Genomic DNA, 55,653 nt, shown 5'->3' with positions numbered 1-55,653 from the left:
CCGAGCTGTCCACGCTGCTCGCGCAGCACAGCGGCGTCGGTCTGGACGAGCTCACTCCGTATCTCTACGTGCACTACGAGGACCGGGCCGTCCACCATCTCTTCTCGGTGGCCTGCGGACTGGACTCCATGGTCGTGGGCGAGGGCCAGATCCTCGGCCAGATCAAGGACGCGCTGGCGCTGGGGCAGGAGCTGCACACCGCCGGACGGCTGCTGAACGACCTCTTCCAGCAGGCCCTGCGGGTCGGCAAGCGCGCCCACAGCGAGACCGGGATCGACCGGGCCGGCCAGTCGCTCGTCACCTTCGGACTGGAGCAGCTGGCCGGGGGCCGCGACCCCGCCGCCTGGGCGGAGGGCAAGCGAGCCCTGGTGATCGGCGCGGGCTCGATGTCCTCGCTGGCCGCCGCGACCCTGGCCCGTACCGGTGTCGCGGAGATCGTCGTCGCCAACCGCACCCGGGCCCGCGCCGACCGGCTGGTGGAGATCCTCAGCCAGGCCGCGGGCACCTCGGTCGCCGCCCACGCCGTGGAGATGGCCGCGGTCTCCGACGAACTGACACGTGCCGATGTCGTCGTCTCCTGCACCGGCGCGACCGGTCTGGTGCTGAGCGCGGAGGCCGTCGCCGGTGCGCTCGGGCTGGACTTCGCCCCGCAGGAGGCGCCCGCCGCGCCCGTCGCCGCGTCGCCCGTGGAGCTGGACCAGCACGCCGCGTGGGTGGAGAACGGTTCCGCCACCGCGACCGCGCAGGCGCAGGCCGTCCGCCGGGTCACCGTGCCCGTCCAGTCGACCGGACCGGTCCGGCTCGCCCTGCTGGACCTCGCGATGCCCCGCGACATCGACGGGGACGCCGCCCGCCTCGACGGTGTGCGCCTCGTCGACATCGAGTCGCTCGCCGAGGCGTCCGCGGACGCCCCGATGGCCGCCGATGTGGACCAGGTGCGCACCATCGTCGCCGACGAGGTCGCCGCCTTCGGTGCCGCCCAGCGCGCCGCCCACATCACTCCCACCGTCGTCGCCCTGCGCACGATGGCCGCCGGAGTGGTCGCGGGCGAGATCGCACGGCTGGACGGACGCCTCCCCGACCTGGACGAGAAGCAGCGCGCCGAGATCTCGCAGACCGTGCGCCGCGTCGTCGACAAGCTCCTGCACGCGCCCACCGTGCGGGTCAAGCAGCTCGCCAGCGAGCCCGGCGGCGCCGGGTACGCCGACGCGCTGCGGGAACTCTTCGACCTCGACCCGCAGACGGTCGCCGCCGTCTCCCGGGCAGACCTGAACGACCCGAATCGAGGGCGGTCATGACCGACAACTCACCCCTGGGCGCGGGGGCCACCGAGCCGCTGCGGCTGGGGACCCGGCGCAGCAAGCTGGCCATGGCGCAGTCCGGCCTGGTGGCCGATGCCGTCAGCGAGGTGACCGGGCGGGCCGTGGAGCTCGTCGAGATCACCACGTACGGGGACACCTCCAAGGAGCAGCTCGCGCAGATCGGCGGGACCGGCGTGTTCGTCGCCGCGCTGCGCGAGGCGCTGCTCCGCGGTGACGTGGACTTCGCCGTCCACTCGCTGAAGGACCTGCCGACCGCGCAGCCCGAGGGCCTCGTGCTGGCCGCGGTGCCGGCGCGCGAGGACCCGCGTGACGTGCTGGTGGCGCGGGACGGGCTGGCTTTCGCGCAGCTGCCGTCCGGCTCCCGGATCGGCACCGGCTCGCCGCGTCGCATGGCGCAGCTCAACGCGTACGCCCGCAGTCACGGCCTCGGCATCGAGACCGTGCCGATCCGCGGCAACGTCGATACGCGTATCGGTTTTGTACGAAGCGGTGAACTGGACGCGGTGGTACTCGCCGCGGCCGGACTCAGCCGTCTCGGCCGGACCGGTGAGGTGACCGATTTCCTGTCGGTCGACACCGTCCTGCCCGCTCCCGGCCAGGGAGCACTGGCGATCGAATGTGCTGCCAGCAGCACTGACCTCGCCGCCGCGCTCGCGGAGCTCGACGACCCGTACACCCGGGCCGCCGTGACCGCGGAGCGTGCCCTGCTCGCCGCCCTGGAGGCCGGCTGCTCCGCACCTGTGGGTGCGCTGGCCGACCTCCTGGCCGACGGTCAGGCTGTCAACGAACTGCGCCTGCGCGGAGTCGTCGGGTCCACCGACGGTTCCTCGCTGGTACAGCTGTCCACCACCGGTCCCGTCCCCACGTCGCACGACGACGCGGCGGCCCTCGGTCGCGAACTCGCGGCCGAGATGCTCGCCAAGGGTGCGGCCGGTCTTATGGGGGAGCGAGCACTTTGAGCCCCACCGGCCCCGCCGCATCCGAATTTCCTGTCCTGTCCGCAGGGCACGTCACCTTCCTCGGCGCCGGTCCCGGCGACCCGGGACTGCTGACTCTGCGCGCCGTCGAGGCGCTTGCGAGCGCGGACGTTCTTGTCGCCGAGCCGGACGTTCTCGGCGTCGTCCGCTGCCATGCGCGCGCAGGTGTAAGCACGCCTGAGCTGACGGTTGTTGACGCGCAGTCAACAGCCGTCGGGGTACCCGTTCTCAGGGATGCGGCCAATCTTGTCATGGAGGCCGCGAAGGGCGGCAGGCGGGTCGTCCGTGCCGTCGCCGGTGACCCCGGCCTGGACGGGAACGCGGGCGGCGAGATGCTGGCCTGCGCCGCCGCCGGGATTCCCTTCGAGGTCGTGCCGGGTGTCGCCAACGTCGTGGGGGTGCCCGCGTACGCCGGGGTGCCGCTGCGTGACGCGCAGGGCGCGGACGTCCGGTTCGTGGACGCCCGTACCGCCTCCGACCGCTGCTGGAGCGAGGTCGGCGCGAGCGATGCCACGTGCGTCATCTCGACGACGCTCGACGCGGTGGCCGCGGCCGCCGGCGAGCTGGTCTCCGCGGGCCGCAAGCCCGACACCCCGCTGACCGTGACGGTCGGCGGCACCACGACCCGGCAGCGCACCTGGACGGCGACGCTGGGCACCATCGCCCAGCTGTTCAAGCAGGCCAAGGTCCTTCCGTCGCCGGAGGGGCACCGGCCCGTCATAGCCGTGGTCGGGGAACGCAGCTCCGCCGCCCAGCGCGACCAGCTCGCGTGGTTCGAGTCCAAGCCGATGTTCGGCTGGAAGGTGCTCGTGCCGCGTACGAAGGAGCAGGCGGCGTCGCTCTCCGACCAGTTGCGTTCGTACGGCGCGGTGCCGCACGAGGTCCCGACGATCGCCGTCGAGCCGCCGCGTACGCCCCAGCAGATGGAGCGCGCGGTCAAGGGCCTGGTCACAGGGCGCTACGAGTGGATCGCGTTCACCAGTGTCAACGCCGTGAAGGCGGTCCGGGAGAAGTTCGAGGAGTACGGGCTCGACGCCCGTGCCTTCGCCGGGATCAAGGTCGCGGCCGTCGGTGAGCAGACCGCCGCCGCGCTCGTCGACTTCGGGGTGAAGCCGGACCTGGTGCCCTCGGGCGAGCAGTCCGCCGCCGGGCTGCTGGAGGACTGGCCGCCCTACGACCCGGTCTTCGACCCGATCGACCGGGTGTTCCTGCCGCGCGCCGACATCGCCACCGAGACGCTGGTGGCCGGTCTCATCGAGCTGGGCTGGGAGGTCGACGACGTCACCGCGTACCGCACGGTCCGCGCCTCGCCGCCGCCCGCCGACACCCGTGAGGCCATCAAGGGCGGCGGCTTCGACGCGGTGCTCTTCACCTCGTCCTCGACGGTGCGCAACCTGGTCGGCATCGCGGGCAAGCCGCACAACGTGACCGTCATCGCGTGCATCGGCCCGGCCACGGCGAAGACCGCGGAGGAGCACGGCCTGCGTGTGGACGTGCTGTCCCCCGAGCCCTCGGTGCACAAGCTGGCCGAGGCCCTCGCGGCCTTCGGCGCGCAGCGCCGGGACGCGGCGAAGGAGGCCGGTGACCCGGTGACGCGGCCGAGCGAGCGGCGTCCGGGTGCGCGGCGTCGTCGTACGACGACCTGACCGTCCGGAGTGCTGTGTACGGGGCCCGGCCGCTTCTCCTGGAGGCGGCCGGGCCCCTTGCTTTCCCAACACCGGTGTCGGTAAGAGCGTGATGTGTACGGGTCTAGTCTCGAAGGATGACTGTGTACGGAAACTTCCCCGGCTCCCGCCCCCGGCGGCTGCGGACGACCCCCGTGATGCGGCGGATGGTCGCCGAGACACGGCTCGACCCGGCGAACCTGATCCTGCCCGCTTTCGTGCGCGAGGGCATCGACGAGCCGGTCGACATCTCGGCCATGCCCGGCGTGCGGCAGCACACCCTGGACACCCTGCGGAAGGCCGCGGTCGACGCGGTCTCGGCGGGCGTCTCCGGGATCATGCTGTTCGGTGTGCCGCTGGACGAGAAGAAGGACGCCCGCGGCACGGCGGGCACCGATCCGGACGGCATCCTCCAGCTCGGTCTGCGCGCGGTCCGCGAGGAGGTCGGTGACGATCTCGTCGTCATGTCCGACCTCTGCCTGGACGAGACCACCGACCACGGCCACTGCGGGGTGCTGACGGAGGACGGCCGGATCGACAACGACGCGACGCTGGAGCGGTACGCCGAGATGGCCCAGGTCCAGGCCGACGCGGGCGCCCATGTGGTGGGCCCCAGCGGCATGATGGACGGCCAGGTCGGCGTGGTCCGCGACGCGCTGGACCAGACCGGCCACGAGGACGTGTCGATCCTCGCGTACACGGTGAAGTACTCCTCCGCCTTCTACGGTCCGTTCCGCGAGGCCGTCGGCTCCTCGCTCCGGGGCGACCGCAAGACGTACCAGCAGGACCCGGCCAACGCCCGCGAGTCGATGCGCGAGCTGGCGCTCGACCTGGCCGAGGGCGCGGACATGGTCATGGTCAAGCCGGCCGGACCGTACCTGGACGTCCTGGCCAAGGTCGCCGAGTCGGTGGACGTGCCCGTCGCCGCGTACCAGATCAGCGGCGAGTACTCGATGATCGAGGCCGCCGCGGCGAAGGGCTGGATCGACCGGGACGCGGCGATCATGGAGAGCCTGACCGGTATCCGGCGCGCGGGCGCGCAGATGATCCTGACGTACTGGGCGACGGAGGTCGCGCGGAAGTTGAGGCGCGCCGGAGCCTGAAGGCGCGGTTACGCGGGCGTCCCGCCCGGCCCCGGGGGACATCACGGGCCGGGCGGGAGGGGGCGGTCGCGGGACAGTCCGGGGCGGGCCGGCTACTCCGCGGCCCCGGCTTCCTGAAGCCCCCGACCGCCGGCTTCCTCACCTTCTTCAGCCCGATGTGCATGCCGAGTTGGACGAAGGTGAGGTCGGCGGACCTGGTCGTCGCTTCGCGCAGGGACGCGCTCAGCACCTGCCGCCACGAGGGGACCCAGCCGCGCCTGCCCCGACGGGGGAAAACGACCTGGCGCCCGCCGCGGCGACTCCGGCGGGGGCGCGGACTTGTGAGAGGAGATGTTCCGGATCGCGATCGGGGTGTCTCGGTGTCCCGTTGGGCAGGACCGGTGCGGCCGGCTGCTCCGTTCGGCAAGGCCGGTGCTCAGAGCGCCGGTTCGCCGCCCCAGGCCGTGAGGATACGGGTGGCCTCCCGGCCCAGCGTGCGGTCGCCGGCCAGCCGGTGCAGCACCTCGGCCCGGTCCTCGCTCGGGCCCGCGTGGCTGAGCGCGGCCAGGGCGTTGTCCCGGACGAGCTGGTCCTCGTCGGTGAGGACGGCGGCCGCCATCGCGTCGTGGACCTCCGGTTCGTCCGCGTAGGGGCCGAGCGCCATGGCCGCGTACTGCCGCACCAGGTCCTCGTCGGGCCCGCGCATCACGGCGAGCAGCGCGCGGGCGGCCCGCTGCCGGTGGGTGCCGTCCGTGGGCGGCCACCGCCGCAGGGCGGTCGCGGCCTCGATCCTGGCGAGCTCGTACTCCTCGGTGTCCTCGGTCACCGAGGCGAGGAACGTCAGGGCCGCCGGGTGGTCGGGCCGGTCCGCGAGGACGCCGCCTATGCCCGCGACGATTTCGCGTCTCCGGTCGCTCTCGGGGGGCTCCGCGCGGAACTGGTCGATGAGGTTCTCTGTCCGGTCCATTGTGTGTGGCTTCCCGTTTGACGGCGGCGCACTCCCGGCCCGGCCGTCGACGGGGACGGGCCGGGCCGGGAGCGGGGACGGACGGACGGCGCGGTGACGGTGCTCAGTAGGTGAGGGCGTCGGACATCTCGGTCTGCCAGTAGGTGACGAAGCCGTTGTCGTCCCAGACGGTGTCGGCCGGGAGGTTCAGTTCGGCCGGGGTGCCGGTGGAGCCCTCGGGGCTGCGGCCGGCGAAGTTGACCTGGAGGTGGGTGGCCTCGCGCGGGGCGGGGCCGGCGCCGGGCTCGCCGGTCAGGCCGATGGAGGCGTAGGCGGACTCGCCCGGGTTGAGCGTCACGACGGCCTGCGGCTTGCTGTCCTCAAGGATCGGGAAGACGGCCTGTGCGTCGTCGAAGCGGAGCTTGGGTGCGTAGTAGGCGTTGCAGCTGGTGCTGCCCGTGTTGGTCACGGTGAGCAGCAGGTGGTTGATGGGCCGGGTCACCTTGCTGACGCCGGTCTTGGTGTTGCCGCCGGTGCAGGCGTCCGACTTGCCCTTGGAGCTGCTGCCCGCCCGGTCCGTGGAGCCGGTGGAGCCGTTCCCGCTGTCCCCGGTCTTCCCCGCCTCTGAGCCGTTCGACGTGCCGTCCGATGTGCCGCCCGTCTTGCTGTCTGCGTCGGCGTCGGTGCCGTCCTTCTCCGGTGCGGCGGTCGGGGACGGGGACTGCTCGGCGGCGCCGTTCGCCGACTGAGCGGACGCTCCCGACTTGCCGTTGTCGCTCGTGCCGCCGTTGTCGGCGCCGCAAGCGGTGAGCGAGAGGGCGGCCAGGAGGGCGGTGGCGGCGAGGGCGGTGGTGCGGATGCGGTTGCTGCGCATGGTGGTACTCCCCGTGAAGTAAAGGTGCTGGATCAGCGCTGGTGGGTCAGGTGCGGTGGATGAGGATCATGACGACCGTGCCCGCCACGATCACCACACCGATGGCCAGAACATCGATGAGCTCGATGCGGAAGAGGGTTCGCATTGCTCGTTCCCCGTGGTCTCTGCGGTGTGGTCACAGCCTGCGGGGCGGCGGATTCCGGCCGCAACACCTGCCGATCCATTGGGGATGCTGGAACGCCTGCGCGTACTGTGACCTGGGCAGATTCCACGTCCCTGGAATGGTGTTCCGGGACGGACCAGGAGGGGGAACGCTGCAGTGGCGACGCCGGAGGCCGAGGATTTCGCGGCCCTGCTCAAGGAACTGAAGGACCGTTCGGGACGCAGTTACGGGGTGCTCGCCGCGAAACTGCACGTCAGCACGTCGACGCTCCATCGGTACTGCAACGGGGACGCCGTCCCCGTCGAGTACGGCTCTGTGGAACGGCTGGCCCGGCTGTGCGGGGCCACGTCGGACGAACTCGTGGAGCTGCACCGGCGGTGGATCGTCGCGGAGGCGGCGCGGCGGCGCGGAAAGCAGGAGAGCGGGACGGCGGCTCCTCCGTCTGCGCCTGCGCCCGTACCGGCTCCGGCTCCCGTTCCGGCTCAGGCTCCGGCTGCGGAGCCCGAGCCCGTGGACGAGTCCGAGCCGGGACCCGCACCCGAGCCCGCACCCGAGCCCGCACCCCATCCCGCACCCGATCCCGTGCCCGTTCCGCCGGGCTCCCGGCTGGAACGTGGGCAGTTGGCCGAGCCCGCCGCCTCCGGCAACCGCTGGCGGCGCGCGTCCGCCCGTACCCGGGTGCTGCTCGCGGCGGCCGCCGTCGTCGCGCTCACCGTGCCCACCGCCGTCGTCGCCAACCAGCTCGCCGGATCGAGCGAGGACGCCGCCGTGGGCGCGTCCCCGGACGTGACGGGCCACGGGGGCGACAAGAAGGCGGACGCCGTGTCCGGCGCTTCGGAGAGCGCCTCCGCGTCGCCCGGCCCGTCGCGGAAGCCGAGCCCGTCCGCGACCACCGGGTCCGCCACACCGTCCGCCGGCGCGTCGAAGACCGCCGCCCCGCCCGAGGCGGGCAGTGAGCCGAAGACCCCCACCGGCCGGCCGCCGACCGTCACCATCAGCTCGTACAACTGGGAAGAGCCCTGCGGGCAGTACTACCTGCTGGACGAGCCCGCCGCCAACGTGCCGCCGCCGCCCGTACCGCAGGACACCCGTGGCTGGGCCCGCGCGCTGGGCGGGGTGGACGGCGGCCGGATGAAGCTCGAACTCACGGTGCAGGGAACCTCGGAGCAGGCGGTCGTCCTGAAAGACCTGAACGTGCGGGTGCTGAACCGCAGCGCGCCCCTGAAGCGGTCCGCGTTCTCGATGGGCGAGGGCTGCGGGAGCGGGATCGAGCCCCAGTCCTTCGACGTCGGCCTGGACAACAGCCGCCCCACGCTCACCCCCGTGGCGGGGCAGCAGGGCGACAAGAAGGTCCCGGCGAAGGACTTCCCGTTCCGCGTCTCCTCCAACGACGTGGAGGTCTTCGACCTGGACGCGCACGTGGAGGGCCACGACGTCAACTGGTACCTGGAGCTGGAGTGGAGCAGCGGCGGCCAGACGGGCACCCTGCGCATCGACGACGGCGGCCGGCCGTTCCGTACGAGCAGCATCGCGGGACGGCCGGAGTACCGCTACAACAGGCAGAGCTCCAAGTGGGAGGCCGCCTCCTGACGCGGTGCGGGTGATCCGGCGGGCTGAGCCGCCGGGCGCCGACGCGCCGGTTGAGGCCTTGCCCCGGTGATGCCCGGGAAGGCGGTGATCAGGGGTTCCTCGGAGCCGTCCGCACGTGACCTAGATCCCATATGCCAGGCGATTGAACGGGAATCGACTGGCATATAGTCCGATTAGATCGTGAAATGGGAAGCTTGCGCGACCACCGTGTGAGCGGCACGGCGCGCGGCGGGTGCGGCAGTGCGATTGCCGCTGACAGTGAGGGTGGGGCCGGTGTACGCAGCCGAGGCGGAGAAGCAGGTCGGGCGCAGGTTCACGTGGCCGTGGTTCCTGGTGGCGGTAGTCGTCTACCTGGGGATCATCCAGGGGCTCGGAAAGCTGATCGGCGTGGACACAGGGTCCTCCGACAGCCAGTTCCCGACCACCGAGTCGCTCGTCCGCAACGCGCTGATCCCGATCGGCTCCTCGATCGTGTTCGTCGCCGCACTGGTGACCTGGCTCGGCTGGTGGGGCGTGGTCCTGCGCTACCGGGTGCCCGCGCGGCGCTGGGTGCGCTGGGTGCCGATCTCCATGCTGCTCGCCGCCGTTGTCGGGATGAACTACGGCCACCTGGGCGACCAGAGCGCCTCCCTGGTCAGCTGCCTGCTGCTGCTCGGGCTGTTCGTCGGCGTGGGCGAGGAGCTGATGTTCCGGGGCATCGGCGTCCACGTGTTCAAGCGCGCCGGATTCAGCGAAGGCAAGGTCGCCCTCTGGTCATCCGTGGTCTTCGGCCTGGCGCACGTCAGCAACGCCATCGGCCAGGGCCCCCAGGCGATACTCCAGGCCCTGATCGTCTGCACCTCGGGCTACTTCTTCTACCTGTGCCTGCGTGCGGGCGGCGTGATCCTCCTGCCCATGCTCGTCCACGGGCTGTGGGACACCAGCCTGTTCTCCACGCTGATCGGCACCGACCCCGTCGCGTACCTCGGCACCATCGTCATCCTCGTGCTCCAGGTCGCCCTGATCATCGTCCTCGTCGTCCGGCGTCGCGCCGTCAATCCCACCAGAACGCCCACGTCTCCTGCTTGAGCAGCGCCTTCTCCGCGTATGTCTGGAGGGTGTTGAACGTCGACTGCTGGACGTTGTCCGGGCAGAACGCGAAGTGCTCGGCCGCCAGCGCCTCGGCCTCGGCGGTGGTGGTCGGTGGGCGGCTCACGGAGACGATCATCGTGTCGAAGCCGAGCACCACGACCCGGGCCCCGAAGCGGTCCTCCCAGGAGCGCAGCACCGAGCAGAGCCGCGCCACGTCGTTCTCGTGGTTCAGCGGTCCCGACCAGCCGATCGCCGCCGGTATGTCCGCGCTGCGCCGCGCGGGCACCAGCGCCGCCCGCATTCCGGCCGGGGAGAAATCCATCCCGGTCAGCTGGTCCGCGACCTCGGCCGCCAGGCCGTCCGGGGTGTCCGGGCCCGCCTCGGCCGGCACCGGAGCCAGGCCCGGCCAGTCGGACGGCGCGTCGTTCAGCTCGTCCTCTGCGTAGGCCTCCCACGCCTCGCTCAGTACGTCCTCGGCGTCGTGATCCCCGGCGTACGTCGTCCGCGCCGGGGCGAGGTCCCAGCGCTCGGGCCACTGGGTGCGCATCCCGCCGTCGATCAGTACCGGCAGCAGCCCGACGGGCCGCCCCGACGCACGCATCGCCGCCCACGATCCGGGGGACGCGGACTCGTCCCCGTACCAGAGCAGGGGTTCGGTCCACGTGCCGTCGACCGTGTCGTCCACGAGTCTGCCGGGCGGGAGTTCAAGCCCGGCAGCGGCCGGGGAGCGCAGAGGATTCGGGAGCGTCGCCATGCCGAAACCCTAGGCGCCCCCACTGACAGTCGGCCCGTCAGTTACCTACGTGGCCGGTGAACGCCGCCCAGGCGGTCGGCGCGAGGGTGAGCGCGGGGCCCTCGGGGTTCTTGGAGTCGCGGACGTGCACGGCGAGGGGGTGAGCGGCTACCTCGACGCAGGCTCCGCCCTCCTCGCTGCTGTAGCTGGACTTCCGCCAGTCGTAGGCGACTTCGAGGCACGCGCCGCCCTCGCTGCCGCTGTAGCTGGACTTGAACCACGTACGTGCCGTGCTCATAACTCTCCTAGCAGCCGGTCCAGCAGGTCCTTGGTTTCCTCGACGTTGAGGGCCTGCGTCCGCAGCATCGCATATTTCTGCGCCAGGATGCTGACCTCGTCTGGGTCTGCGACGATCTGGCTTCCGCGCTGCGTTTCCGTGTAGGCGAGGTGCTGGTAGTCCGGTGTTTCGAGCAGGATGAACGGGCCGTCGAGAGCTGCGTGCGTCTTCTGGCCGAGTGGCATGACCTGAATGGTGATGCCGGGCAGTTGGGCGACCTCTGCGAGGTGCCGCAGGGTCTCCGCGTACACCTCGTCACCGCCCAGGCGGTCGCGGAGGACGGCTTCGGAGATGATGAAGCTTGTAGTGGGAGGGTTCTTCCGGTGCAGGATCTCCTGCCGCTCGATGCGGGCCGCCACCTGTGCCTCGATCTCGTCCTCAGGCATGACGGGGACCTTGCTGCGGAACACCGCCCGCGCATAGTTCTCCGTCTGGAGCAGCCCAGGCAGTACCTGGTTCTCGAACCAGGACAGCGCCAGCGCCCTCCGTTCCAGGTCCATGTACTCCTCGGCCCACGCCGGGATCAGGTCGACCTCCGGCATGTACTCCAGGGCCGTGCCCAGCGCTCCCTTCGTCTCCAGGATGTCGTCGAGGGCGCAGGCCAGTGGTGGGAGCAGGGCGCGGCGGCCCTGTTCGATGGAGGCGATGGTCTCCGGCTGGGTGTTGGAGCGGTCGGCCAGTTGGCGTTGCGTCATCCCCGCCGCTTTGCGGAAATGAGCTACCAGCGCTCCTACGAGCTTCATTGCCGACGCGTTCTTGCGCTGCCGATTCCTGGGGTGCATGCGGCCCCACTCCCCACTCTCGTCCGTACTTCACGCATGATCGGCCCGTACAAGAAATGTGTACGGCCTCGCGTAGGGCGACAGCCTAGTCACGGACTGTGACCCTCGTCTCATGAACGAGACGATGCAACTCGTGCTCCTGCGCGAGCGGTTCTACCGGCGGGAGCGCCGATCGGTGCGGGCGGCCAGGGAGTTCGTGCGGGCCGCCGCCAATGACTGGGGGTACGGGGCGCGGGCCGAGGACGCACTGCTGTGCGTGAGCGAGCTGGCGACCAACGCCCTGGTGCACGGGGTGCCGCCGGGGCGCGGGTACCGGGTGCGGCTGCTGCTCCAGGAGGCGGGGCGGCTGCTGCGGATGGAGGTGCACGACAGCGGGGACGGTACGCCCGTGGCGCGGGAGCCCGCCGGGGAGTCGGGGCGTGGGCTGCTCATCGTGGCGGCGTACTCCGACGGGTGGGGCGTGGGGGAGCGCAGCCCCGGCAAGGTGGTCTGGTGTCAGTTCCGCAGGGGGCTGTGAGCTGGCCGTGTGCGTGGTGTGGGTGATGAGATTTCGCCAACTGCGCTGCCCTGGAGCATATTTGAAAGAATTTGGCTTGCGTTGACCGAGCGTGCGGCGCTTAATTGGTCCTTCGCGCCGAGCGGATCATCCGAGGGGGAGTCATGGAGCCACCGGCCGTACCGCCGCGCCCCATGGGCGCGCCCCCGCCGCCCCTCGTGCACGCGGTGGATCTCAGGGTCAGCAAACGGCTGCTGTGGGTCGGGCCCGCCGCCTACCCGCTGGAGAACATCGCCCGGGTGTTCACCTTCGTGCTGCGGCCGCGCCGCAAGGAGGCCATCACGCTCTTCTGCAAGCGCGTGGCGCTGACGCTCGCCCTGGCGGTCGGTATGACCGTGCTCATCCTGCTGGTGGACACGGTGGCGTCCATCGGGCAGGGCGAGAGCAGCGGTGGCCCCTTCGTCACCCTCGTGTGGCTCGGCACGGTCGGCGCGCTGATCTACTTCCTGCTTGAGCTGACGAAGGTGCTCTCCGCGCCCTCGCACTTCGTGCTGGCCATCGAGACGGCGGGGCCGTCCACGGCGATGGTGACCAGCCAGGACCCGGCGCAGCTGATCCAGCTCGTGGGCCGGATCGCGTACGCCATCGACCACCCGGAGGCCGAGTTCACCGTGCGGGTGGAGGGCATCAGTGTGAGTCCCCAGATCTACCACTTCGGGGACAACGTCAACATGTACGGCGGAACCGGAAACGTGGGGATCGCGAACTCATGAGCGGCGACAACGTCAACATGTACGGCGGCTCGGGCAACACGGGCATCCAGAACAACCACTTCGCCCCGCCCGCCGCCGATTCCGGCTCTCCCGAGTTGCAGGAGGCGGTACGGGAGCTGCTGCGGCTGGTCGGTGAGCTGCGGGGGCAGCTCCCGCCCGTCAGCGCCCGCGCGCTCGACGACAACCTGCCCGCCCTCACCGGTGGGGCCGACGCGCCGCAGGCACCGGAGGAGCGGCACCGGGCGCTGCTGGCGGTCGCCGGGATCGCGGCCACCGTGTCGACGGTCGGGGAGCCGGTGGTCGAGGCGGTCCGGAAGGTGCTCGGGCTCCTGGGCGCTGTCTGAAGCGTCACAGTCCGGTGAACGCGTGGACGGGGGAGTCGTGGGAAGGTGCGCGGGGTCGCTTCCGCGTGGGGCGGCCCCGGAACCGCCCAGTGACGACCGTCGAGGAGACGTATGACCAGCACCGTGGAGGGCAGACCCGAGCGCGTCGGCCCTGAGCCGTCCCGTTCCTCTGCCGTCGATGCCCCGGAGGAGCGGGAGGCCGAGCTCCTCGCCGAACGCGCGCACAGGCTGCGGCGGCGGCTGGAACGGCTCATCGGGATCGCCGCGACCGAGGGCAACGAGCTGATCCCGCTCCGCAACGGCGACGCGATCTTCGCCGCGATGCTGGAGAGCATCCGGGGCGCCGAACACACCGTGGACATGATGACCTTCGTCTACTGGCGCGGCGACATAGCCAGGGAGTTCGCCCGGACGCTGGCGGACCGGGCCAGGTCCGGGGTCAGGGTCCGGCTGCTGCTGGACGGGTTCGGCAGCCGGCTGATCGAGAAGGACCAGCTCACGGCGATGGAGGCGGCGGGCGTCCAGGTGGCGTGGTTCCGCAAGCCGCTCTACCTCTCACCGCTGAAGCAGAACCACCGGTGCCACCGCAAGGTCCTCGTGGTCGACGAGGAGACCGGGTTCACCGGGGGCGTCGGCATAGCGGAGGAGTGGTGCGGGGACGCCCGCGACGAGAACGAGTGGCGCGACACCCACGTACAGGTGCGCGGACCGGCCGTGGACGGACTGGCGGCGGCGTTCGCGCAGAACTGGGCCGAGTGCCACGACGAGCTGTTCGACGACCGCGACCGGTTCCTGGGGACGCCGCCGCGCGGGGATTCGGTCGTCCAGGTCGTGCGCGGTTCGGCCAGCTTCGGCTGGCAGGACATGCAGACGCTGCTCCGCGTCGTACTGGAGTCCGCCGAGGAGCGGATACGGCTGACCACGGCCTACTTCGCGCCCGACGCGTACTTCGTGGAGCTGCTCTGTGCCGCCGCGCGGCGCGGGGTGGACGTGCAGATCCTGCTGCCGGGGCCGCACACCGACAAGCGGGTCTGCCAGCTGGCCGGACAGCTGCACTACGAGGACCTCACCGACTGCGGCGTGAAGATCTTCCAGTACCAGCCGACGATGATCCACACCAAGGCGGTCACCATCGACCGCGTCGCGTCGCTGATCGGCTCGACCAACTTCAACCGGCGCTCGCTGGACCACGACGAGGAAGTGATGCTCGCCGTGATGGACCGCGCGTTCACCGCGACGCTCGACGGCCACTTCGATGAGGACCTGGAGTCGAGTGTCCTGATCAAGGGCGGGCGCTGGAAGCGTCGGTCGGTCGTGCAGCGGCTGCGGGAAGCGTCGGTCGTGCCGTTCCGCCGCTTCCTGTGACCGCCGGCCCGGGTGCCGGTCAGCGGGCCAGCGTGGCGAGGATGGTCTTACCCCGTTCGCCGTGCCGGTGGACGGTGACGCTGCTGGACAGCCGGAGGATCATCGGCCAGCCGAAACCGCCCGACTGGCCGGTCAGGTCCGGGACGCGGCACTGCGGGTGGGCGGGGCTGGGGTCCACGACCCGTACGTGCAGCGCGCCGTGATCGGCACCGAACGACAGGGCGGTGACGCCTCCGGCGTACCGGATGGCGTTCGTCACCAGCTCCGAGACGAGCAGCACCAGGTTCTGGACGGCACGGGCGGACGGCGCCGGGTTGAGCCGCGCGACGAAGGCGGCGGCGGCCTCGCGGGCCTCCGAGGCCCGCAGGGGCGGGGGCGCGGGCTCCGAGCGGGCGTCCTCCGAGGCCCGCAGAGGCGGGGGCGCGGGCTCCGAGCGGGCGACTTCGGCGGAGAGTTCGGGGAGTTCGGGCGCGATGCCTTGTGCGGTCATGTGGTTCACCCCTGAGGAAATGGCGCGGTGGCCGGTCCTCGCTGCATGTACCCGAGCTGTCGCGGGATATCCGAAATTGGCTCGTACGGGTGGTGGTCCGTTCCGAGGCGTGCGGCGGGTTCCTCGGGGCAGGTGAGCTGGACCAGACAGTGCGGCGAAGGGAACAAGCCCATGAACGAGTCCGTCGGTCTCGCACCGGACTCGACCGCGGTGATCACCGAGGCGGTGCCCGATCTCCAGCTCCAGCTGCTGATCCAGCTCCTCGACCGGGAGACACGCTCCGGTCTGCCGCTCACGCTGACCATCCCGGCCGGTGTGCTGCACGGTGACGTGATCGGGCACGAGGCCTGGAAGGCCGAGTGGTCCAGGAGTCTGCGGCAGGTCGAGGGCGAGGGCGCCAACCTCATCGCGGCGTTCCCCGAGACGGTGGACCAGGGCATCCAGGAGCTCCGCGGCGGCGAGGACAGTCAGCAGCTGCCCCGGTGGATTCATCTGCGCGACGCCACTCTGGTGTTCGGCGGTACGGCTCCGCTGCGGCTGCCGCTGTGGCGCGGGCGGCTGTCCGATGTGTCCGGGTGGGCGCTGGGGCGGCCGGAGTAGCACGCGTGCCGGCCCGGTGGTACGGCAGTGGTGACTCTGCGCGGTGAGTGCGCCCCCGTCGAATAACTGTCCGTAATCGATTTTCGGCTGACCGCCCGTCGCCCCTTCTGTGTGTCCGGGGCTTCGGCGACCGCCCGTGGCGTCGCCCCGGCCGGGGCCTCCGGCCGTCTCCGCCGGCACCGGTCCCCGCCGGGGCTCGTTCCGTCCCGACTGGGTCGGTATGACGCTTTTCGGCCACTTGGTTCGGACGGTCTGGTGGACCGGTCCGGAAGTCGATCACGCTGCATCGGACCGATCGCTTCTTCCCGATCCTCAGAGGAGACGAACGTGCGTAGTCACCACCGCGTCGCAGCTGTCGCCGCATCCCTCGCGCTGGCCGCCGGGGGGCTGCTGGGCCTGGCCCCGTCCGCCGGAGCGGCCCCGGCCGGGCTTTCCTGCAGCACCCCCAGGCTCCTGACCGGGAGCGCGGGACATCACGGAGCCTCCGTCAGCTGTACGGGCGGCGCGTTCACCGGCTTCATCGACTGTTACAAGGCCGGGTACGGCACCTACCGGCACTTCGGCAACCGCGCGGTGTCCGGTGGGACGTCCACCACCTGGTGCGACATCGGCGCCGACGTCACGGCGGCGGGGGTCTCGCCCTCCTGAGGCATCACCGTGCCGGGACCGTGCCCGGCCGGACGCGCGAAGGGCCGCTGACAGCACTCCGGGTCAGGAGGTGTCAGCGGCCCCGTGCGGAACGGGTGGCGCTCAGAGCCGCTCGGGGGTCCTGATGCCGAGCAGCGCCATGCCCCGGTGCAGCGTGCGGGCGGTGATGTCGCAGAGGAACAGCCGGTTCTCCACGACCTCGGCCGGGTTGTCCTTGCTCAGTACGTGGCACTGGTCGTAGAACGTCGTGTAGAGCGAGGCCAGCTGGTAGAGGTACGCGGCCAGCTTGTGCGGCTCGTAGCCCGCCGCGACCTCGGACAGCACCTCGCCGAACTGGTCCAGGTGCAGACCGAGGGCCCGCTCGGCCGGGGCCAGCTCCAGCTCCGGGTGCGCGACCGGCTTCGCCTCGCCGGCATTGCGCAGGATCGACCGGATACGGGCGTACGCGTACTGGAGGTAGACCGACGTGTCGCCGTGCAGCGCCACCATCTGGTCCAGGTCGAACTTGTAGTCCCGCACGGCGGAGGTCGACAGGTCCGCGTACTTCACGGCGCCGATGCCGACGTACCGGCCGTTCTCGGTGATCTCCTCCTCCGACAGGCCGACCTTCTCGGCCTTCTCCCGGACCACGGCCGTCGCCCGCTCGACCGCCTCGTCGAGGAGGTCCTCCAGCTTGACCGTGACGCCCTCACGGGTCTTGAACGGCTTGCCGTCCTTGCCGAGGATGGTGCCGAACGCCAGCTGGTGCGCCTTGACGCCGTCGCTCAGCCAGCCCGCCCTGCGGGCCGTCTCGAAGACCATCTTGAAGTGCAGGGACTGCCGCACGTCCACCACGTACAGCAGGCTGTCCGCCTTGAGGTTCTGCACCCGGTCGCGGATCGCGGAGAGGTCGGTCGCCGCGTAGCCGTAGCCGCCGTTCGTCTTCTTGACGATCAGCGGGACCTGGTTGCCGTCCGGGCCCAGCACGTCGTCGAAGAAGACGCAGAGCGCACCCTCGGAGCGGACGGCGACGCCCGTCTCCTCCAGGATCCGGCAGGTCTCCTCCAGCATGTCGTTGTAGCCGGACTCACCGACGATGTCCGGGTCGCTGATCTCCATGTCGAGCTTGTCGAAGACCGAGTAGAAGTAGATCTTCGACTCGTCGACGAACCGCTGCCACATGGCGAGCGTCTCCGGCTCACCGGCCTGGAGCGCGACCACCCGGTCCCGCGAGCGCGCCTTGAACTCCTCGTCGGAGTCGAAGAGCGCCCGGGACGCCTTGTAGAGCCGGTTCAGGGACGACATGGCGGCTTCGCCGTCGGCCTTGCCGGCCTCGTCGTCCTTGTGGTCCAGCTCGTGCGGGTGCTCGATCAGGTACTGGATGAGCATGCCGAACTGGGTGCCCCAGTCACCGATGTGGTGGCGCCGGACGACGGACTCGCCGGTGAACTCCAGGATCTGCACCATCGCGTCACCGATCACGGCGGACCGCAGGTGACCGACGTGCATCTCCTTGGCCACGTTCGGCTGGGCGTAGTCGATGACGGTGGTGCCCGCGGCGCTGTTGTACGGCACGCCGAGCCGGTCCTCGCCGTCCGCGGCACGGGCGGCGAGGGTCTCGATGATCGCCCTGTCGGAGAGCGTGATGTTCAGGAAGCCGGGTCCGGAGACCTCGATGTCCTTGATCAGCTCGCTCGCCGGGAGGGCGGCCGTGACCTGGGCGGCCAGCTCGCGCGGGTTGCCCTTGAGCTTCTTGGCGAGCGCCAGGATGCCGTTGGCCTGGAAGTCGGCCCGGTCGCTTCGGCGCAGCAGCGGGTCCGCGGTACCGGCATCCGGCAGGGCTGCCGTCAGGGCGTCCGCCAGCTGCTGCTGGAGCGTGGAAGCGAGGGAATGGACCGAGGCCATGGGATGGCTGCCGTTTCCGTAGGAGTACAAGGGATGACGTCAAGTATCCCACGGTGTGCAAAGCCGTTTTCGCGCTGTGGGCGGTACCTGGGAGAATGGCCGCTGCCCCTACGAGTCCTACAAGAGAGAAGGACGTGCCGACCGTGGCTCAGAGTCAGAGCAGCACCGAGACCGACTGGGTCTCCCGCTTCGCGGACGAGGTCATCGCCGAATCGGAGCGTCGTGCGCCTGGCAAACCGGTCGTCGTCGCCTCCGGCCTCTCCCCGTCGGGCCCGATCCACCTGGGCAACCTCCGCGAGGTGATGACCCCGCACCTGGTCGCCGACGAGATCCGCCGCCGCGGGTACACCGTCCGGCACCTGATCTCCTGGGACGACTACGACCGGTACCGCAAGGTGCCGAACGGTGTCCCGGGGATCGACGAGTCGTGGGCCGAGCACATCGGCAAGCCGCTGACCTCGGTGCCCGCCCCGGCCGGTTCCGCGTATCCGAACTGGGCCGAGCACTTCAAGGCCGCCATGCTGGCGTCGATGGACGAGCTGGGCGTGGAGTACGACGGAATCAGCCAGACGGAGCAGTACCTGGCGGGGACGTACCGCGAGCAGATCCTGCACGCGATGCGGCACCGCGCGGACATCGACGCCGTCCTGGACCGCTACCGCACCAAGAAGGACGGGGCGGCGGGAGCCAAGGGCAGGAAGCCGCAGCAGAAGAAGGCCGACGAGGCGGAGCTGGAGGCGGAGGCGGGCTCCGGCGCCGCGAGCGAGGACGACGGCAGCGGCGGCTCGGCCGGCTACTTCCCGTACAAGCCCTACTGCGGCAACTGCGAGAAGGACCTGACCACGGTCACGTCGTACGACGACGAGAGCACCGAGCTGAACTACACCTGCTCGGCCTGCGGCTTCGCCGAGACGGTCCGGCTGAAGGAGTTCAACCGGGGCAAGCTGGTCTGGAAGGTCGACTGGCCGATGCGCTGGGCGTTCGAGGGCGTGATCTTCGAGCCGAGCGGCGTCGACCACTCCTCGCCCGGCTCCTCGTTCGTCGTCGGCGGGCAGATCGTCCGCGAGATCTTCGACGGGGTGCAGCCGATCGGACCGATGTACGCGTTCGTCGGGATCTCCGGCATGGCGAAGATGTCCTCCTCCAAGGGCGGCGTGCCGACCCCGGCCGACGCGCTGAAGATCATGGAGGCGCCGCTGCTGCGCTGGCTGTACGCGCGCCGCAGGCCCAACCAGTCCTTCAAGATCGCCTTCGACCAGGAGATCCAGCGGCTCTACGACGAGTGGGACTCGCTGGAGCGCAAGGTCGCCGACGGCTCCGTGCTGCCGGCCGACGCCGCGGCGCACGCCCGCGCGATCGGGACGGCCGCCGGTGAGCTGGAGCGCACCCCGCACCCGCTGCCGTACCGCACCCTCGCCTCGGTCGCGGACATCACCGCCGGGGCGGAGGACCAGACGCTGCGCATCCTCAGCGAGCTGGACCCCTCGTCCCCGCTGACCTCGCTGGACGAGGTCAGGCCCCGGCTGGACCGCGCCGAGAACTGGATCACCACCCAGGTCCCGGCCGAGGCCCGCACCATCGTCCGGGACCAGCCGGACAAGGAGCTGCTCGGCTCGCTCGACGACGAGGGCCGCGCGTCGCTGCGGCTGCTGCTGGACGGGCTCGACTCGCACTGGTCGCTCGACGGGCTGACCACGCTCGTCTACGGCGTGCCGAAGACGCTGGCCGGCCTGGAGCCCGACGCCAAGCCGACGCCCGAGCTGAAGATCGCGCAGCGCTCGTTCTTCGCGCTGCTGTACCGGCTGCTCGTCAGCCGGGACACCGGCCCGCGGCTGCCCACGCTGCTGCTCGCGGTCGGGGCGGACCGGGTGCGCGCGCTGCTCGGCGGCTGACCGGACGCCGCGAAGGGCCGCCGGGAACCGCAGCAGCGGTTCCCGGCGGCCCTTCGCCGTCACCCGGCTGTTCCCAGGGCTGTCCTCAGCCGGCGGGGGTGGGGACCAGGGAGGTCCTCGGGTCCGAGAACGTGTCGCGGGGCACCCGGGGGACGGTGGCCTTGGCCAGGCCCGTCAGGGTCCGGCCCGGACCGATCTCCATGAGGCGGTCGCAGGCCAGCTCGGCGGTGAGCGTGTGGAGCGTGTCCGACCAGCGGACCGGTGCCGTGAGCTGACGGCGCAGCAGCTCCGCCCAGTGCGGGCCGCCCCGGTAGGCGCGGGCGTCCACGTTGGCGACGACCGCGGAATGGCCGGGCATGAAGCGGGCCGTGGCCAGGGCGGCCGTGAACGGCTCGACCGCCCCGGCCATCAGCGGGGTGTGGAAGGCGCCGTCGACCGTCAGCGCCACCACCTTCACCGCCCCGGCCCGCCGCGCCGCCAGTGAGCAGCGCTCCACGTCGGCCGTCCGGCCCGCGATGACCGTCTGCTGCGGGGAGTTGAGGTTGGCCAGCCACACCTGCCCGCCCGTCGCGTGGATCTCGTCGACCACCTGCTGGACCCGGTCGGTGTCCAGGCCGAGGACCGCGGCCATCGTGCCCCGTTCGCGTTCGCAGGCCGTCCGCATCGCGTCTCCGCGCGCCATGATCAGGCGCACCGCGTCCTGCGGGTCCAGGATTCCGGCGGCGACGAGCGCGGCGTACTCGCCCAGGCTGTGTCCGGCACAGGCGCCGGGGAAGGTGGCCAGGGGGTGCTGGCGGCGCAGTTCCGTCATGGCGACCAGCGCCAGGGTGAAGGTGGTCAGCTGGGCGTTGTCGGTCCGCCGCAGCGTCGCCGCGTCGGCGTCCAGCAGCAGGGTCTCGATGTCCCGGCCCGCGGCCTCGGAGACCTCCGCCACCACTGACCAGCCGGGGGTGTGGGTCCAGGGCAGGCCCATACCGGGACGCTGGGCTCCCTGGCCGGGGAATGTGAGTGCCAGTCGGGTGCTCGTCATCGTCTTCCGTCTCCTTCCTGCGGCCGGGGCGTGGTGCTGACACACGGTGAGGAGCGCGTTCCGCTCCACCGTTACGCGAGTATTTCTCCACCGGCGTCAGCGACACTTTCATTCCCGGAGTCCGCGGTCCGGGCCGCATTTTTGCGGTCCGTTGCTTTCTCCGGTGATGAAATCACCTCAACCACCCTGTACAGCCGGTACGTTGCACTTGAGTGGTGGGTGAATGTGCCTTTGGAACGGGGGCGGTGTTCCTTTGTGTTTCCGGGGCAGGAGCGGATGTTGGGCCGAATGGCCGGGGCGGCCGCGCCGGTCAGGCGAGGGCCTGGGCGAGCAGCGCCAGATGCGCGCAGTGCTGCGTGACCATGAAGTAGCGGTAAGGGCGCCGCCGTACGTGGCGGCTGTCGGTGGCGCGGCCCGCGAGCGTCACGGCGGACAGCGCGAGCCCGCCCACCAGGACCACGCACGCGGTCGGCAGCTGCTCCGGGGCCCAGCGCAGCGCTCCGGCGAGGAAGCCGCCGCCGACGGTGCAGGCGCCCAGCGCGACCAGGATCCGGGTGCGGCGTTCGCCCAGCGCGACCGCCCATGTCCGGCGGCCCGCCGCGGCGTCGCCCGCGATGTCGGAGAAGTCCTTGGCCACCGCCCCGACCAGCGCCATCCACAGGGACATGGCGAGGGCCGTCAGGAGCAGCGCCGGGGACTGCGGCGGGACGCCGAGGGTGAGCGGGCCGGCGGCGTAGGTGAGCAGCCCGGACACGAACACCACGCCCATCACGGCCGGTGTCCGGTTCTTCCAGGCGGTGCGCGGCGAGGAGTAGGCGTGCCCGAGGAGCAGCATGGCCGTGCACAGCACCAGCGGGCCGAGGCCGGCGCCCGCGGCGAACAGCAGTGCGGCGGCGGCCGAGCAGCGTGCCACGGCCAGCGCGGTCCGGCGGGACAGCCGGCCGCTCGCTATCGGCCGGGCCGAGCCGTTGACCCGGTCCTCCCGGTAGTCCATGCACCCGTTGTAGAGGTAGGTGTAGAAGATGGCGCCGAACCAGGCCACGGAACCGAATACCGCCTGGAGCACGGACCTGCTGCCGATCTCCGGACTCGATGCGATCGCCAGGGCTGTTCCGGCGAGATAGCGGAGCTGAAATGCCGCCAGGACGGCGGGGCGCGATTCTTCGATGCAGAGCCGAAGGGTGCGGGAAGTCCGGGCGATCCGGCTTGTCCGAGTAATTCGAGGAGCCTGAGGAGTTCGAGGAATTCCGTGCTTCGGGCCACTGGGTGCAGTCACAGGCAGTGGCCGTATCGTCGCCGTAGGCATGTCCAGGAGCCTAGGCATTAGCGGTCCGCCCTGACTGTTCCGCAAATGAGCCATGGCTACCACTAAAGAGGCACGCAAGACCGGCGGGTCGGATTCCGAATAACCCCAGGTCCCGCACCCCGCGCCCGGTGTCCCGTTCTCCCCGGAGCGGGCCGGGCCTGCGCCCTTCTGGTACGCCGGACCACCGCCGAAGTGGACCCCCCGCCCGCCCCGCCCCCGCGCTTCGCTGGTGAGCAGGCGGGCGCCGTCCTTTCCGGCACCCCGCTTCCCGTAACGGGCCGTTGGCAGCCCTGGTCCATTTCCGACCCCGGGAAGCCGTCATGCATACCCTTACGCCCCTGTCCTTGAGTCCGGCTCGCGCGGTTCTCGCGCCGGACGAGATCCATGTCTGGTCCGTCTCCCTGGACCGGGTCCCGCCCGATGGCGCGGACACGGTCCTCGACCTGGCCGAACGCGCCCGTGCGGAGCGGATTCGGCACCCCGTGGCGCGGTGGCGCTACCGCCGCGCGCATCTCGCCCTGCGCGCCGTGCTCGCCGGGTATCTCGGCGTCCCTCCGGACCTGCCGCGATTCACCCGGCGCTGCCCGGAGCCGGAGGTGTGCGGCGACTGCGGCCGCGGCCGGCCGGTGCTCGTGGACGGGCCCTGGCCGGACCTCGGGTTCAGCCTGTCGCACTCCGGGGCGGCCGCCCTGGTGGGTGTGACGGGGCCGCCGGGTCCGGTCGGGGTGGACGTCGAGCGGGTCCGCCCGGTATTCGACTGGCGTCGGGTGCCCGAGGTGGGCAAAAAAGAACGGATAACCGGATTCCGAATGTGGACGGCGATCGAAGCTGTGGGCAAAGCGGCCGGTACCGGACTCCGTACCCCCGTCTCCGTCGGCGAGCCGGGAACGGACGGGCTGCGTCGCGCGCACCGTTCCGGCGATCCGGTCGAGTGGTACGTACACCCGGTGAACTGCCCCGACGGATACGTAGGATCCGTCGCTACGGCGATCCCCGGGGCCGAAGTAAGCGCATTCTCATGGCCGCCGGAAGAGTGAGTCCGGGATGTGGGACGGGAGGAGCCATGTTGACATGCCGTAACCGTACGATGATGATCCGAGGGTCGGTTTCTGGTGAGGGTGGGGGCTCTTTAATGATGCATTCAGGTTTTATTGAATCCGACACAGCCGAACAACTTCTGTCTCGGACTCCGGAATTACTGTCCGACTACCGGGGCCGGCTCGAAGAGATCAAAAGCCCCTTGGTCGCGAATGAGGGCGCCTGGCATACGTGCGCGCTGCAGGCCGAGCGGATCATCCGGGACTGCGCGGACAGCCTGCAGCACGGCCGGTCCGACGTGCGGGACACGCTGATCCAGCAGGTCGCGGGCCTGGGGGTGCAGCGCGCCACCCAGGGCATCGACGCGGTGCACTCCATCCGGGCCGGGCTGCTTCTCTTCGACATCGTCTTCGACGCCCTCGGCAAGGCCATGGTGAACTCGCCCTCCGCGTTCGACGGGTTCCAGGCCGGGGTGCGCACCCTGCAACGGGGGATCGGCAGAAGGCTGGAGGCCGGCGCGCTGGGGCACGACACCTACCTGCTGAACACCGTGCGCGAGGTCAACGCCGCCACCCAGCGGCAGCTCGCCCGCGAGATCCACGACCACCTGGGCAACCACGTCAGCCTGGCCCTGCGCCGGATAGAGCTGCACGAACTGACCTGGGAGTCCAGACCGGAGGAGGTCGCCGCCCGGATCGGCTCCGTCAAGGACACCCTCACCGAATCGCTCGGGATCATCCGCGACCTGGTCACCCAGCTGCGCCGGGCCGACCGCGAGGGCACGCTGGAGTCGGCGTTCACCGCGTTCCTGGAGTCGATGGAGATCACCCCCTCCAAGGTGCGCATCCAGGTCAACGGCAGCGAGGAGTGGGCCCCGCAGGACGTGCTCGACGAGGTGTTCCTCGTGGTGCGGGAGTGCCTGCGCAACTCACTGGCCCACGCGGATGCCGAGCACGTGCTCGCGGCGATCGACATCGCCCCGTACAAACTGCAGGCCCTGATCGAGGACGACGGCCGGGGGTTCGACGTCTCGGCGGTCGCCGTCGCGGGCAAGGCCAACGGCATCGCCTCGGCCACCGAACGGGTCGAACTCCTGGGCGGGACCATCCTGTTCACCAGCGCTCCCGATGCCGTCGGCACCCGGGTCACGATCACGATCCCCCTGATGGACCTCCCAGGTGATTCCGTTGAACGCGCGACCTGAACTGATCCGCATCCTCGCGGCCGACGACCACACCCTGCTGCGCACCGCGCTGGCCGAACTGCTCAACGCGGAGGACGACCTCCAGGTCGTGGCCGAGGCGAGCAGCGGACGGGGCCTCGTCGAGCTGGTGGAGCGCCACCAGCCGCACGTGGTGCTGCTCGACGTGGAGATGCCGGACCACCACCCCAGGGCCGCCGTACGCGGGCTCCTGGAGCGCTTCCCGAGCCTGCGCATCATCATCCTCACCATGTACGACGACCAGCCGCTCGTGCACGAACTGCTGCAGCTGGGCGCCCGGGGCTATCTGCACAAGAGCGTGTCGCGTGCGGCGCTGCTCAGCGCGGTGCGCAACGCGGCGCGGGAGGACGACCAGATCACCATCCTGGTGCCGCGCTCGGGCTACACCTCGGGTGGCTACCAGACCCAGGAGCAGGACGCCGGACCGGTCTCGCCGCGCGAGCGCGAGGTGCTGACGTGCGTCGCGGAGGCCATGAGCAACCGGCAGATCGCGGCCCGGCTCGGCATCACAGAAGGCACCGTCAAGCGTCATCTGCGCAATATCTTCGACAAGTTGGAAGCGGTCTCGCGCATCGACGCGGTGAACAAGGCGCTGGCCCAGAAGCTGATCGCCGCCCCGCGCGGCCGCTCGATGCGGTAGCGGTAGCGGCGGCTCTCGGGCCGCTCAGCCGCTGGCGGCCTCGCGGTGGCCTCAGCCCCGGGCGGCCTCGCGGTAGGAGTCGCCGATCGCCTCGATGGCGTCCGAGATGCCCGTCAGGGGCAGCGAGCCGTACCCCAGGAGCAGGCCCGGCGCGCCGGGCATCCCGCTGAACCGGAACTGCCGGCCGCTGCGGACCAGGACCGAGCGGCGCTGGGCGCCGTGCACCACGGCCGCCTCGTCGGTGCCGGGGGGCAGTACGGCGTAGCTGTGCAGTCCGGCCGCGCAGCCGATCAGCCGGGCCTCGGGCAGCGACTCGTGAACGGCCGCCGCCAGCGCCTCGCGGCGGGAGCGGTAGCGGGAGCGGACCCGGCGCAGGTGCCGGTCCAGCAGCCCGCTGCGCATCAGCTCGGCGAAGGCCAGCTGGGTGAGGGTGTCGGAGCCCTGGTCCTGGCGGGAGCGGACCCGTTCCATCAGCGGGTACAGCTTCGGGGGTATCGCCAGCCAGCCCAGCCGCAGGCCCGGCACCAGGACCTTGCTGGTGGTGCCCGCGTAGACCACCCGCTCCGGGTCGCCCTCCTGGAGCGCGGTGGGCCTGGCCCCCCGGTCGAACCAGAACTCGCCGTCGTAGTCGTCCTCGATGATCCAGCCGTCCCGCGCCCGCGCCCAGGCCAGGAGCTGTTGGCGGCGCTCCGGCGACATCATGACCCCGGTCGGGAACTGGTGCGCGGGGGTGACCAGGACCGCGCGGGCGCCCGAGCGCTCCAGCGCCTCGACGATCAGGCCCTCCTCGTCCACCGGCACCCCCACCGGGGTTATCCCGGTGTCCAGGATGAACCGGCGCTGCCCGTTGTGCCCCGGCTCCTCGATGGCCAGTTCATGGATGCCGAGCCGCTGGAAGGAGTCGGCCAGCAGCGCGAGGCCCTGGGCGAAGCCCGCGGTGACCATCACCTGCCCCGGCTCCGTGTGCACCGAGCGCACCCGGCCCAGATAGGCGGAGAGTTCATTGCGCAACTCCGCGATCCCGGCGACCGGCGGGTAGTCCATGCCTTCCCGGCCGACATTCTGGAGCACCTTCGTATAGGAGTTGAGCCACTCCTGGCGCGGGAAATTCGACAGGTTCGCGATGCCTACCCGCAGGTCCCAGCGGGCACTTGTCGCCGGACGGGAATCCAGCAGCGAGGTGTCGCCGGCGCTCTCGGGCAGTTTCCGCGCGACGTGGGTGCCGGAGCCGCGGACCGCGTCGAGGTAACCCTCGGCGATCAGCTGCTCGTACGCCTCGACCACCACACTGCGCGAAAGCCCCAGGTCCAGGGCGAGTTGACGGCTCGAAGGCAGTCGGGATCCGGGGTGCAGAACCCGGTCCTCGACCCGGCTCTTGATGGCGTTCTGCAGTTGCGCGGTGAGCGGTACAGCCGAGTCTCGGTCCACTTGGACTGACAGGTACCAGGCCATCTGGTCTGCTCCGTCTCCCCCGCAGTGGTCTGGGTGGTCCCCCCGGCCCACTGGCCTAATTGATCACGCCAACGGCCTTTATTTATAGCACTCAGAGGGAGAATCCCATGGTTGCAATGACTGGCGTAATCGCTCCCGCGATTCACGGGCGGGACGGCGCACAGGTCTTCGACGAGAAGATCGAGAGCCGTACCCTGCGCGTGGGAATCGTCGGACTCGGCTACACCGGTCTCCCGCTCGGTCTCGGTTTCGCCACGGCGGGCCTTCCGGTCCGCGGGCTGGACACGGACGCCGAGCGGGTCGACCGGGTGGCGCGCGGCAGTTCCTATCTGCCGGATGTGAGCGACGCCGAACTCGCGGCGGTGAGCCAGCAGTTGAGCGCCACCACCGAGCCCGGAGAGCTGGCCGGCTCGGACGTACTGATCGTCTGCGTCCCGACCCCGGTCACCGGTGACCAGCAGGCCAACCTGGATTACGTCAACTCCGCGATGGACTCGGTGGCGCCGCTGCTGCGCCGGGGGACGCTGCTGATCCTCCAGTCCACCGTCCCGCCGGGTACCACCGCCGCGGCGGCGGCGGCCCTTGCCGAGTCCACCGGCCTGGAGCCGGGCACCGACTTCCACGTGGCGATGGCCCCGGAGCGGGTCGACCCCGCCAACACCGGTGGCTGGAACCTCAGCAACACCCCGAAGGTGGTGGGCGGTCTCACCGAGGAGTGCACCCGCCGCGCCGCCGCCCTGTTCGGACTGGTCTGCGAGACGGTGGTGCCGGTCTCGCGGACGGAGGTCGCCGAGCTCTCCAAGGTCTTCGAGAACACCTTCCGGCTGGTCAACATCAGTCTCACGCTGGAGCTTTCCGACCTGTGCCGGCAGCTGGACATACCGGTCCGTGAGGTGATCGACGCCGCTTCCACCAAGCCCTACGGATTCCTCCCGCACTACCCCGGACCCGGCGTGGGCGGTGAGTGCATCCCGGTAGACCCGCTGTTCCTGCGCGAGGCCGCGGACCGGGCCGGCACCGACATGAAGCTGGTGGCCGCCGCGTTCGACCGGGTCGAGAAGCGGCCCGGCCAGGTCGTGGAGCGGCTGGCGGAGCTGATCGGGGACCGCGGCGCCGCGCTGAGCGGCGCCAAGGTCCTCGTCGTCGGCGTCAGTTACAAGTCCGGCGTCGCCGACCTGCGCAACGCCCCCGCCCTGGACGTCATCCGCGGACTGCGCGCCGCCGGGGCCACCGTCTCCTACCACGACCCGCTGGTCCCGGACCTCGTCGTGGACGGGGAGCCGGTCGCCGCCGCCGAATGGGCGGTCACGGAGCTGGCGCAGCTGGACGCCGCGGTCATGGTCACCGCGGTGCCCGGTCTGGAGCAGGACCTGCTGTGGGGCATCCCGCCGGTCGTCCTGGACACCCACAACAAGCTTGAGGCGGCAAGCAATGTGGCGGTGCTCTGATGGCGGCCACCCTGCTCGGCGGCCGTGCGCTCCCCGCCGTCACCCGGGACGCGGTCGCGGGCCGGACGGTCTCCGCGCAGGCGGCCCAGGACGCGGTCGCGGAGCTGCTGGACGAGACGACGGACGAAGTGGAGGCCGCGGCCTTCCTGACCGCCGTCGCGGTGGGCGGGGCAACCCCGGTCCTGGTGGCGGCGGCGGTGCGGGCGGTGCTCGCGGTGGCCAGGCCGGTCGGCTGGACGGGCCCGGCGGTCGATGTGGTCGGCACCGGTGGTGACGGCAGCGGCTCGGTCAACATCTCCACGCTGGCCGCGCTGGTGGCGGCCTCCGCCGGGGCGACCGTGGCCAAGGCCGGCAACCGGGCGGCGACCTCGCAGTGCGGGAGCGCCGACCTGCTGGAGGCCCTGGGCATCGAGCTCGACCCCGGGGAGCGCATCGGGGAGCTGCTGGCCGGACACCGGTTCGCGTTCCTCTTCTCCCCGGCGCTCCACCCGGCGCTGCGCCGACTGGCGCCGGTCCGCCGCCGGCTCGGCTTCCGCACCCTGTTCAACCTGTCCGGCCCGCTCGCCAACCCCGTCCCGCTGACCGGCCGGCTCATCGGCACCGCGACCCGGCAGGACCAGGAGGTCATGGCACAGGCCGCGGCACTCCTCGGCTACCGGCGGACCTGGGTCATCCAGGGCTACGACGGGATGGACGAACTGACCACCGGGGGCCCCGCACGGGTGCTCCAGGTGGACGGCGGCGAAGTCACCGAGTCCACCGTGGACCCGGCCGGGCTGCCGCTGCGCCCGGCGGGCCGTGCCGAACTGGCGGGCGGTGGCCCGGCACGCAACGCGGTCCTCGCCCGCCAGGTCCTGGCCGGCACGGCGCCCCGCCCGCTGCTCGACACGGTGCTGCTGAACGCGGCGGCCGTGCTCCACCTCGCCGGGCAGGCACCCGACCTGCCGTCCGCGCTCGGCCTCGCCCGGCACGCCGTCCAGCGCGGAGCACCGGCCGAACTGGCCGCCCGGCTCGCCGCGCACCAGCCCACACCGGCCGGGCCCGCAGCCCGCGCCGCCCGCACCTCGATCACCCGGGAGAGCCTCTGATGGCCACGCACCTCGACGAGATAGTCGCCGCCAAACGCGCCGCCTGGAGCGGCCCGGCGGCAGCCGACGCGGCGGCCCGGGGCCGCCGGACGCCGGCCGTACCCGGCCGGTTCGCCGCCGCACTGGGCGGGCCCGAGGTCTCGGTCATCGCCGAGATCAAGCCGAAGTCCCCCTCCAAGGGACAGCTGCTCGACCCCGGACTGGCGGTCCCCCTCGCCAGGAAGTACATCGACGGAGGCGCCTCGGCCATCTCCGTACTCGGTGACACGCCCTTCTTCGGCGGCTCGCCGGAGCTGGTCCGTACCGTCGCGGAGCACCCGGACGTCACCGTCCCGGTCCTGTTCAAGGACTTCATGGTCGACATCCGGCAGATGCGGCTGGCCCACGACAGCGGCGCCGACGGCGTCCTGATCATCGCCCGCGCCGTCGGGGACGCCCTGCTGACCGACCTGGTGCAGACCGCGCACGGCCTCGGCCTCGACGCACTGGTGGAGACCTTCACCCAGGACGAGGTGGACCGGGCGCTGCTCTCCGGGGCCCGCATCATCGGCATCAACAACCGGGATCTGCAGACCTTCTCCGTGGACCTGGACAACTCGGCCAGGCTCCGCCGCGACATCCCGCGCGGCGTGCTGACCGTCAGCGAGAGCGGCCTCGGCGGCCGCCCCGACATCGAACGCATCGCAGCGCACGGCTTCGACGCCGCGCTGATCGGTGAATCCCTGCTCAGCAGCCCCGACCCCGCCGCACAGCTGCGGTCCTTCACCGGGGTCCCGATTCTGGAGGTGGCCTCGTGAACGGCCGATTCGGCGAGTACGGCGGACAGTTCGTCGCGGAGACCCTGGTGGGCCCGCTGCAGGAACTGGAGGAGGAGTACCACAAGGCCCTGGTCGACCCGGAGTTCAACGCGGAGCTCGACAGGCTGCTCAAGATGTTCGTCGGGCGGCCCACCCCGATCACCGAGCTGCACCGGCTCGGCGCCACCGAGAACGGCGTCAAGCTGTGGCTCAAGCGGGAGGACCTGACCCACACCGGGGCCCACAAGATCAACAACTCGGTGGGGCAGGCCCTGCTCGCCCGCCGGCTCGGCAAGAAGCAGATCATCGCGGAGACCGGCGCGGGCCAGCACGGCGTCGCCGTGGCCGCCGCCTGTGCCTACCTCGGGCTTGAGGCCACCATCTACATGGGCCGGGTCGACGCCGAGCGGCAGGCCCCCAACGTGCAGCGGATGGAGCTGCTCGGCGCCCGCGTCGAACTGGTCGACCTCGGCACGGCGACCCTGAAGGACGCCATCAACGCGGCGATCCGCGAGTGGATCGCCCGCCCCGACACCACGCACTACCTGCTCGGCTCGGTCGTCGGCCCGCACCCCTTCCCGACCATCGTGCGCAACTTCCAGTCGGTCATCGGCCGCGAGGCCCGCGCCCAGTTCCTGGAGGAGAACGACCGGCTGCCCGACGCGGTCGTCGCCTGCGTCGGCGGCGGCTCCAACGCGGCCGGGATGTTCGGCGCCTTCCTCGACGACCCGGTCCGCCTCGTCGGCGTACAGGCCGCGGGCGAGGGCAAGGGCGGCCAGGGCGGGCACGCGGCCCCGCTGCTCTACGGCGACCCCGGCGTCCTCCAGGGCACCCGCACCTACCTGCTCCAGGACGACGACGGGCAGATCCAGCTCACCCACTCCATCGCGCCGGGCCTCGACTACGCGGGCGTCGGCCCCGAGCACTCGCACTACAAGGACACCGGGAAGGTCGAGTACATCGCGGCCTCCGACAACGAGGCGCTGGACGCCTTCGCCGCGCTCAGCTCGCAGGAGGGCATCCTCCCGGCCCTGGAGTCCGCGCACGCGGTGGCCGGCGCCCTGAAGGTGGCCCGCGAGTCCGCACCCGGCAGCACCATCCTCGTCAACCTCTCCGGCCGCGGTGACAAGGACCTCACCTCCGCCATGGCCGCCCTGAAGCAGCGTGAGGAGACCACCCGATGAAACGCCTCGAACAGACCTTCACCGACAACCGGGCCAAGGACGAGACCACCCTCGTCGCCTACCTCACCTCCGGCTACCCGCTGCTCGGCGAGACCGTGGGCCTGATCTCCGCCGCGGTGGACGCGGGCGCCGACGTGATCGAGCTCGGGGTCCCGTTCTCCGACCCGCTCGGTGACGGCCCGGTCATCCAGGCCACCGGACAGGCCGCCCTGGACACCGGCACCACCACCGCCGCCACCCTCGACGTGGTCGCGGAGGCGCGGGCCGCCGGGGTGGAGGCGCCGATCGTGCTGATGGGCTACTGCAACCCGTTCCTGCGCTACGGCCTGACCCAGCTGTACGACGACGCCAGGTCGGCCGGCGCCGACGGATTCGTCGTCCCCGACCTGCCGGTCGGTGAGGGCGCCGAGTGGCTGGCGCAGGCCGAGGCCACCGAGCTCGGCCAGACCTTCTTCACCGCCCCCGGCAGCTCGCCGGAGCGGATGGCCGCCTCCGCCGCCGCCTCCCGGGGCTTCCTCTACGTCCTCGCGGCGAACGGCGTCACCGGGGTCCGCTCCGAGCTCGACCCCGGCATCGACGCCTACCTGGAGCGGGTGCGGGCGGCCGGTGACACCCCGATGGCCGTCGGGTTCGGCATCTCCCGGCCGGACCACGTCGCCGCCCTGCACGGCAAGACGGACGGCGTGATCGTGGGCAGCGCGCTGCTCCAGGCGATCGGCGCGGCCAGGGACGCGGCCGGCCGCCGGCAGGCCGTCACGGGGCTGATCTCCTCCCTCAAGGCGGCCACCCGATGAGCGACGCCACCGCCATCCCCTTCTTCAGCGGCGCCGCCTCCGTCCGCCGGGACTGGCCCCGGCTGGAGGCCCGCATCCGCGAGGTCGCCGCCTCCGGCCGGTTCACCTCCGGCCCGGTCACCGCCGAACTGGAGGCGGCGATCGCCGCCCGCACCGGCGCCCGGCACGCGGTGGCCGTCGCCAACGGGACCGACGCCCTGGTGATCCTGCTCCGGGCGGCGGGCATCGGCCCCGGCGACGAGGTGATCGTCCCCGCGTACACCTTCTTCGCCACCGCCTCCGCCGTCCTGCACGTGGGCGCCCAGCCGGTGCTGGTGGACGTCCTGCCCGGCAGCTACGCGATGGACCCGAGGCGGGCCGAGGACGCGATCACCGAGCGGACCAGGGCGATCATGCCGGTGCACCTGTTCTCGCAGATGGCCGACATGGAGGTGCTCAAGGACCTGGCGGACCGGCACGGACTGATCCTGCTGGAGGACAGCGCCGAGGGCATCGACATGTGGGCCGGCGGGGTGCACGCGGGCCTGTGGGGCAGCGGTGGCGTGCTCTCCTTCTTCCCCACCAAGACGCTGGGCTCGCTCGGCGACGCGGGGATGCTGCTCACCGACGACGACGAGATCGCCGCAGCCGCCCGGCGGCTGCGCCTGCACGGCCAGGGCACGGACGGCGCGTACGCCACCGACGGCGCCTACGTCTACCAGGAGCTCGGCTACAACAGCCGCTGCGACGAACTGCACGCGGCGTTCCTGCTGCACCGCATGGAGCGGCTGACCGAGGAGACGGAGCGCCGCGCCGAGCTGGCCGCCCGCTACGACCGGCTGCTGGCGCCGCTGGCCGGCACCGTCGACACCCCCTGGATGGCGCCCGCCAAGACCCCGAGCAACCAGATCTACTACGTCTACCTCATCGAGTGCGACCGCCGGGACGAGCTGGCCGCCCACCTCGAAGCGAACGGCGTCGGCACCGAGGCGTACTACCCCCGCCCGCTCACGGACCAGCCGCTGCTGGCCCCGCTGCCGGGCGCCCGCCACCCGGTCCCGGTCGCCGCCGCCGCCGCGGACCGGGCCCTGGGGCTGCCGCTCTACCCCGACCTCACCGACGAGCAGGCCGACCGCGTCGCCGCCCTGATCCTCGCCTTCTACGGAGCCGCATCGTGACCACTGCCATCCCCTACTTCGACTGGCCCGCCCGTTCGGCCGACTGGGCCGACGACATCGTGGAGGTCTTCCGAGAGGTCGCGCTGAGCGACGAGTTCATCCTGAAGTCCCGGGTCGAGCGCCTGGAGTCGGAGATCGCCGCGCGCACCGGAGCGGCCCACGCCATCGCCGTGGCCAGCGGCACCGGCGCGCTGAGCGTGATCCTGGCGGCGCTCGGCCTCGGCGACGGCGACGAGGTGGTCACCCCCGCGTTCTCCTTCGTCTCCACCGCCTCCACCGTGGCCCTGCGCGGCGCCCGCCCGGTCTTCGCGGACGTCGAGTACGAGACCGGCCTGCTCGACCCGGCCGCCGCCGAGGCCGCCGTCACGGAGCGCACCAGGGCGCTGCTCCCGGCCTACCTGTTCTCGAACTCCCCGAAGATGGGCGCCTTCGCCGAACTCGCCGCCCGGCGCGGGCTGTACCTGGTCGAGGACAGCGCGATCGCGCTGGGCGCCACGGTCGACGGCAGGCCCGCGGGCCGGCACGGGCACGCCGGGCTGTACTCCTTCTTCCCGGCCAAGCCCGCGGGCGGCATCGGGGACGCCGGGATGATCGTCACCGACGACCCCGGGCTCGCCCGCACCGCACGCATGCTGCGCAACCACGGCCAGCCCGCCGGCAAGCGCTTCTACCACGAGCTGCTCGGCTTCAACTGCCGGATGGACGAGCTCACCGCCGGCTTCCTGCTCCGCAAACTCCCGCACCTGGACCGGCTGCTGGAACGCCGCCGCGAGATCGCCGCGATCTACGAGGAGGGGCTGCGCCCGCTGGGCCCGGCACTGCTGCCGCCGCCGGCCGGTTTCGAGGAGCGCTCCGTCTACACGTACGTCGTACGCGCCCAGCAGCGCGGGGAACTGCGCGCCCAGCTGGCGAAGGAGGGCATCGAGACCGCCGTCTACTACCCGCGCCCGCTGCACCTCCAGCCCGCGTTCGCCCACCTCGGCCACGGGACCGGTGACTTCCCGGTGGCCGAGCGGCTCTCCCGCGAGTCCCTCGCGCTGCCCCTGCACCCGGACATGGCGCCGGGCGCGGCCGAGCGGGTCGTGGCCGCCGTCAACCGCTTCTGCCGGGCGGGGGGCTGAACGAGATGCCGGCAGCGAAGGACCTCTTCATCACGGCGGACCGGCTGTGCGGGATCGGGGACGAGGCAGCCCCCGACCTGGCGGGCCAGCTGGCCATCCACCACGAACTGGGCATGGACGCCATCGAGTTGCGCACCGTCGACGGCCGCGGCCTGCACGAGCTGGCCCCGGGCGACGCCGCGGACCTGGCCCGCCGCACCATCGTCGCGGGTCTGCGGGTGCCCGTCGTCGACACCCCGGTGGGCTCCTGGTCCACCACCGTCGCCACCCCCATGGACGAGGAGCTGGCGGCCCTCGAACGCTCCGCCAAGGCGGCCGCGCTGCTCGGCTGCGACCGGCTGCGGGTCATGTCCTACCCCGGCGACGGCCGCCCGGAGCGCGAATGGCGCGCCGAGTCGCTGCGCCGGATGAAGACGCTGGCCCGCGAGGCCGAGCGGCTCGGCGTGACCCTGCTGCACGAGAACTGCCAGGGCTGGGCCGGGCAGAGCGCCGCGCACACCGTGCGGATGCTGGAGGAGGTCGCGAGCCCCCGGCTGCGGCTGCTGTTCGACACCGGCAACGGCCTCGCCTACGGCTACGACTCGCTCGACTTCCTGCGGGGCGTGCTGCCGTGGGTGGAGCACGTGCACATCAAGGACGGCGTCCGCACCGGCACGGACGCCGAGTTCACGATGCCCGGCGAGGGCACCGCCCACGTCGCGGAGTGCGTGGCTCTGCTGGAGCGCCACGGCTACCGGGGCTTCTACAGCCTGGAACCCCACCTGGCCCGCATCCCGCACCTCGGCCTGGCGGGCGACCCCGCCGCACTGGCCGACGGCTACCGGGAGTACACCCGGCGCTGCACCGCGCTGCTCGGCATCGGCACCACGGACAGCCGCGCGTTCATCGAATCCGCGGACAGCCCCATGTACTGGGAGGGCAGCCACCATGGCTGAGACGGCCCGCACCACCCGCACCCACGGCGGCCTCGGCGCCGGTGACCTGGAGTGGCTGACCGAGCTGATGGCCGTCGACTCGGTCTCGCCGCTGGAGGGCGGCCCGATGGACGGGGCGGCCCGCGCGCAGCGGGTCTTCCTGGCCGGTGCCGCCGAGCGCGGCTTCCGCACCGCACTGCACCGGGCGCCCGCGCCCGAACTCCTGGAGCGCCCCGAGGTGCCGGCCCCGGTACGGGAGGCGGCCGCCCGCGACCTGCCCGCGTTCCTGGCCGGGCAGCCCTCCGTGGTCGTCGCCCACGGGGTCCCGCAGCCGCAGGAGCGCCGCCTGGTCATCAACTTCCACGTGGACACGGTCGGCCCGCACGTGCCGCCCCGGCTGGACGGGCGCATCCTGTACGGCCGGGGCGCCGTCGACGACAAGGGCCCCGGGGTCGCCGCCGCGGCCGGGGTGGCCGCCGCCTTCGCGGAGGACCCGGGGCTGGACGGCCGGATCGAGGTGCAGATCGCCTCGGTGCCCGGCGAGGAGGGCGGCGCGATGGGCACGTACGGCACCCGCGCCCTGGTCGACGCCGGGTTCACCGGGCGGCTGATGGTGTTCGCGGAGCCCACCGGCAACACCTTCATGGACGGCTGCACCGCCGCGATGACCCCCCGGATCACGGTGCTCGGCCAGGACTCCACCGACGACCACCCGGCCGACGGCCACAACGCCACCGTGCTGCTGGGCTTCCTCGCGGACTTCCTGGCCCGCCGGCTCGGCCCGCTCGCCCACGGCATGGGAGCCAAGCTCTGCGTCTCCGGACTGCACACCGGCACCGCGCACAACCGGGTCTACGGCGGCGGCCAGCTGCTGCTCAACATCGCCTACCCGGCCACCGAGCAGGCCGAACTGCTCGCCGCCTCGCTGGAGGTGCTGATCGAGGAGGCCAGGACCGAGTTCGCGCATCTGCACGCCCACGACCCGTTCAGCCGCCGCACGGTGAAGGACTGGCGCCGCATCGTCCGCCTGGACTGGCTGAAGCAGGGCCTGCCCACCCTGAACAACCGGGACGCGGAGGCCGAACTCGTCCTGGACGAGGCCGGGTTCCACCGGCACGACGGACTGGCCGACGGCTCCGCGTTCACCTGTGACGCGATCTGGGCGCCGGGCCCCGGCCGCTATGTGGTGGCCTGCGGACCGGGCCAGCTCGACGCCAACGGGGCCCACACCGCCGACGAGTTCGTGCACCTGGACGACCTGGACACCTACGCCCGGCGGATCAAGGAGCTGGTGCACGCGTTCGCCGCCCGCACCGCCTGACCGGCTTCCCCCGCACCCTCCCCAGAGAACCCCACCCAGAAAAGGATTCGCCATGACCGTCCGTGTCCCCCTCGCCGAGCTCACCACCTTCGTCCACGACGTCCTCACGGAGTGCGGCCTGGAGACCGGGTCGGCGCGCACCGCCGCCGACGTCATCACGTACGCCGACGCGAACGGCTTCACCACCCACGGCACCAACGGGCTCGTGAACATCTACGCCCCCCGGCTGCTCGACGGCCGGATAGCCGCCGCCGCCGCGCCGCGCGTCGTCCAGGAGACCGCCGGGGCCGCCCTGCTCGACGGGGACCGCGGGCTCGGCCTCGTCACCATGGACCTGGCCATGGACATCGCCATGGCCAAGGCGCGGCAGACCGGCATCGGCATGGTCGCCGTCCGCAACAGCACCCACTTCGGCAGCGCCGGCTACTACACGCAGAAGGCGGCGGCCGCCGGGCTGATCGGCCTGGCGATGACGAACTGCGGCGCCCAGGGCGTCGCCCCGCCGCTGGGCGGCACCGTGCGGATGCTCGGCACCAACCCGCTGAGCGCGGCCGTGCCGGTGACCGAGGGCGCGCCGTTCGTCCTCGACATGAGCACCACGGTGGTCGCCACCGGAAAGATCAAGGCCGCCCACCGGGAGGGGAAGCAGGTCCCGCAGGAGTGGCTGATCCGGCACGACGGCACCCCGACCTCCGACCCGGCCGACTTCATGTCGGAGGAGGCGGACGTCGCCTGGCTCGGCGGGCCCGCCTCGACCGGCGGCGCCAAGGGCTTCGGCCTCGCCCTGCTGGTGGACCTGCTGTGCGGCCCGCTCTCCGGCGCCGCCTACGGCCCCCGGCCCGGCGTGCTGAAGGGCGAGCCGGCCGGCGACGACAACGTGGGCCACACCGCGATCGTGATCGACCCCTCGGCGTTCGGCTCCGCACACGCGATCGCCGCCGAGAACCGCCGGCTGCTCGACACGGTCGTGAACTCCCCGGCCGCCGAGTACGCGACGCGGGGCGTCACCTACCCGGGAGCCCCCGAGGCCGCCCGGTACGAGCGGTCGCGGCGCGAGGGCGTCGAGCTGCCGGGGCCGGTGGCCGACGGCCTGGTCGCGCTCGCGGAGCAGCTGTCCGTGGAGGCGCCCGGCGCGCTGGCCGTGCGGACCCTCGCGCCCGCCGCCTGACGCGGACCGCGGAACCACCCCTCACACGACCGAAGACACGGAAAGGACCGAACCGTCATGCGTATCGGAGTGATCGGCCTGGGCGTCATCGCCCCCTTCTTCCTTCAGGCCATCGAGGACGATCCGGAGCTGCGGCTGACCGCCGTCTGCGATCTGGACCGCCGGAAACTGGACGGATTCGCCCCGGGGACCGAGGTCTTCGCCGACCACCGCGAACTCCTCGCCTCCGGACTGGTGGACGGCGTGGTCGTCACCCTGCCCAACCACGCGCACGCCCCGGTCGTGGCCGACGCCCTGCGGGCCGGGGTGCACGTCTGCTGCGAGAAGCCGCTGACCGTCCGCGCCGAGGACGCCCACCACCTGGTGCGGCTGGCCGAGGAGCACGCCACCACCCTGTTCACCGCCTTCCACCGCCGCTACAACACCCATGTCCAGCGGCTGGCCGCCCAGTCGGCCGACCGTTCGCAGATCTCGCACGTCACCAGCCGCTACCAGGAGAAGATCGAGGAGCACAGCGGCAGCGAGGGCTGGTACCAGGACATCGACCGCTGCGGCGGCGGCTGCGTCATCGACAACGGCCCCAACGCGCTGGACGCCCTGGAGACCGTCCTCGGCCCGCTCACCCTGACGGACGCCACGATCGGGGACGTCCGCTCCGGCGTCGAGTTCTGCGCCGAACTGCACCTGGCCACCACCGACGGCATCCCGGTCCTGGTGGACCTGGACTGGGCGCTGGAGACCGGAGAGCGCAAGGACATCACCGTGCACCTCAAGGACGGCCGGCAGCTGTACGCCGACATGCTGGACGGATTCGAGGCGTTCAAGTCCTCCCTCGACCACGAGTACGCCGGGATCATGGAGGACTTCCACCGCACGGTGCGCGACGGCCGCAGCGGACCGGACCGGGGCCCGCACATCGTCGACCTGGTCGAGGAGGCGTACGGCATCGGCCGCACCCGGGAGGAGCGGCTGCGGATGGCCGCCAAGGAGCCGGTACCGGCCCATCTGGTGAAGCTGCTGTTCCACCGGCGCACCGACCGGGGCATGCGGCTGTCGCCCTGGCAGTCGCGCTGCGTGCGCGCCGGGGACGTACACGAACTGGTCACCACCACCGACCGGCCCGCCACCACCGGGGACCGGGTCGACCACGTGGGGTTCCTGGGCTTCGCGGAGTTCGGGGCGGGCACGGTGATCGAGCGGGGCGACGTGGTGACGGGCCCGCACGGGCCGATCGGACGGGTGGCCGGATTTGACGAGTGCCACGCGCCGAACCACTACAACATTCTCATCGACACCGAACGCGTCCTCACGGCAGAGGACTTGAACCTGCATACCCTGGACACCCTCACCTTCTCCGGAGGAACCCGATGACCGCCACCGCACAGGGCACCCCCACCTTCCGCAGGGTCGACGTGACGCCGGAGGCCCGCGAGCGGGTGCCCGGGGTGCACGTACTGACCCTGGAGGCGGACATCGGTGCCACCGGCCCCGCGGCGGCAGAGGCGGTCTGGACCGAGGCGCACGCCCGGTGGAACGGCAAGAGCCGCGCCGAGGTGCGCGCCGCCCCCCACGTCGCCGCCTACCGGGAGCTGAGCCGGCTGCTCGGCACCCACCCCGACAAGCGCCCGCCCTCCGTGCAGGCCCTGATCGACCGGGGGCTGCGGGCCAAGCCGCTCGGCGCCTGGCCCCGGATCAACCCCGCCGTCGACGCGGTCAACGCGGTGGCGGTCCGCACCCTGGTCGCGCTCGGCCTGTTCGACCGGGACGCGCTCGTGGGCGAGGTGGGGCTGCGGCTGACCGACGGCACCGAGGAGTTCACCGCCCTCGGCGCGGACGGCCCGGTGACGCTGGAGGCCGGCGGGCTGGTCCTCGCCGACGAGGAGCGCGTGCTGTCGCAGTTCGCACACCGCGACGGCGTGCACCAGGCGGTCACCGGCTCCACCCGCCGGGTGCTGCTGCTGGCCTGCGCGGTCCCCGGCGTCAGCGAGGACACCTGCCGGGACGCGCTGCTGGAGGCCGCCGCACTGCTGCGCGGGGACAACTAGCACCACCGGGGCCCCCGGGCGGGCGGCGAGTGGTCCGCCGCCGCCCCGGGCCAGTGGACTGCTCCGCCGGTACGCGCAGTTGGTTGGCTGGTGCCAAGGCACCGCCCCCCCCCGCGTACCGGAAAGAGACCGCCCACGATGACCATCACCGCAGTCGAGCCCGCAGCACCGCCCCGGGCGCACCCCGCACCCGTGCGGGTGAGCGTGGCGCGGACCCCGCTGCCGCCGCACGCCCCGCTCGCCCTGGCCACCGAGCTGCGCAGGCTGCTCGGTGAGGACCAGGTGTTCCTCTTCGAGAGCCTGGCCGGCCCCGACGAGGACTGCCGCTTCGCAGCCGTCGGCGCCGAGGCCCTCGCCCGGATCACCGTGCGGGACGGACAGGCCGTGCTGGACGGGGCACCGGAACTGGTGGACCGGCTGCACCCCCTGGTGGACCGCGCCGCCGGGAACGTCCAGCGGCTGCTGGAGACGCTGCACGGGGCCTTCGCCGTGGAGACCGACGTACCGCTCGACAGCTACGCCTTCGGGTTCCTCGCCGTGCTCGGCTACGAGGCCGCCTGGCACCTGGAGCAGCTGCCGCCGCGCGGTCCGGCCCAGGACCCGGAGATCACCCTCACCCTCTTCCGGCACGTCGTCACCTACCGCCTGGACACCGGAGAGAGCGACCAACTACAGGCACTGGCGCCTGAGTTCGGCGGCCCCGGAATGCTGGGTGACGGTCTCGCGGGGCTGGTACGGGCCCTGCCGGACGACGCGGAAACCCCGCCGCCGGCCGCCCCCGGGACGTACGCGGTCCGCCGCACCGTCCGCCGCGAGGAGTTCACCGAGCGGGTGGAGCGCTGCCTGGAACACATCAGGGCCGGCGACGTCTACCAGATCCAGATCGGCCACCGCGTCGACGTGACGACGCCCCTGGCGCCCCTCGACGCCTACCGGCGGCTGCGCCGGAGCAACCCCTCGCCGTACATGTACCTGGTGCCGTGGGCGGGCCGCACCCTGGTGGGGGCCAGCCCCGAACTGCTGCTGCGGATCGAGGGCCGCACCCTGGCCATGCGGCCCATCGCCGGCACCACCGCGCGGGCCGCGGACCCGGTGGAGGACGCCCGCGGGGTGGCCGCGCTGCACGCCGACGAGAAGGAGCGCGCCGAGCACATCATGCTCGTCGACCTGTGCCGCAACGACGTGGCGAGGGTCTCCGTACCGGGTACCCTCGCCGTCGAACGGATGATGGTGGTCGAGCACTTCGCCCAGGTGCACCACCTCGTCTCCACGGTGAGCGGCCGACTGGCCGACGGCGCCGACGTGTTCTCCGCGCTGCGCGCCACCTTCCCGGCCGGCACCATGACCGGGGCGCCCAAGGTCCGGGCCATGGAGCTGATCCAGGAGATCGAGGGCCGGCCGCGCGGCGCCTACGCGGGCGCCCTCGGCCTGATCGACGTGCGCGGACAGGCGGCGACACTCGCCCTGTGCATCCGTACCGCCGTCCACGACCCCGTCACCGGCAGCTACGCGCTCCAGGCCTCGGCCGGGGTGGTCGCGGACTCCACGGCCGACGGCGAATGGCGCGAGACGCTGATCAAGATGAGCGCCGTGTACGCCGCCCTGACCGGCGAGGGGCTCACCGCATGAGAATCCTGCTCGTCGACGCACGCGACAGCTTCGTCCACATCATCGACCACTACCTGCGGCAGCAGGGCGTCCGCACCGACCTCGTCACCGCCCACGCGCACACTCCGGCCGAGCTGGCCGCCCGCCGCCCGGACGCCGTGGTCCTCGGCCCCGGCCCCGGCCACCCCGCCGACTCCGGCCATCCGGAGCTGGTGCGCCACTTCGCCGGCAAGGTCCCGCTGCTCGGGATCTGCCTGGGCCACCAGGCCATCGGGCTCGCCTTCGGCGGCCGGATCGAGCGGGCCACGCGCACCGTGCACGGCAAGACCAGCCGCCTCGACCACGACGGCTCCGGGGTCTTCGCCGGACTCGCGGACGGCACCGAGGTCACCCGCTACCACTCACTGGCCGTCGCGGACCCGCCGCCCGCCGCGCTCACCGTCACCGCGCGGGCCCGGGAGGACGGCTGCGTGATGGGACTGCGCCACCGCCAACTGCCCGTCCAAGGAGTGCAGTTCCACCCCGAGAGCATCACCACACAGACCGGACACGCGTTCATCACCAACTTCCTCGAAGGGATACCGCCATGGCAGACCACGGTCCCTGGGCGTCGATAGCCGCCCTGAACGGCTCCGAGCGGCCCGACGGGCTCACCGGGCGGGTGCTGCGCATGCTGGCCGCACAGGCCGCTGAGCACGGCGTGCACCTCGATGTGATCCCGCTCGCCGAGTACGACATCACGCCCTGCGGACCCTGCGGCGACTGCAACATACGGCCGCTGCCCTGCGCCCAGGACGACGACGTCCCCGCCCTGGTGGACCGGATGATCCGGGCCGACGGAGTGCTGTACGCGGCGCCCGTCCACGGGTTCGGGCTGGCCGGAGTGATGCAGAACTTTATCGAGCGCGCCGGGGTCGGACACCTGCGCTTCGACCGCCCGCTCGCCAACAAGGTGGCCGGGGTCGTGGTCACCGGCCGCCGCTACAGCCACGACCGGGTCTACGGGCAGCTCATCGACAACGTCCTGCTCAACCGGATGATCGTGCCGGGCAGCGGCTTCCCCGCCTTCGTCCAGGACCAGTTCGCACCGGGTGAGGACGAGGAGGGCCTGGCGGCGGCGCGCGGGCTGATGGACCGCATGATCGACCTGCTGCGCATCCTGCTCCTCCCGCACGCCGGCCGGGGCGACACCGCCCGGCTGCTGTCACTGCCCCGCAACGAGAGGGCCGGGCTGCTCAGCCCCACGGGGTGAACAGCCCGGCCCGGCAGACCGGTTCGGCAGCCCGGTTCAGCGCACGGGCGGCGCCACGGGTCCCGCCACGTGGTCCCCGCCGATCAGCACGGACCGCAGGGACTCCTTGTCCTGGAGCACCGTCAGGTCGGCCGCCGGGTCACGGTCCCGGACCACCAGGTCCGCGAGGCGCCCAGGGGCCACCACTCCGGCGTCCGCACCGCGTCCGGCCAGCTCGGCGCCGTGGGCGCAGGCCCACTTGAGGACCGTCTCCGGCGCGATGCCCGCCCGCTCGACGTACATCACCAGCTCGTCCGCGTACGTGCCGTGCGGAGTCCAGGCGAAACCGAAGTCGTCACCCGGGACGATCTTCAGTCCGAGCCCCTCCGCCCTGGGCAGGAAGCGCAGGGTGTTCTCGATCTCGTCCTTGAAGTCCAGGGACTCCAGATAGTCCGGGGCCTTGCCGAACCGTTCGCCCAGGGCGAGCAGCCGGTCGGGCTGGAACAGGCTCGGCACCACGAACACGCCCCGCTCGGCTATCTCGTCGAGCGCCCGGTCGTCCGCGTAGGTGGCGTGGTCGATGACGTCGACCCCGGCGGCCAGCGCGTTGCGGATGCCGGCCAGCCCGCGGGAGTGGGCCCGCACCCGGGCGCCGCGCCGGTGCGCGGTCTCCACGACCGTGGTCAGCTCCTCACGGGTGAAGAGCAGTTCCTCGGAGCGGGCGTTGGGGAACGTGTCGTCGCCGGAGGAGAACACCTTGATGATCTCGGCGCCCTCGTCGATCTCCTCCTCGGTGTACTTCACCAGGTCCCCGAGGACGTCCACCACCGGCATCAGCTCCCGGGGCATCCGCTCCTTGAGCTCGGGCGAGCGCCGTCCCGGCGGGCCGGAGACCATCAGGTCGCGGCTGCACGGGGTGATGCGCGGGCCCCGGATGGCGCCGGCCGCGATGGCGTTCTTCAGCGCCATGTCGATCCCGGCGACCGAACCGGCTCCGACGAACGCGGTGTATCCGCAGGTCAGCAGGTCCGCGGCGTGCCGGGCGGCGTGCATCGCGACCTCGGGCACCCGGTACTTGAACAGGGTCTCGCGGCCGTTGGTGACATTGACGTACGCGATGTGGGTGTGGCCCAGCGTCATGCCGGGCAGCACGGTGGCACCGGCCAGGTCCCAGCGGACGAAGTCGCCCTCCGCGGGCGCCTGCCCGGCCGGCAGGACGGCCTCGATCCGCTCGCCGTCCAGCAGCACCGAGCGGGCGGGCAGCGAGGCGCGGCCCAGGCCCTCCTGGACGGTGACGTCGTGCAGCAGCAGTCGGCGGTCAGTGGTCATGATCAACTCCCCAGGGTATGTCGGAGGGCGGACTCGGGCCGGGCGAGTACCGCGGGCCCGAACACCATCCAGACCATCGGGACGCCCGGCCGTGAGACCTGGAACCGCAGCCGGTGCGCGGCCCGGCCGGGCTCGTTGGTGACGGCGGCGTCCGCGCGTCCCTCCGAGACCAGCTGGGCGGCGTGGATGGTGGACTCGGCGGGCACCCAGGCGATCTCGTAGCCGCCCCGCCCGCCCTCGGCCCCGTCCAGGAGCTCCACCAGGCGCCGGGTCTCGTGCAGGGTCGCCAGCCGCAGGACACCCTCGCGCAGCCCGGTCCCGTAGGAGGCGATGCCGTACTCGGGGGTCGGGGTGGAGAACGTGGCGTCCAGCCGCAGCCGGGGCGACCAGAAGAACCGGGTCGCGCACTCGGCGGCCCCCGGCACCAGGGCGTAGGCGGGGCCGCCCCGGCTGCCGACGGCCGCGAGGAGCTCCTCGAAGGAGTCGTACGGCACGGCCTCCACCTCGGGTCCGCCGAGGTGGGCGAGCCGGTAGCCGAGGCGGCCGAGGGCGACCATCGAGGTGGTGCCGTCCGGGCCGAGGGTGCCGATCCGCAGGGTGCCGGACCGCAGTAGCGGCGAGTGCGGTATCCGGGCGGGTTCCCACAGGATGGGGAACGGTGTCGGATCGGACCGGTCCCCGGTGTCGAGGGTGTAGCCGTGAGGATGCAGCATCGGTTCGGTCATGCGCGGTGCCCCCGTGCCCCGGCCAGCCGGCGTGCGGCGGCCGTCTCGTGATCGACGGCGGTCCGCCGGTCGTGGATGCGTGCGGCCTTCCAGCTGACGAAGGCGCCGGTCGTGGTGACCGGGTCCAGCTCCTCGGGCAGCTCCACCCGGCAGCGCACCCCGAGGGAGTCCGCGACCCGCGCCGCGTGCGCGGCCGCCAGCCCGGGTCCGGGGCCGTCCGGCAGGTCGAGCCGTACGGTGATCAGGTCGTCGCCGTCCGCGTCCCGGTCGATGACGACCTGGTAGCCGTAGCTGTGGTCGATCCGCTGGAGCACGGCCCGCTCGACCTGCCAGGCCTGGAAGCTCCGGCCGCCGAGCACGATCCGGTCGCGGGTGCGGCCGACGACCCGCATCACCGGGCCCCGGATGCCGCAGCCGCAGTCGTTGGCGGCGAGTTCGACGAGGTCGCCGGTGCGGTAGCGGATCAGCGGCTTGATGCCGTCGATGAGCATGGTGACGACGAGTTCGCCGGTGCCCCGGTCGCCGAGCGCGGCGCCGGTGTCCGGATCGACCAGCTCCGCGATGTAGTTGGGCCGGGCCAGGTGCAGCCGGCCGTGGGCGCAGGCCGAGGCGACGACCAGGGTCTCCTGGGAGCCGTAGAGCGCGTTGTAGGTGCGGGCGCCCCAGGCCTGGTCGATCTGCCGGGCCAGGTCGGGCGTGCACATCTCCCCGGTGACCAGGAAGACCTTCACGCCGAAGTCCCGGCGCGGGTCGAGCCCCTGGGCGCGGGCGGCCTTGGCCAGCGAGAGCGCCACGTTCGGGGTGCAGAACACCACCTCAAGGGCCAGGTCCCGGATCAGCTGGAGCGCCTTGGGGAAGCCGATGACGGGGGAGTACGGCCAGATCTTGGCGACGGCGGAGCCCACGTTGCGGGCCACGTCCCCGAGGGTGTCACCGAGCGAGTGCACCTCGGTGGGGCCCATCACGCCGACGCGCGGGGCCCGGTCACCGAAGACGTCCGCGAAGATGTTGCGCCAGCCCTCCGTCACGTGGGCGTTGGAGGCGATCACCTCGCGCGGGTCACGCGGGCAGGGCGTGGCCGGTCCGGTGGTGCCGGTGGTCTCGTAGTAGAAGCACGCCTCGTCGAGGTCCCGGCTGAGGATGTCGAACATGGCCGTGCGCAGATCGTCCTTCGTGGTGAAGGGCAGCGCGCTCAGCCCGTCGAGCGTGAGCGCCTCGGGACGCACGTCGGCCAGGTGCCGGGCGTAGAAGGGCGAACCGCTCCGGGCGAGCGCGACGACCTCGCGCAGCTGCCGCTGCGCCCACGCCCGCCACTCGTCCTCACCCAGCTCACCCGAGGTGTACCGGTCGTGCAGGGCGAGATAGCGCTCGACGAAGTCGTGGTGCTTCCCGGAAGCGGGCAGCCACATGGATCCCCCAGGTGGATCGGCGGTTGAGGTGGACGAAGTGCCGTGCACCAGGTGGGTGCCCGGGTGCTCCCATACGGGTCCGGGAAGCGGCCATCCGATAGTGCGGGCCGGGTCGGCCCGTCCTCAATCCGCCTTAGGAGACAGTCCGTTCGCACTTGGAGGCAGTGCGGTGGCGGGGTGTCGCGGGGTGGTTACGGGAGCGCCGCGGCCTCCGTCACGAAGCGCTCGATCAGCGCCGGGTCCTTGACCCCGCGGGAGCTCTCCACGCCGCTGGAGACGTCCACCCCCCAGGGCCGCAGCCCCGCCACCGCCCCGGCGACGTTGTCCGGGTTCAGCCCGCCGGCCAGCAGCCACGGACCGGCGGGGGAGCCGCCGAGCGCGGCCGGGTCCCAGCGCTCGCCGGAACCGGGGCTGGGCGAGTCGATGATCAGCAGGTCCTCCCCGTACGCACCGCTCTCCAGCGGCGCCCCGCTCCCCGGCGACGCGGCCCGGATCAGCCGGAACCCGTCGGCGCGCAGCGCGGCGAACGCCTCGGGCGGCTCCGAGCCGTGCAGCTGCACGGTGTCGACGCCCGACTCGGCGGCGGCCCTGCGCACCTCTTCGAGCGGCTCGCCGCGGAACACGGCGACCGTGGCGGTGCCCTCCGGCACCTCGGCGAGCAGCGCGCGGACGGCGGCCGGGGTGACCTGCCGGGGGCTCGGCGTGAGGACGAAGCCGATCGCGTCGGCCCCGGCCCCGACGGCGGCCGCCACATCCTGCGGGCGGCTCAGGCCGCACACCTTGACGTACACATCTGCCTCCTGGAAGCGGAACGGGAAACGGTCGATCACCGTACGGCGGTTCATGACCGTACGGCGGTGCGGGAGCACAGGAACACCAGGGCACCGGCGGTCAGCCCGCCCGCCGTCACGGCCAGCGCGGCACGCGGGCCGACCGCCGCCGCGAGCAGTCCGCCGAGCAGCCCGCCCAGCGGGATCACCGCCCAGGTCAGGAACCGGAAGGTGGCGCTGACCCGGCCGATGAGTTCGGCGGGCACGGTCGCCTGGCGCAGCGTGATCGAGTGGATGTTGAAGACCGCGATGCCGAAGCCGTTGAGGACGTAGCCGACCCCGAGCAGCAGATGGCCGGTGCCGCTGCCGGAGCCGGGCGCCAGCGGCAGCAGCAGGGTCGCGGCGGAGGCCACCACCATGCCGAGGACCATCGTGCGGCCGACCCCGAGCCGGGACCCGAGCGGGCCCGCGGAGAGCGCGCCGCCGAACGCGCCGAGGCTGCCGACCGCGATGATCACGCCGAGACCGGCCGGGCCGAGGTGCAGCTCCCGGATGCCGTAGAGCGGGAAGACGACCAGGACGATGTCCCAGAGCAGGTTGTACCAGGACGCGTGCAGCATGATCACCCGCAGCAGCCTGCTGTGCAGCGTCATGCGCAGCCCGGCGGCGATCTCCTTGCGGATGGAGGGGCGGGCACCGTCCGGGCGGACCGGCGGGGTCTCCGGGGTGCGGATGCGCAGCAGCATGACGGCCGAGAAGAGGTAGCCGGCGCAGTCGACCAGGATGGCCACGGGCGCGGTGAGCGCCTGGATCAGTGTGCCGCCGAGCCCCTGCCCGGCGGTCTCCGCGACCGAACGGCTGGCCTGGAGCTTGCTGTTGCCGTCGACCAGCTGCTCCTTGGCCACCAGCGAGGGCACGTACGCCTGGTACGCCACGTCGAACAGGGCGGTGAGCACTCCGGTGGCGAACGCCACGGCGCACAGGGCCCAGACGCCCAGCCCGCCCAGCCCGCCCAGCCAGGCGAGCAGCGGCACCGCGGTGAGGATCGCGGCCCGCCCGAGGTTGGCGGCGATCAGCAGCGGGCGGCGGCGCACCCGGTCGGCCAGCACTCCGGCGAACAGGGTGACGCAGAGCACCGGCAGGTACTGGGCGCTGTTCAGCAGCCCCAGCTGGGCCGGGCCCGCGTCGAGCAGCACGATCGCGGTGACCGGCAGGGCCAGTTCGGTGACCCGGGAGCCGAGCAGCGAGACCGTCTGGCCGGCCCACAGCCTGCGGAAGTCCCGGTGGTGCCAGAGTCCGCGCGGCGGCTCGGGGGCCTGCTGCCCGGACCGGTCCAGGAGCTCAGAGGACGACATGGGCCGCCTCCCGGACTGCCGGACCCCTGGTGTCGGTGGAGTGCTCGTCGAGCGGGTGCCAGTCGAGCCGGTAGGAGGCCATCGTCTGCCGGATCGCCGCTTCGACCTCTTCGGAGGTGCCCGCCCGGTAGCGGAACGTGCCGGCGGTGTGCACGGCGCCGCCGTTGCCGCTGAGCACGGTGCCGGGGGGCGGCAGCGTCTCGGCGTACAGCTCGGGCACCCGGTCCACCAGTGAGGTCACCGATTCCACCACGGCCGGGCGGACGGGCGGTTCGGGCATCATCAGGTACCCGGCGACCGGCCCGGCCAGGTCCATCGGCTCGATTCGGAGCTCCTCGCCGAGCTGCACCAGCGCGGAGGCGGCGACCAGGTCGATCCCGTACACCTCCTCCCAGACGTAGCGGACCTGTCCGCCGCCGGCCCGTGCCCCGATCTCCAGGAATACCAGGTCGTCGCCCGCGGTGCGGAACACCTCCAGGTGGAAGACGTCGTCGGTGAGCGCGAGCGCGGCGCAGACCCGCTCCGCGAAGGCGGTCACCCGCTGTTCGAACTCCGGGTCGTCGTTGGCGACCGAGCTGAAGGCGGTACCGGTGGCGAAGTCCAGGCAGCTGGCGCCGCAGCGCCAGGCGCGCGAGGTGAGGAGTTCGCCGCCCTTCACCACCCCGTCGATCTGGTAGAGCACCCCGTCGATGAACTCCTCGCACTGGGCGTCGGACAGCTCCGCGCCGTCCAGCAGGGCGGCCAGCCGGTCCTCGGAGCTGACCACGTGCACACCCTGGCTGTCGGCGCCCGCACGCGGCTTGAGGACGAACGGGTAGCCGTGCCGGTCGGCGAACTCCCGTACCGCGTCGGCGGTCGGTGTCTCCCGGAACTCGGGAACCCGCAGCCCGGCGGCCGCGACCAGGCCCTTCATCACGACCTTGTCCCGCACGGCCGCGACCTCCGCGGGGCCGCGCCCCGGGATGGAGAAGTGCGAACGGATCTCGCCCGCCGCCTCCAGGTCGAACTCGGAGAGCGCCAGTACGTGCGTGAACGGGCCGTACAGGCCGATGAGCCTGGCCGTCTGCGCCAGGACCTCCGCGGTGTCGGTGAGATCGGAGACCACCCGGATGGACTCGGCCAGTTCCCCGTCGAGCGGCTGCCGGCCGGCGGCGGTGGTGAGGTAGGCGATGCGGTCGGTGGTGTGGTCGAGGTAACGGTGGTACTCCGCGAAGGAGTTGGCCCAGCGGTTGAGGATCAGGACGTGGCGGTTCATCGGTTCTCCGGATGGTCGGTACAGGCGTGCGGGTCGTTCAGCTGAAGGTCACGGCGCGCTCGGCACGCCGCAGTACCCCCGCGGTCTCCCGGTACGAGGCGCCCGCGGCGAGCACGTAGCCGAGCCGGCCGGAGGAGCTGCCGGGCTCGGACAGCGCACTGCCCGGCGGCAGCAGGACGGCTATCTCCCGCACCCGGGGATCGGACTCGATCACCGGGTCGACGCGGAACTCGCGGTAGGTGTCGAGGCCCGGCCGCAGGAAGTAGCGGATACCGGCCCGGGTGCCGGAACGGGCCTTGACCGGTGCGGGGTTGGGCAGGCCCAGATAGCAGCGCAGCATGATCTCGTACAGGTCGTGGCCGCGGGCCAGCCGCAGCAGCTCCGGGATACGGTCGCCGGGCAGCCGGGCCGCGACCTCCATCAGCAGCGGGCCGCGTGCGGACATCCGCAGCTCGGCGTGGAACGGCCCGATGCCCAGGGCGACGGCCTCCAGGACCCGGACGACGTAGGAGCTGATCCGCCGGGCCGTCCGCGCCTCCAGCTGGGCCGGCACGATGTGCCCGACCTCGACGAAGTGCGGTTCCTGCCCGAGGATCTTCTCCGTGATGGCGAGTACGTGCACCCGGCCGTCCTCGACGTACCCCTCGACGCTGTACTCCGGCCCCTGGACGTACTCCTCGACCAGTACCAGCCCGGCGCCCCGGCCGGAGCGCAGCGCCCGGCGGAACGCGCCGACGGCCTCCCGCTCGGAGCCCACCCGGCGCACGTCGAGGCTCCCCGACTGGTCGACCGGCTTGACCACGCACACCGGCCCGAGCTCCGCGTACGCGGCGGCGGCGGACCGCGAGCCGGAGACGGTCCGGTAGCGGGGCTGGTCGAGGCCCGCCGCGTCCACGGCCCGGCGCATCCGGTGCTTGTGGCGCAGCGGCGCCACGCCGTCCGGGGGGATGCCGGGCAGGCCGAGCGCGGCGGCGGCGTGGGCGGCGAGCGAGACGAAGTGCTCGAAGCCGGGCAGGACCGCGTCGATCGGGGACTCGGCGTGCAGGGCGCGGATCAGTTCGAGCACGGCGGCCTGGTCGCAGGTGTCCGCGGTGATCACCCGGTCGGCCTTCCCCGGGTCCTGGCCGGGCCCGGTGGCGGAGCTCAGGACGATGACGGTGTGCCCGAGCTCGTGCGCCCGGGTCACCAGCTCCCGCCCGGAGGAGCGGGGCTCGATGATCAGGACGGTGCTCATGCCGCTTCCTGCGGGACGGTGGTGCCGGAGGCCGCGAACGCCGCGGTGCGGGCGGTGTCCAGGAGTTCCATGGACTCCAGGTGCAGGGCGAGATCGCTGCGCGGTGCCGGGCGCTCGCCGTGGAAGTGCTCGTAGGCCTGCTCGATGAACCGGGTCAGCGGGGCGTCCTGGACGACCGTGCGGACCGGGCGTCCGGCGATCCGGACCTGGCCGAAGTCGTCGTCCCCGGAGACCGGGTAGTCGGCCACGAGGGTGCCCTCGGAGCCGTGGATGTGCAGCCGGCGGCGGCGTACGGGCGAGGCCAGATCGGTGTACAGCGTGGTCCGGACGCCGGAGGTGTGCAGCAGTTCGACCTCGGCGCCGCCCATCCTGTCGAGCCGGCCGAACGGCAGCGGCAGGTCCCAGCCGCGTGACTCGGTGACCTCAGCGACGGACCCCGCGAGGTGCAGGGCGAGCAGCAGCTGGTGCGGCAGCTCCACCTCGAAGGCGCTGCCGTGGCCCTGGGTCTGCAGCGAACGGCGGAAGCGCGGCTTGCTCTGCTCCATGTGGTACGAGACCGGCTCGCCGATCGCCCCGGAGGCCACCAGCTCCTCCGCGGCCTCGGTGACCCTGCTGGACGGCCAGACGCTCATCGGCAGCACCACGGAGCCGGTCGCCTCCGCGAGGTCCACCAAGTAGGCGGCGTCCTCGATGGTGTTGGCGATCGGCTTCTCCAGGATGAAGCGCTGGGCCCCGGCGCGCAGGAGCTGCTCCATGCAGTCCCGGTGCGCGTTCGGCGGCACGGCCACGTGGAAGACGGCGTCGGCCACCCGGTGCCCCGCCGCCCACAGCTCGGCCACCGCGCCGCGGATGTCCGGTACCCACTCCCCTCCGATCACCTCTGCGGGACGCGGGTCGACGGCGATCACCAGGGACCGGCCGCCGGTGATGTCCCGCAGCGCCCGATGGTGGAGATCGCGGCCCGCATGCCCGTATCCGACGATGACGGAAGGTGAATTGCCTTTCTTCCTCATCTGTTTACCGCCCTTCGCTGTCGTAGTGAAAAGAGCGTCGCAGTGGTTCGGCAGATGCAGCCAGGCCAATTCCCGTGACCCGCGCCGGACCACTTGGGAATGGTTCGTCCGGGCACGGCGGTGCGCCGAAAGGAACACGGGGAGGCGCCGAGGTGGCATCGGAAGAATGGCCTCCCCCGCACCGCCGCTGGATACGCTTGTTCGGATATTCGGTATTCGCTTTTCCCTGCACGGAATTCACTGAACGTCACATTGCGCTCACGGAATTACCGCGTCCGTTCAATTCATCTGGAGAAGGAGACAGTCGATGACCCTCGAAGGCCGGGCAGCTCTGGTCACCGGTGGTTCCCGCGGCATCGGGCGGGCCATCGCGCTCCGTCTCGCCGCCGACGGGGCCGCGGTCGCCGTGAACTACCGCTCCCGAAAGGACGAGGCCGAACGCACGGTCGAGGAGATCACCGCACTCGGCGGGCGGGCCATCGCCCTCCAGGCCGACGTGGCGGACCCCGAGGCCGCCCAGCGGCTGGTGGACGAGACGACGGCCGGCCTCGGCGGGCTGCACATCCTGGTGAACAACGCCGGGGTGGCCCGCGACGGGCTCATCTTCGACCAGTCGCCCGAGGACTGGTGGGAGGTGCTCCGGGTCAACATCGGCGGCGTCTACCACTGCACCCGGGCGGCCGCCGGGCACTTCATGTCCCAGCGCGACGGCAACATCATCAACATCTCCTCCGTCATGGGCGAGGGCGGCTGGGTCGGCCAGTCCAACTACTCCGCCTCCAAGGGGGCCGTCAACTCCTTCACCCGGGTCGCCGCCGTCGAACTGGCCCGCTTCGAGGTCCGCGTCAACGCGGTCCTCGCCGGGTTCACTGAGACGGACCTGATCGGCGGACTGCTGGAGAAGGACGGCGGCCGGGCCATCAAGCGCCAGCTGCCGCTTCGCGAGTTCGCGACGCCGGAGCAGGTGGCCGGCGCCGTGTCCTTCCTGGCCGGCGAGGACTCCTCGTACATCACCGGCGAACTGCTGCGGGTGGACGGCGGCTGGGCGGGCCAGCTCGGTCTGGGACGGGCCAAGTAGCCCACCGCTCGCCCACCACTCGCGCACCGCTCGCCCACCAGGAAGGCCCCGTAGCCACCCACCGGCTACGGGGCCTTCCTGGTGCCTGTCCCCGGCGGTCAGCCGATCCGGGCCAGGCCGCGGGCGTTACGGCGCTGCGAGCCGCGCGAGACGGCCAGCGGGTCCCAGCCGTCCGCGCGCTCCGGGAGCAGGCCGGGGTCGCCCAGGAGCGCGCCCCCGTGGACCTCGGCCATCAGGGCGCGGCCCAGGATCTGCCCGGCCAGCACCATGCCGCCGACCGCCGAGCCGGTGATCCCGGTGCCGTGCCGGGTGTTGGTGCCCACCACGTGCAGCCCCTCGATGGTGGTGCGGGTGTCGGGGCGGCTGCCCGTACCGCCCCACTGGGCCAGCCCGTACGGCGTCCCGCCGGTGGCCAGCGTGTAGCGCTCGTGGGTGATCGGGGTCGCCGTCTCCAGGTGCACGATGTGGTCGCGGAACGGGCCGAGCACCTCCTCCGCCGTACTCAGCATCGACGCGGTCAGCTCCGCCTTGCGCTCCTGGTAGCCCCCGTTGCGCCGGTAGCGCTCACCGGCCGCGGGCCCCTCGTTCACCCCCCAGTACTCGTAGCCGGGCGGACACAGCGTCATCACCTGGAAGTTGCTGTGCCCCGGCGGGCAGACGGCCGGCGTGTCCGGGTCCTTCAGCGAGGCGAACGACGCGAACAGGAACGGCACCGGACTGATGCTCTCCTTCTCCAACTGCTCGTAGTAGCCCTCGATGTCGTCGTCCCGGTACCACCACAGATTGGCGTTCGGACGGGCCGGCAGCTCCTTGTCGAGCGCGACGTAGAGGGTGGCCAGCGGCAGCGCCATCCTCGCCTGCCGGGTCCGGGAGACCACCCGGCGGCCGAAGTGCTCCTCGCCCACCAGGTCCAGCACCGTCCGCGAGTAGTCCGCGTTCGACACCACCAGCGGGGCGCGGTGGACGTCGCCGTCCTTCATCCCCACCCCGGTGACCCTGCCGTCCTCGACCAGGATGCGCTCCACCCGGCTCCTGGTCCGCAGCTCCCCGCCGTGCGCCTCAAGGCCCTCGACCAGCGCGGCCGCGAGCACCTGGCCGCCGCCCTCCGGGTAGTAGGCGCCCCGCAGATAGTGGTCGGTGACGGCCGCGTGGGTGGAGACGGTGGCCTGGCGCGGCCCCATGCCGTAGTTGGGCGACTGGGCGGCCAGCACGGTACGGGCCCGCGGCGACAGCCCGCAGTGGTCGAAGAGCTCGGTGAGCGTACGGCGCCCCCACTCGGCGGTGACCGGCGTACGCGCCAGCAGCTCCGCCAGCGAGGACCCGCCGTCGGACAGCATCATCGAACGGGTCTCCGCGGCGACCGACCGGCAGATCCCGGTGAACCGCACGATGCCCGCGCTCTGGTCCGGCAGCGCCTCCGTCAGCCGCTTCGTATAGGCCTCCCAGCCGACCGGAACGTCCACCGTGAGGCCCGGGATCTCGATCCGGTCGAAGCCGTTCCGGTCCATCTCCCGGTAGGAGACCCGGCCGTCGAGCCCCAGCCCGGAGAAGATCGCCGGCAGCACTCCGTCCGGCCCGCAGTCGCCCAGGTAGTGGACGCCCACGTCGAACTCGTAGGCCCGGCGGCGGCGGAAGACATGACTGTTTCCCCCCGCCACGTCGTGCTGCTCCAGTACGAGGACGCGGCGCCCGCTCACGGCCAGGTACGACGCGCACACCAGGCCGCCCATGCCGCTGCCGACGACTATCGCGTCCCACTCATCCCGCTTCACCATGGGGCTCAACCGTCCTGTTCTTGTAGGCGGGACTCAGACCCGCTCGCGTACGACCAGCGCACCGGCGTTGCCGTCGTGGCCGACCGAGGTGATCAGGCCGATGCGGGGGCCCTTGCCGCCCGGCGCGCTCTTCCAGCGGGCGAGCAGCGCCGCGAGTTGCAGGGCGCCGCCCGCGCTGTACGTCTCGCCCAGCACCTCGGTCACCCGCACCGGCTCCGGCAGCCGGCCCAGGGCGAGCCGCACCGCGCGCTCCTCCAGCCGGTCCAGCCCGATGTGGTCACCGGCGCCCAGCGAGACGGCGGCCACGTCCTCCGCCGCCACCCGGCTGCGCTCCAGGGCCCGGGTGATGGCGTCGGCCAGCCCGTTCGTCAGTCCGCGGTGGAGGCCGGCCCGGCGGCTGACCCCGGCCCACCCGTGGAAGCCGACCTCGCAGGCCAGCAGCTCCGCGAGGACCGGTTCGCCGGGGGTCTCCTCGGCCCGGACGACGAACACGGCGCTGCCCTCGCCGACCGGAGCGGCCTCCCGCAGCGTCCCGGCGTGGTGCCAGGCCCAGGCCACCGGGGCGCTGAGCTCCTCCGCACCGCCGACGAGCAGCTTCTCGGCGCGCCCCGCCGCCATGGCCAGCCGGGCGTGCCGGAAGGCGTAGAGGCTGGCGCTGCGGCCGCCGGCCACGGTGGCGTTCAGGCCCTTGAGCCCGTGCCGGATGGCCATCTGCCCGGCGCTGCAGTTCATGACGCTGCCCGCGAACTTGCCCGGGTTGATCAGGTAGGGCTTCTCCAGGGTGAGGGTGTCGTACAGCAGGTCGGAGTAGCCCGCGATGCTGCCGGTGTTGGTGGCCAGCACCACACCGGTCCTGGCCGGCTCGGTACCGGCGGAGGCCGGCCCCGCCTCTTCGAGCGCCTGCTTGCAGGCGACCAGGCTGAGACCGGCGAGCCGGTCGAGGATCTTGGTGCCCTTGCGCCCCAGGTGGTCGGCGGCCCGGAAGCCGGGCACGGACCGGACCGGACGTGGCGGGTAGACCGCGTCCCGCCCGGCCGCGTCCGGTTCCCCGGCCTCCTGCGGCACGGAGCCCCGGTCCAGCGCTCCGGCCAGGGACGCCAGTCCGTAGCCCGC

At 72.2% G+C, this 55,653-nt stretch carries 52 protein-coding genes (2 of these 52 only partly in view); 32 read left to right on the top strand and 20 right to left on the bottom strand.

All coding sequences use genetic code 11. The annotated features are described in order from the left end of the window. The 4 genes from ACIP89_RS17365 to hemB all read left to right on the top strand — a co-directional run. Positions 1 to 1,298: the 3' portion of a glutamyl-tRNA reductase gene (locus ACIP89_RS17365; protein ID WP_401927548.1), read on the top strand. The gene continues 199 nt to the left of window position 1, outside the view; the window shows 1,298 of its 1,497 coding nt (coding positions 200-1,497); its start codon lies off the left edge, out of view; it ends in the stop codon at positions 1,296 to 1,298. Next, positions 1,295 to 2,281, top strand: coding sequence for a hydroxymethylbilane synthase (hemC, locus tag ACIP89_RS17360; protein ID WP_401932314.1), 987 nt, complete (start codon positions 1,295 to 1,297; stop codon positions 2,279 to 2,281). Before ACIP89_RS17365 ends, hemC begins: the two co-directional genes overlap by 4 nt. Continuing rightward, positions 2,278 to 3,945, top strand: coding sequence for a uroporphyrinogen-III synthase (locus tag ACIP89_RS17355; protein WP_401927542.1), 1,668 nt, complete (start codon positions 2,278 to 2,280; stop codon positions 3,943 to 3,945). Before hemC ends, ACIP89_RS17355 begins: the two co-directional genes overlap by 4 nt. Before the next feature lie 116 nt (positions 3,946 to 4,061). Beyond that, complete coding sequence (hemB, locus tag ACIP89_RS17350) at positions 4,062 to 5,066, top strand: porphobilinogen synthase (protein ID WP_402115523.1); 1,005 nt, start codon at positions 4,062 to 4,064, stop codon at positions 5,064 to 5,066. A gap of 415 nt (positions 5,067 to 5,481) precedes the next feature. Here the strand turns inward: hemB and ACIP89_RS17345 are convergent, their stop codons facing one another. Both ACIP89_RS17345 and ACIP89_RS17340 read right to left on the bottom strand, forming a co-directional pair. Then, entirely contained in the window at positions 5,482 to 6,012 is a 531-nt protein-coding gene (locus ACIP89_RS17345; protein ID WP_402115521.1) for a HEAT repeat domain-containing protein, read from the bottom strand. 103 nt (positions 6,013 to 6,115) lie between these two features. Then, positions 6,116 to 6,865: a DUF4232 domain-containing protein gene (locus ACIP89_RS17340; RefSeq protein WP_402115519.1), complete on the bottom strand. Its 750-nt coding sequence runs from the start codon at positions 6,863 to 6,865 to the stop codon at positions 6,116 to 6,118. Positions 6,866 to 7,184: 319 nt separating this feature from the next. Here ACIP89_RS17340 and ACIP89_RS17335 point away from each other — a divergent pair, with 319 nt between their 5' ends. Together ACIP89_RS17335 and ACIP89_RS17330 are read left to right on the top strand one after the other, a co-directional pair. Continuing rightward, positions 7,185 to 8,618: a helix-turn-helix domain-containing protein gene (locus ACIP89_RS17335; RefSeq protein WP_402115517.1), complete on the top strand. Its 1,434-nt coding sequence runs from the start codon at positions 7,185 to 7,187 to the stop codon at positions 8,616 to 8,618. 273 nt (positions 8,619 to 8,891) lie between these two features. Beyond that, positions 8,892 to 9,686, top strand: coding sequence for a CPBP family intramembrane glutamic endopeptidase (locus tag ACIP89_RS17330; protein ID WP_401927529.1), 795 nt, complete (start codon positions 8,892 to 8,894; stop codon positions 9,684 to 9,686). On the opposite strand, the gene ACIP89_RS17325 is transcribed toward ACIP89_RS17330, so the two are convergent. From ACIP89_RS17325 to ACIP89_RS17315, 3 genes are read right to left on the bottom strand one after another with little or no spacing between them, the layout of a single operon-like run. Beyond that, complete coding sequence (locus ACIP89_RS17325) at positions 9,652 to 10,443, bottom strand: DUF4253 domain-containing protein (protein WP_402115516.1); 792 nt, start codon at positions 10,441 to 10,443, stop codon at positions 9,652 to 9,654. The genes ACIP89_RS17330 and ACIP89_RS17325 overlap by 35 nt on opposite strands. A 37-nt stretch (positions 10,444 to 10,480) precedes the next feature. Next, the gene (locus tag ACIP89_RS17320) at positions 10,481 to 10,720 is read right to left on the bottom strand and encodes a DUF397 domain-containing protein (protein ID WP_401927524.1); all 240 of its coding nucleotides are present in this window, start codon (positions 10,718 to 10,720) and stop codon (positions 10,481 to 10,483) included. Then, positions 10,717 to 11,541, bottom strand: coding sequence for a helix-turn-helix domain-containing protein (locus ACIP89_RS17315; protein ID WP_401927522.1), 825 nt, complete (start codon positions 11,539 to 11,541; stop codon positions 10,717 to 10,719). Before ACIP89_RS17315 ends, ACIP89_RS17320 begins: the two co-directional genes overlap by 4 nt. A gap of 112 nt (positions 11,542 to 11,653) precedes the next feature. Between ACIP89_RS17315 and ACIP89_RS17310 the strand changes: the two genes are divergently transcribed. From ACIP89_RS17310 to ACIP89_RS17295, 4 genes are all read left to right on the top strand, one after another. Beyond that, positions 11,654 to 12,058, top strand: a complete 405-nt coding sequence (locus tag ACIP89_RS17310; protein ID WP_401927519.1) for an ATP-binding protein — start codon at positions 11,654 to 11,656, stop codon at positions 12,056 to 12,058. A gap of 143 nt (positions 12,059 to 12,201) precedes the next feature. After that, complete coding sequence (locus tag ACIP89_RS17305; protein WP_401927517.1) at positions 12,202 to 12,810, top strand: DUF6232 family protein; 609 nt, start codon at positions 12,202 to 12,204, stop codon at positions 12,808 to 12,810. Beyond that, on the top strand, positions 12,807 to 13,154 hold the full coding sequence (locus tag ACIP89_RS17300; protein WP_401927515.1) for a DUF5955 family protein: 348 nt from the start codon (positions 12,807 to 12,809) through the stop codon (positions 13,152 to 13,154). Before ACIP89_RS17305 ends, ACIP89_RS17300 begins: the two co-directional genes overlap by 4 nt. 111 nt (positions 13,155 to 13,265) lie before the next feature. Beyond that, the gene (locus ACIP89_RS17295) at positions 13,266 to 14,519 is read left to right on the top strand and encodes a phosphatidylserine/phosphatidylglycerophosphate/cardiolipin synthase family protein (RefSeq protein ID WP_401927513.1); all 1,254 of its coding nucleotides are present in this window, start codon (positions 13,266 to 13,268) and stop codon (positions 14,517 to 14,519) included. Between the two features lie 19 nt (positions 14,520 to 14,538). Here ACIP89_RS17295 and ACIP89_RS17290 read toward each other — a convergent pair whose 3' ends face one another. After that, positions 14,539 to 14,931 (bottom strand): ATP-binding protein, encoded by a 393-nt coding sequence (locus tag ACIP89_RS17290; protein ID WP_401927601.1) that lies wholly within the window; start codon positions 14,929 to 14,931, stop codon positions 14,539 to 14,541. A gap of 249 nt (positions 14,932 to 15,180) precedes the next feature. On the opposite strand from ACIP89_RS17290, the gene ACIP89_RS17285 reads away from it, so the two are divergent. Continuing rightward, positions 15,181 to 15,609, top strand: a complete 429-nt coding sequence (locus ACIP89_RS17285; protein WP_401927508.1) for a hypothetical protein — start codon at positions 15,181 to 15,183, stop codon at positions 15,607 to 15,609. A gap of 327 nt (positions 15,610 to 15,936) precedes the next feature. After that, positions 15,937 to 16,257, top strand: a complete 321-nt coding sequence (locus tag ACIP89_RS17280) for a hypothetical protein (RefSeq protein ID WP_401927506.1) — start codon at positions 15,937 to 15,939, stop codon at positions 16,255 to 16,257. A gap of 102 nt (positions 16,258 to 16,359) precedes the next feature. On the opposite strand, the gene argS is transcribed toward ACIP89_RS17280, so the two are convergent. Continuing rightward, positions 16,360 to 18,141 (bottom strand): arginine--tRNA ligase, encoded by a 1,782-nt coding sequence (argS, locus tag ACIP89_RS17275; protein WP_402115513.1) that lies wholly within the window; start codon positions 18,139 to 18,141, stop codon positions 16,360 to 16,362. A gap of 134 nt (positions 18,142 to 18,275) precedes the next feature. Here argS and lysS point away from each other — a divergent pair, with 134 nt between their 5' ends. Beyond that, complete coding sequence (lysS, locus tag ACIP89_RS17270; protein WP_402115512.1) at positions 18,276 to 20,033, top strand: lysine--tRNA ligase; 1,758 nt, start codon at positions 18,276 to 18,278, stop codon at positions 20,031 to 20,033. Positions 20,034 to 20,118: 85 nt separating this feature from the next. On the opposite strand, the gene ACIP89_RS17265 is transcribed toward lysS, so the two are convergent. Continuing rightward, positions 20,119 to 21,063 (bottom strand): ACP S-malonyltransferase, encoded by a 945-nt coding sequence (locus ACIP89_RS17265; protein ID WP_401932297.1) that lies wholly within the window; start codon positions 21,061 to 21,063, stop codon positions 20,119 to 20,121. Between the two features lie 310 nt (positions 21,064 to 21,373). Beyond that, complete coding sequence (locus ACIP89_RS17260; protein ID WP_401932296.1) at positions 21,374 to 22,369, bottom strand: UbiA family prenyltransferase; 996 nt, start codon at positions 22,367 to 22,369, stop codon at positions 21,374 to 21,376. A gap of 344 nt (positions 22,370 to 22,713) precedes the next feature. Between ACIP89_RS17260 and ACIP89_RS17255 the strand changes: the two genes are divergently transcribed. The 3 genes from ACIP89_RS17255 (at position 22,714) to ACIP89_RS17245 (ending at position 25,269) form a co-directional block, all read left to right on the top strand. Beyond that, positions 22,714 to 23,406, top strand: coding sequence for a 4'-phosphopantetheinyl transferase family protein (locus ACIP89_RS17255; RefSeq protein WP_402115510.1), 693 nt, complete (start codon positions 22,714 to 22,716; stop codon positions 23,404 to 23,406). Positions 23,407 to 23,609: 203 nt separating this feature from the next. Continuing rightward, positions 23,610 to 24,611, top strand: coding sequence for a sensor histidine kinase (locus ACIP89_RS17250; protein WP_401927491.1), 1,002 nt, complete (start codon positions 23,610 to 23,612; stop codon positions 24,609 to 24,611). Next, positions 24,595 to 25,269 (top strand): response regulator transcription factor, encoded by a 675-nt coding sequence (locus ACIP89_RS17245; protein WP_073737121.1) that lies wholly within the window; start codon positions 24,595 to 24,597, stop codon positions 25,267 to 25,269. The genes ACIP89_RS17250 and ACIP89_RS17245 overlap by 17 nt, the downstream gene beginning before the upstream one ends. A gap of 51 nt (positions 25,270 to 25,320) precedes the next feature. Here the strand turns inward: ACIP89_RS17245 and ACIP89_RS17240 are convergent, their stop codons facing one another. Beyond that, a complete protein-coding gene (locus ACIP89_RS17240; protein ID WP_401927489.1) occupies positions 25,321 to 26,721 on the bottom strand; it encodes a PLP-dependent aminotransferase family protein in 1,401 nt (466 codons plus the stop codon). Positions 26,722 to 26,837: 116 nt separating this feature from the next. Between ACIP89_RS17240 and ACIP89_RS17235 the strand changes: the two genes are divergently transcribed. The 15 genes from ACIP89_RS17235 (at position 26,838) to ACIP89_RS17165 (ending at position 42,618) form a co-directional block, all read left to right on the top strand. Continuing rightward, positions 26,838 to 28,169 (top strand): nucleotide sugar dehydrogenase, encoded by a 1,332-nt coding sequence (locus tag ACIP89_RS17235; RefSeq protein WP_401927486.1) that lies wholly within the window; start codon positions 26,838 to 26,840, stop codon positions 28,167 to 28,169. Next, the gene (gene trpD / locus ACIP89_RS17230) at positions 28,169 to 29,257 is read left to right on the top strand and encodes an anthranilate phosphoribosyltransferase (protein ID WP_401927483.1); all 1,089 of its coding nucleotides are present in this window, start codon (positions 28,169 to 28,171) and stop codon (positions 29,255 to 29,257) included. The genes ACIP89_RS17235 and trpD overlap by 1 nt, the downstream gene beginning before the upstream one ends. After that, on the top strand, positions 29,257 to 30,054 hold the full coding sequence (locus ACIP89_RS17225; protein WP_401927481.1) for an indole-3-glycerol phosphate synthase TrpC: 798 nt from the start codon (positions 29,257 to 29,259) through the stop codon (positions 30,052 to 30,054). Before trpD ends, ACIP89_RS17225 begins: the two co-directional genes overlap by 1 nt. Then, positions 30,051 to 31,238, top strand: a complete 1,188-nt coding sequence (trpB, locus tag ACIP89_RS17220; RefSeq protein WP_401927478.1) for a tryptophan synthase subunit beta — start codon at positions 30,051 to 30,053, stop codon at positions 31,236 to 31,238. Before ACIP89_RS17225 ends, trpB begins: the two co-directional genes overlap by 4 nt. Then, on the top strand, positions 31,235 to 32,032 hold the full coding sequence (trpA, locus tag ACIP89_RS17215) for a tryptophan synthase subunit alpha (RefSeq protein WP_401932288.1): 798 nt from the start codon (positions 31,235 to 31,237) through the stop codon (positions 32,030 to 32,032). The genes trpB and trpA overlap by 4 nt, the downstream gene beginning before the upstream one ends. Further along, entirely contained in the window at positions 32,029 to 33,189 is a 1,161-nt protein-coding gene (locus tag ACIP89_RS17210; protein WP_402115508.1) for a DegT/DnrJ/EryC1/StrS family aminotransferase, read from the top strand. Before trpA ends, ACIP89_RS17210 begins: the two co-directional genes overlap by 4 nt. Then, positions 33,186 to 34,310: a DegT/DnrJ/EryC1/StrS family aminotransferase gene (locus tag ACIP89_RS17205; protein ID WP_402115507.1), complete on the top strand. Its 1,125-nt coding sequence runs from the start codon at positions 33,186 to 33,188 to the stop codon at positions 34,308 to 34,310. Before ACIP89_RS17210 ends, ACIP89_RS17205 begins: the two co-directional genes overlap by 4 nt. Before the next feature lie 5 nt (positions 34,311 to 34,315). Beyond that, a complete protein-coding gene (locus ACIP89_RS17200; RefSeq protein WP_401927467.1) occupies positions 34,316 to 35,245 on the top strand; it encodes a sugar phosphate isomerase/epimerase family protein in 930 nt (309 codons plus the stop codon). After that, positions 35,238 to 36,545, top strand: a complete 1,308-nt coding sequence (locus ACIP89_RS17195) for a M20/M25/M40 family metallo-hydrolase (protein ID WP_402115505.1) — start codon at positions 35,238 to 35,240, stop codon at positions 36,543 to 36,545. Before ACIP89_RS17200 ends, ACIP89_RS17195 begins: the two co-directional genes overlap by 8 nt. A gap of 52 nt (positions 36,546 to 36,597) precedes the next feature. Beyond that, complete coding sequence (locus tag ACIP89_RS17190) at positions 36,598 to 37,713, top strand: Ldh family oxidoreductase (protein ID WP_401927463.1); 1,116 nt, start codon at positions 36,598 to 36,600, stop codon at positions 37,711 to 37,713. A gap of 57 nt (positions 37,714 to 37,770) precedes the next feature. After that, a complete protein-coding gene (locus ACIP89_RS17185) occupies positions 37,771 to 39,084 on the top strand; it encodes a Gfo/Idh/MocA family protein (RefSeq protein WP_401927461.1) in 1,314 nt (437 codons plus the stop codon). Further along, positions 39,081 to 39,758, top strand: coding sequence for a phenylalanine--tRNA ligase beta subunit-related protein (locus ACIP89_RS17180; RefSeq protein WP_402115503.1), 678 nt, complete (start codon positions 39,081 to 39,083; stop codon positions 39,756 to 39,758). Before ACIP89_RS17185 ends, ACIP89_RS17180 begins: the two co-directional genes overlap by 4 nt. Before the next feature lie 138 nt (positions 39,759 to 39,896). After that, positions 39,897 to 41,387, top strand: a complete 1,491-nt coding sequence (locus tag ACIP89_RS17175) for an anthranilate synthase component I family protein (RefSeq protein WP_402115501.1) — start codon at positions 39,897 to 39,899, stop codon at positions 41,385 to 41,387. Further along, complete coding sequence (locus tag ACIP89_RS17170) at positions 41,384 to 41,983, top strand: anthranilate synthase component II (protein ID WP_401932274.1); 600 nt, start codon at positions 41,384 to 41,386, stop codon at positions 41,981 to 41,983. The genes ACIP89_RS17175 and ACIP89_RS17170 overlap by 4 nt, the downstream gene beginning before the upstream one ends. Further along, entirely contained in the window at positions 41,953 to 42,618 is a 666-nt protein-coding gene (locus tag ACIP89_RS17165) for a flavodoxin family protein (RefSeq protein WP_073737137.1), read from the top strand. The genes ACIP89_RS17170 and ACIP89_RS17165 overlap by 31 nt, the downstream gene beginning before the upstream one ends. 36 nt (positions 42,619 to 42,654) lie before the next feature. On the opposite strand, the gene ACIP89_RS17160 is transcribed toward ACIP89_RS17165, so the two are convergent. The 8 genes from ACIP89_RS17160 to ACIP89_RS17125 all read right to left on the bottom strand — a co-directional run bounded on the left by ACIP89_RS17160 (position 42,655) and on the right by ACIP89_RS17125 (position 51,687). Then, positions 42,655 to 43,926: an amidohydrolase family protein gene (locus tag ACIP89_RS17160; protein ID WP_401927453.1), complete on the bottom strand. Its 1,272-nt coding sequence runs from the start codon at positions 43,924 to 43,926 to the stop codon at positions 42,655 to 42,657. A gap of 2 nt (positions 43,927 to 43,928) precedes the next feature. After that, complete coding sequence (locus tag ACIP89_RS17155; RefSeq protein WP_402115500.1) at positions 43,929 to 44,639, bottom strand: hypothetical protein; 711 nt, start codon at positions 44,637 to 44,639, stop codon at positions 43,929 to 43,931. Between the two features lie 8 nt (positions 44,640 to 44,647). Beyond that, entirely contained in the window at positions 44,648 to 46,060 is a 1,413-nt protein-coding gene (locus tag ACIP89_RS17150; protein WP_401927451.1) for a phenylacetate--CoA ligase family protein, read from the bottom strand. A 191-nt stretch (positions 46,061 to 46,251) separates the two neighbouring features. Continuing rightward, complete coding sequence (locus ACIP89_RS17145) at positions 46,252 to 46,905, bottom strand: phosphoribosylanthranilate isomerase (RefSeq protein ID WP_401927448.1); 654 nt, start codon at positions 46,903 to 46,905, stop codon at positions 46,252 to 46,254. Next, positions 46,902 to 48,185: an MFS transporter gene (locus tag ACIP89_RS17140; protein ID WP_402115498.1), complete on the bottom strand. Its 1,284-nt coding sequence runs from the start codon at positions 48,183 to 48,185 to the stop codon at positions 46,902 to 46,904. Before ACIP89_RS17140 ends, ACIP89_RS17145 begins: the two co-directional genes overlap by 4 nt. Continuing rightward, positions 48,172 to 49,440: an acetyl-CoA carboxylase biotin carboxylase subunit family protein gene (locus ACIP89_RS17135; protein ID WP_402115496.1), complete on the bottom strand. Its 1,269-nt coding sequence runs from the start codon at positions 49,438 to 49,440 to the stop codon at positions 48,172 to 48,174. The genes ACIP89_RS17140 and ACIP89_RS17135 overlap by 14 nt, the downstream gene beginning before the upstream one ends. A 37-nt stretch (positions 49,441 to 49,477) precedes the next feature. Continuing rightward, entirely contained in the window at positions 49,478 to 50,674 is a 1,197-nt protein-coding gene (locus ACIP89_RS17130; protein WP_401932267.1) for an ATP-grasp domain-containing protein, read from the bottom strand. Next, positions 50,671 to 51,687: a Gfo/Idh/MocA family protein gene (locus ACIP89_RS17125; protein ID WP_401927439.1), complete on the bottom strand. Its 1,017-nt coding sequence runs from the start codon at positions 51,685 to 51,687 to the stop codon at positions 50,671 to 50,673. The genes ACIP89_RS17130 and ACIP89_RS17125 overlap by 4 nt, the downstream gene beginning before the upstream one ends. A 307-nt stretch (positions 51,688 to 51,994) precedes the next feature. Between ACIP89_RS17125 and ACIP89_RS17120 the strand changes: the two genes are divergently transcribed. After that, positions 51,995 to 52,765: a 3-oxoacyl-ACP reductase family protein gene (locus ACIP89_RS17120; RefSeq protein ID WP_401927437.1), complete on the top strand. Its 771-nt coding sequence runs from the start codon at positions 51,995 to 51,997 to the stop codon at positions 52,763 to 52,765. Between the two features lie 98 nt (positions 52,766 to 52,863). Here the strand turns inward: ACIP89_RS17120 and ACIP89_RS17115 are convergent, their stop codons facing one another. Beyond that, positions 52,864 to 54,540: a phytoene desaturase family protein gene (locus tag ACIP89_RS17115; protein WP_401932264.1), complete on the bottom strand. Its 1,677-nt coding sequence runs from the start codon at positions 54,538 to 54,540 to the stop codon at positions 52,864 to 52,866. A 33-nt stretch (positions 54,541 to 54,573) separates the two neighbouring features. Beyond that, on the bottom strand, positions 54,574 to 55,653 hold the 3' portion of the coding sequence (locus ACIP89_RS17110; RefSeq protein WP_402115494.1) for a beta-ketoacyl synthase N-terminal-like domain-containing protein. The gene runs 60 nt beyond the window's last position; only the last 1,080 of its 1,140 coding nucleotides appear in the window; the start codon falls outside the window, past its right edge; its stop codon occupies positions 54,574 to 54,576.

Origin of the sequence: Streptomyces sp. NPDC088730, from assembly GCF_044751215.1 — a bacterium.
Taxonomy (GTDB): Bacteria; Actinomycetota; Actinomycetes; order Streptomycetales; family Streptomycetaceae; genus Streptomyces.
Note: the sequence above shows the minus strand (reverse complement) of the source record. Positions and strands in the feature narration are given on the sequence as shown.

Coding starts and splice junctions, on each gene's coding strand:
- hemC (WP_401932314.1), top strand. CDS start 1,295: ATGACCGACAACTCACCCCTGGGCGCGGGGGCCACCGAGCCGCTGCGG.
- hemB (WP_402115523.1), top strand. CDS start 4,062: ATGACTGTGTACGGAAACTTCCCCGGCTCCCGCCCCCGGCGGCTGCGG.
- ACIP89_RS17345 (WP_402115521.1), bottom strand. CDS start 6,012: ATGGACCGGACAGAGAACCTCATCGACCAGTTCCGCGCGGAGCCCCCC.
- ACIP89_RS17340 (WP_402115519.1), bottom strand. CDS start 6,865: ATGCGCAGCAACCGCATCCGCACCACCGCCCTCGCCGCCACCGCCCTC.
- ACIP89_RS17325 (WP_402115516.1), bottom strand. CDS start 10,443: ATGGCGACGCTCCCGAATCCTCTGCGCTCCCCGGCCGCTGCCGGGCTT.
- ACIP89_RS17320 (WP_401927524.1), bottom strand. CDS start 10,720: ATGAGCACGGCACGTACGTGGTTCAAGTCCAGCTACAGCGGCAGCGAG.
- ACIP89_RS17315 (WP_401927522.1), bottom strand. CDS start 11,541: ATGCACCCCAGGAATCGGCAGCGCAAGAACGCGTCGGCAATGAAGCTC.
- ACIP89_RS17310 (WP_401927519.1), top strand. CDS start 11,654: ATGAACGAGACGATGCAACTCGTGCTCCTGCGCGAGCGGTTCTACCGG.
- ACIP89_RS17305 (WP_401927517.1), top strand. CDS start 12,202: ATGGAGCCACCGGCCGTACCGCCGCGCCCCATGGGCGCGCCCCCGCCG.
- ACIP89_RS17300 (WP_401927515.1), top strand. CDS start 12,807: ATGAGCGGCGACAACGTCAACATGTACGGCGGCTCGGGCAACACGGGC.
- ACIP89_RS17295 (WP_401927513.1), top strand. CDS start 13,266: ATGACCAGCACCGTGGAGGGCAGACCCGAGCGCGTCGGCCCTGAGCCG.
- ACIP89_RS17285 (WP_401927508.1), top strand. CDS start 15,181: ATGAACGAGTCCGTCGGTCTCGCACCGGACTCGACCGCGGTGATCACC.
- argS (WP_402115513.1), bottom strand. CDS start 18,141: ATGGCCTCGGTCCATTCCCTCGCTTCCACGCTCCAGCAGCAGCTGGCG.
- ACIP89_RS17265 (WP_401932297.1), bottom strand. CDS start 21,063: ATGACGAGCACCCGACTGGCACTCACATTCCCCGGCCAGGGAGCCCAG.
- ACIP89_RS17260 (WP_401932296.1), bottom strand. CDS start 22,369: ATGCCTACGGCGACGATACGGCCACTGCCTGTGACTGCACCCAGTGGC.
- ACIP89_RS17240 (WP_401927489.1), bottom strand. CDS start 26,721: ATGGCCTGGTACCTGTCAGTCCAAGTGGACCGAGACTCGGCTGTACCG.
- ACIP89_RS17235 (WP_401927486.1), top strand. CDS start 26,838: ATGACTGGCGTAATCGCTCCCGCGATTCACGGGCGGGACGGCGCACAG.
- trpD (WP_401927483.1), top strand. CDS start 28,169: ATGGCGGCCACCCTGCTCGGCGGCCGTGCGCTCCCCGCCGTCACCCGG.
- ACIP89_RS17225 (WP_401927481.1), top strand. CDS start 29,257: ATGGCCACGCACCTCGACGAGATAGTCGCCGCCAAACGCGCCGCCTGG.
- trpA (WP_401932288.1), top strand. CDS start 31,235: ATGAAACGCCTCGAACAGACCTTCACCGACAACCGGGCCAAGGACGAG.
- ACIP89_RS17210 (WP_402115508.1), top strand. CDS start 32,029: ATGAGCGACGCCACCGCCATCCCCTTCTTCAGCGGCGCCGCCTCCGTC.
- ACIP89_RS17200 (WP_401927467.1), top strand. CDS start 34,316: ATGCCGGCAGCGAAGGACCTCTTCATCACGGCGGACCGGCTGTGCGGG.
- ACIP89_RS17195 (WP_402115505.1), top strand. CDS start 35,238: ATGGCTGAGACGGCCCGCACCACCCGCACCCACGGCGGCCTCGGCGCC.
- ACIP89_RS17190 (WP_401927463.1), top strand. CDS start 36,598: ATGACCGTCCGTGTCCCCCTCGCCGAGCTCACCACCTTCGTCCACGAC.
- ACIP89_RS17185 (WP_401927461.1), top strand. CDS start 37,771: ATGCGTATCGGAGTGATCGGCCTGGGCGTCATCGCCCCCTTCTTCCTT.
- ACIP89_RS17180 (WP_402115503.1), top strand. CDS start 39,081: ATGACCGCCACCGCACAGGGCACCCCCACCTTCCGCAGGGTCGACGTG.
- ACIP89_RS17175 (WP_402115501.1), top strand. CDS start 39,897: ATGACCATCACCGCAGTCGAGCCCGCAGCACCGCCCCGGGCGCACCCC.
- ACIP89_RS17170 (WP_401932274.1), top strand. CDS start 41,384: ATGAGAATCCTGCTCGTCGACGCACGCGACAGCTTCGTCCACATCATC.
- ACIP89_RS17165 (WP_073737137.1), top strand. CDS start 41,953: ATGGCAGACCACGGTCCCTGGGCGTCGATAGCCGCCCTGAACGGCTCC.
- ACIP89_RS17160 (WP_401927453.1), bottom strand. CDS start 43,926: ATGACCACTGACCGCCGACTGCTGCTGCACGACGTCACCGTCCAGGAG.
- ACIP89_RS17155 (WP_402115500.1), bottom strand. CDS start 44,639: ATGCTGCATCCTCACGGCTACACCCTCGACACCGGGGACCGGTCCGAT.
- ACIP89_RS17150 (WP_401927451.1), bottom strand. CDS start 46,060: ATGTGGCTGCCCGCTTCCGGGAAGCACCACGACTTCGTCGAGCGCTAT.
- ACIP89_RS17145 (WP_401927448.1), bottom strand. CDS start 46,905: ATGAACCGCCGTACGGTGATCGACCGTTTCCCGTTCCGCTTCCAGGAG.
- ACIP89_RS17140 (WP_402115498.1), bottom strand. CDS start 48,185: ATGTCGTCCTCTGAGCTCCTGGACCGGTCCGGGCAGCAGGCCCCCGAG.
- ACIP89_RS17135 (WP_402115496.1), bottom strand. CDS start 49,440: ATGAACCGCCACGTCCTGATCCTCAACCGCTGGGCCAACTCCTTCGCG.
- ACIP89_RS17130 (WP_401932267.1), bottom strand. CDS start 50,674: ATGAGCACCGTCCTGATCATCGAGCCCCGCTCCTCCGGGCGGGAGCTG.
- ACIP89_RS17125 (WP_401927439.1), bottom strand. CDS start 51,687: ATGAGGAAGAAAGGCAATTCACCTTCCGTCATCGTCGGATACGGGCAT.
- ACIP89_RS17120 (WP_401927437.1), top strand. CDS start 51,995: ATGACCCTCGAAGGCCGGGCAGCTCTGGTCACCGGTGGTTCCCGCGGC.
- ACIP89_RS17115 (WP_401932264.1), bottom strand. CDS start 54,540: ATGGTGAAGCGGGATGAGTGGGACGCGATAGTCGTCGGCAGCGGCATG.